At 58.9% G+C, this 54,943-nt stretch carries 59 protein-coding genes (1 of these 59 cut by a window edge); 26 read left to right on the forward strand and 33 right to left on the reverse strand.

What is annotated here, in order from left to right:
• Window positions 1-144: 144 nt before the first annotated feature.
• The 4 genes from QLG03_RS03125 to sppA form a co-directional block, all read right to left on the reverse strand.
• Window positions 145-1,398, reverse strand: coding sequence for a glycoside hydrolase family 18 protein (locus QLG03_RS03125; protein WP_255987249.1), 1,254 nt, complete (start codon window positions 1,396-1,398; stop codon window positions 145-147).
• A 170-nt stretch (window positions 1,399-1,568) separates the two neighbouring features.
• A complete protein-coding gene (gene pncA / locus QLG03_RS03130; protein WP_004203790.1) occupies window positions 1,569-2,210 on the reverse strand; it encodes a bifunctional nicotinamidase/pyrazinamidase in 642 nt (213 codons plus the stop codon).
• Window positions 2,211-2,219: 9 nt separating this feature from the next.
• Window positions 2,220-3,239: an asparaginase gene (gene ansA, locus QLG03_RS03135; protein WP_032452508.1), complete on the reverse strand. Its 1,020-nt coding sequence runs from the start codon at window positions 3,237-3,239 to the stop codon at window positions 2,220-2,222.
• A gap of 138 nt (window positions 3,240-3,377) precedes the next feature.
• Window positions 3,378-5,231 carry a signal peptide peptidase SppA gene (gene sppA, locus QLG03_RS03140; RefSeq protein ID WP_004203792.1) on the reverse strand — a complete coding sequence of 618 codons (1,854 nt, stop codon included), beginning with the start codon at window positions 5,229-5,231 and terminating at the stop codon, window positions 3,378-3,380.
• A 166-nt stretch (window positions 5,232-5,397) separates the two neighbouring features.
• Between sppA and QLG03_RS03145 the strand changes: the two genes are divergently transcribed.
• On the forward strand, window positions 5,398-5,949 hold the full coding sequence (locus QLG03_RS03145) for an NAD(P)H nitroreductase (protein WP_023289278.1): 552 nt from the start codon (window positions 5,398-5,400) through the stop codon (window positions 5,947-5,949).
• Between the two features lie 472 nt (window positions 5,950-6,421).
• On the opposite strand, the gene phoC is transcribed toward QLG03_RS03145, so the two are convergent.
• Window positions 6,422-7,168, reverse strand: coding sequence for an acid phosphatase PhoC (gene phoC, locus QLG03_RS03150; protein ID WP_008807621.1), 747 nt, complete (start codon window positions 7,166-7,168; stop codon window positions 6,422-6,424).
• A gap of 225 nt (window positions 7,169-7,393) precedes the next feature.
• Between phoC and selD the strand changes: the two genes are divergently transcribed.
• The 3 genes from selD (at window position 7,394) to QLG03_RS03165 (ending at window position 11,543) form a co-directional block, all read left to right on the forward strand.
• Complete coding sequence (selD, locus tag QLG03_RS03155; RefSeq protein ID WP_044522394.1) at window positions 7,394-8,437, forward strand: selenide, water dikinase SelD; 1,044 nt, start codon at window positions 7,394-7,396, stop codon at window positions 8,435-8,437.
• Window positions 8,438-8,441: 4 nt separating this feature from the next.
• Window positions 8,442-10,388, forward strand: a complete 1,947-nt coding sequence (locus QLG03_RS03160; RefSeq protein ID WP_023289280.1) for a DNA topoisomerase III — start codon at window positions 8,442-8,444, stop codon at window positions 10,386-10,388.
• A gap of 174 nt (window positions 10,389-10,562) precedes the next feature.
• Window positions 10,563-11,543 (forward strand): NAD(P)H-quinone oxidoreductase, encoded by a 981-nt coding sequence (locus QLG03_RS03165; RefSeq protein ID WP_032452513.1) that lies wholly within the window; start codon window positions 10,563-10,565, stop codon window positions 11,541-11,543.
• Window positions 11,544-11,586: 43 nt separating this feature from the next.
• Here QLG03_RS03165 and gdhA read toward each other — a convergent pair whose 3' ends face one another.
• Together gdhA and QLG03_RS03175 are read right to left on the reverse strand one after the other, a co-directional pair.
• Complete coding sequence (gene gdhA / locus QLG03_RS03170) at window positions 11,587-12,930, reverse strand: NADP-specific glutamate dehydrogenase (protein ID WP_255987250.1); 1,344 nt, start codon at window positions 12,928-12,930, stop codon at window positions 11,587-11,589.
• A 182-nt stretch (window positions 12,931-13,112) separates the two neighbouring features.
• A complete protein-coding gene (locus tag QLG03_RS03175) occupies window positions 13,113-13,523 on the reverse strand; it encodes a pyrimidine (deoxy)nucleoside triphosphate diphosphatase (protein ID WP_255987251.1) in 411 nt (136 codons plus the stop codon).
• Window positions 13,524-13,609: 86 nt separating this feature from the next.
• On the opposite strand from QLG03_RS03175, the gene QLG03_RS03180 reads away from it, so the two are divergent.
• Window positions 13,610-14,224 carry a CDP-alcohol phosphatidyltransferase family protein gene (locus tag QLG03_RS03180; RefSeq protein WP_032452514.1) on the forward strand — a complete coding sequence of 205 codons (615 nt, stop codon included), beginning with the start codon at window positions 13,610-13,612 and terminating at the stop codon, window positions 14,222-14,224.
• A 51-nt stretch (window positions 14,225-14,275) separates the two neighbouring features.
• Here QLG03_RS03180 and QLG03_RS03185 read toward each other — a convergent pair whose 3' ends face one another.
• The 7 genes from QLG03_RS03185 to QLG03_RS03215 form a co-directional block, all read right to left on the reverse strand.
• Complete coding sequence (locus QLG03_RS03185; RefSeq protein WP_023289285.1) at window positions 14,276-15,583, reverse strand: sulfurtransferase; 1,308 nt, start codon at window positions 15,581-15,583, stop codon at window positions 14,276-14,278.
• A gap of 93 nt (window positions 15,584-15,676) precedes the next feature.
• Window positions 15,677-16,309, reverse strand: coding sequence for an ATP-binding cassette domain-containing protein (locus QLG03_RS03190; RefSeq protein WP_048334784.1), 633 nt, complete (start codon window positions 16,307-16,309; stop codon window positions 15,677-15,679).
• Window positions 16,309-17,844, reverse strand: a complete 1,536-nt coding sequence (locus QLG03_RS03195) for an ABC transporter permease subunit (protein WP_178944400.1) — start codon at window positions 17,842-17,844, stop codon at window positions 16,309-16,311. The genes QLG03_RS03190 and QLG03_RS03195 overlap by 1 nt, the downstream gene beginning before the upstream one ends.
• A complete protein-coding gene (locus QLG03_RS03200) occupies window positions 17,817-18,995 on the reverse strand; it encodes an ABC transporter substrate-binding protein (protein WP_023289288.1) in 1,179 nt (392 codons plus the stop codon). Before QLG03_RS03200 ends, QLG03_RS03195 begins: the two co-directional genes overlap by 28 nt.
• A gap of 2 nt (window positions 18,996-18,997) precedes the next feature.
• On the reverse strand, window positions 18,998-19,558 hold the full coding sequence (locus QLG03_RS03205; RefSeq protein WP_023289289.1) for a carboxymuconolactone decarboxylase family protein: 561 nt from the start codon (window positions 19,556-19,558) through the stop codon (window positions 18,998-19,000).
• Window positions 19,555-20,265 carry a TVP38/TMEM64 family protein gene (locus QLG03_RS03210; RefSeq protein WP_048334785.1) on the reverse strand — a complete coding sequence of 237 codons (711 nt, stop codon included), beginning with the start codon at window positions 20,263-20,265 and terminating at the stop codon, window positions 19,555-19,557. The genes QLG03_RS03205 and QLG03_RS03210 overlap by 4 nt, the downstream gene beginning before the upstream one ends.
• Window positions 20,252-20,890, reverse strand: a complete 639-nt coding sequence (locus QLG03_RS03215; RefSeq protein ID WP_225319979.1) for a TVP38/TMEM64 family protein — start codon at window positions 20,888-20,890, stop codon at window positions 20,252-20,254. Before QLG03_RS03215 ends, QLG03_RS03210 begins: the two co-directional genes overlap by 14 nt.
• Here QLG03_RS03215 and QLG03_RS03220 point away from each other — a divergent pair.
• Window positions 20,822-20,965: a hypothetical protein gene (locus tag QLG03_RS03220; protein ID WP_023289292.1), complete on the forward strand. Its 144-nt coding sequence runs from the start codon at window positions 20,822-20,824 to the stop codon at window positions 20,963-20,965. The two genes, QLG03_RS03215 and QLG03_RS03220, sit on opposite strands and share 69 nt — an antisense overlap.
• 155 nt (window positions 20,966-21,120) lie before the next feature.
• On the opposite strand, the gene xthA is transcribed toward QLG03_RS03220, so the two are convergent.
• Window positions 21,121-21,927, reverse strand: a complete 807-nt coding sequence (gene xthA, locus QLG03_RS03225; protein WP_023289293.1) for an exodeoxyribonuclease III — start codon at window positions 21,925-21,927, stop codon at window positions 21,121-21,123.
• A 438-nt stretch (window positions 21,928-22,365) separates the two neighbouring features.
• On the opposite strand from xthA, the gene QLG03_RS03230 reads away from it, so the two are divergent.
• From QLG03_RS03230 to spy, 6 genes are all read left to right on the forward strand, one after another.
• Complete coding sequence (locus tag QLG03_RS03230) at window positions 22,366-23,586, forward strand: aspartate aminotransferase family protein (RefSeq protein ID WP_023289294.1); 1,221 nt, start codon at window positions 22,366-22,368, stop codon at window positions 23,584-23,586.
• Window positions 23,583-24,617 carry an arginine N-succinyltransferase gene (gene astA, locus QLG03_RS03235; protein ID WP_023289295.1) on the forward strand — a complete coding sequence of 345 codons (1,035 nt, stop codon included), beginning with the start codon at window positions 23,583-23,585 and terminating at the stop codon, window positions 24,615-24,617. The genes QLG03_RS03230 and astA overlap by 4 nt, the downstream gene beginning before the upstream one ends.
• Window positions 24,614-26,092, forward strand: a complete 1,479-nt coding sequence (astD, locus tag QLG03_RS03240) for a succinylglutamate-semialdehyde dehydrogenase (protein ID WP_087848730.1) — start codon at window positions 24,614-24,616, stop codon at window positions 26,090-26,092. The genes astA and astD overlap by 4 nt, the downstream gene beginning before the upstream one ends.
• Window positions 26,089-27,414, forward strand: a complete 1,326-nt coding sequence (astB, locus tag QLG03_RS03245; protein WP_101991855.1) for an N-succinylarginine dihydrolase — start codon at window positions 26,089-26,091, stop codon at window positions 27,412-27,414. The genes astD and astB overlap by 4 nt, the downstream gene beginning before the upstream one ends.
• A 9-nt stretch (window positions 27,415-27,423) precedes the next feature.
• Entirely contained in the window at window positions 27,424-28,389 is a 966-nt protein-coding gene (astE, locus tag QLG03_RS03250; RefSeq protein ID WP_023289298.1) for a succinylglutamate desuccinylase, read from the forward strand.
• Between the two features lie 343 nt (window positions 28,390-28,732).
• Complete coding sequence (gene spy / locus QLG03_RS03255) at window positions 28,733-29,218, forward strand: ATP-independent periplasmic protein-refolding chaperone Spy (protein WP_072096650.1); 486 nt, start codon at window positions 28,733-28,735, stop codon at window positions 29,216-29,218.
• Window positions 29,219-29,305: 87 nt separating this feature from the next.
• Here the strand turns inward: spy and cho are convergent, their stop codons facing one another.
• Both cho and nadE read right to left on the reverse strand, forming a co-directional pair.
• On the reverse strand, window positions 29,306-30,169 hold the full coding sequence (gene cho / locus QLG03_RS03260) for an excinuclease Cho (RefSeq protein WP_023289300.1): 864 nt from the start codon (window positions 30,167-30,169) through the stop codon (window positions 29,306-29,308).
• Window positions 30,170-30,268: 99 nt separating this feature from the next.
• Window positions 30,269-31,096, reverse strand: coding sequence for an ammonia-dependent NAD(+) synthetase (gene nadE / locus QLG03_RS03265; RefSeq protein ID WP_023289301.1), 828 nt, complete (start codon window positions 31,094-31,096; stop codon window positions 30,269-30,271).
• A gap of 282 nt (window positions 31,097-31,378) precedes the next feature.
• Between nadE and osmE the strand changes: the two genes are divergently transcribed.
• From osmE to chbG, 8 genes are all read left to right on the forward strand, one after another.
• Window positions 31,379-31,717 (forward strand): osmotically-inducible lipoprotein OsmE, encoded by a 339-nt coding sequence (gene osmE, locus QLG03_RS03270; protein ID WP_023289302.1) that lies wholly within the window; start codon window positions 31,379-31,381, stop codon window positions 31,715-31,717.
• A gap of 278 nt (window positions 31,718-31,995) precedes the next feature.
• Complete coding sequence (gene chbB, locus QLG03_RS03275; protein ID WP_002901547.1) at window positions 31,996-32,316, forward strand: PTS N,N'-diacetylchitobiose transporter subunit IIB; 321 nt, start codon at window positions 31,996-31,998, stop codon at window positions 32,314-32,316.
• 19 nt (window positions 32,317-32,335) lie between these two features.
• Window positions 32,336-32,452: a hypothetical protein gene (locus QLG03_RS03280; protein WP_032429133.1), complete on the forward strand. Its 117-nt coding sequence runs from the start codon at window positions 32,336-32,338 to the stop codon at window positions 32,450-32,452.
• Between the two features lie 11 nt (window positions 32,453-32,463).
• Complete coding sequence (gene chbC / locus QLG03_RS03285; protein ID WP_004203823.1) at window positions 32,464-33,822, forward strand: PTS N,N'-diacetylchitobiose transporter subunit IIC; 1,359 nt, start codon at window positions 32,464-32,466, stop codon at window positions 33,820-33,822.
• A gap of 53 nt (window positions 33,823-33,875) precedes the next feature.
• Window positions 33,876-34,223, forward strand: a complete 348-nt coding sequence (chbA, locus tag QLG03_RS03290) for a PTS N,N'-diacetylchitobiose transporter subunit IIA (protein ID WP_023289303.1) — start codon at window positions 33,876-33,878, stop codon at window positions 34,221-34,223.
• Between the two features lie 27 nt (window positions 34,224-34,250).
• On the forward strand, window positions 34,251-35,075 hold the full coding sequence (chbR, locus tag QLG03_RS03295) for a transcriptional regulator ChbR (RefSeq protein ID WP_004203825.1): 825 nt from the start codon (window positions 34,251-34,253) through the stop codon (window positions 35,073-35,075).
• Between the two features lie 110 nt (window positions 35,076-35,185).
• Window positions 35,186-36,532, forward strand: a complete 1,347-nt coding sequence (locus tag QLG03_RS03300) for a 6-phospho-beta-glucosidase (protein WP_023289304.1) — start codon at window positions 35,186-35,188, stop codon at window positions 36,530-36,532.
• Between the two features lie 12 nt (window positions 36,533-36,544).
• Window positions 36,545-37,303: a chitin disaccharide deacetylase gene (gene chbG / locus QLG03_RS03305; RefSeq protein ID WP_255987253.1), complete on the forward strand. Its 759-nt coding sequence runs from the start codon at window positions 36,545-36,547 to the stop codon at window positions 37,301-37,303.
• A 56-nt stretch (window positions 37,304-37,359) separates the two neighbouring features.
• Here the strand turns inward: chbG and katE are convergent, their stop codons facing one another.
• On the reverse strand, window positions 37,360-39,618 hold the full coding sequence (gene katE, locus QLG03_RS03310) for a catalase HPII (RefSeq protein WP_274578611.1): 2,259 nt from the start codon (window positions 39,616-39,618) through the stop codon (window positions 37,360-37,362).
• Window positions 39,619-39,808: 190 nt separating this feature from the next.
• Between katE and cedA the strand changes: the two genes are divergently transcribed.
• The gene (cedA, locus tag QLG03_RS03315; protein ID WP_008807754.1) at window positions 39,809-40,063 is read left to right on the forward strand and encodes a cell division activator CedA; all 255 of its coding nucleotides are present in this window, start codon (window positions 39,809-39,811) and stop codon (window positions 40,061-40,063) included.
• A 58-nt stretch (window positions 40,064-40,121) separates the two neighbouring features.
• Here cedA and QLG03_RS03320 read toward each other — a convergent pair whose 3' ends face one another.
• The 4 genes from QLG03_RS03320 to hxpB form a co-directional block, all read right to left on the reverse strand.
• Entirely contained in the window at window positions 40,122-41,513 is a 1,392-nt protein-coding gene (locus QLG03_RS03320) for an L-cystine transporter (RefSeq protein ID WP_023289308.1), read from the reverse strand.
• A 135-nt stretch (window positions 41,514-41,648) separates the two neighbouring features.
• Window positions 41,649-42,239, reverse strand: coding sequence for a metal-dependent hydrolase (locus QLG03_RS03325; RefSeq protein ID WP_023289309.1), 591 nt, complete (start codon window positions 42,237-42,239; stop codon window positions 41,649-41,651).
• Between the two features lie 91 nt (window positions 42,240-42,330).
• Window positions 42,331-43,092: a 2-dehydro-3-deoxy-D-gluconate 5-dehydrogenase KduD gene (gene kduD / locus QLG03_RS03330; protein ID WP_032452531.1), complete on the reverse strand. Its 762-nt coding sequence runs from the start codon at window positions 43,090-43,092 to the stop codon at window positions 42,331-42,333.
• 149 nt (window positions 43,093-43,241) lie between these two features.
• Complete coding sequence (gene hxpB, locus QLG03_RS03335; RefSeq protein ID WP_255987255.1) at window positions 43,242-43,910, reverse strand: hexitol phosphatase HxpB; 669 nt, start codon at window positions 43,908-43,910, stop codon at window positions 43,242-43,244.
• A gap of 188 nt (window positions 43,911-44,098) precedes the next feature.
• Here hxpB and QLG03_RS03340 point away from each other — a divergent pair, with 188 nt between their 5' ends.
• Window positions 44,099-44,635: a YniB family protein gene (locus QLG03_RS03340; protein WP_023283571.1), complete on the forward strand. Its 537-nt coding sequence runs from the start codon at window positions 44,099-44,101 to the stop codon at window positions 44,633-44,635.
• 29 nt (window positions 44,636-44,664) lie between these two features.
• Here QLG03_RS03340 and yciA read toward each other — a convergent pair whose 3' ends face one another.
• From yciA to QLG03_RS03360, 4 genes are all read right to left on the reverse strand, one after another.
• Window positions 44,665-45,063, reverse strand: a complete 399-nt coding sequence (yciA, locus tag QLG03_RS03345) for an acyl-CoA thioester hydrolase YciA (RefSeq protein ID WP_002901629.1) — start codon at window positions 45,061-45,063, stop codon at window positions 44,665-44,667.
• Window positions 45,064-45,170: 107 nt separating this feature from the next.
• Entirely contained in the window at window positions 45,171-45,710 is a 540-nt protein-coding gene (locus QLG03_RS03350; protein ID WP_004203842.1) for a septation protein A, read from the reverse strand.
• Between the two features lie 54 nt (window positions 45,711-45,764).
• A complete protein-coding gene (locus QLG03_RS03355; RefSeq protein WP_023289311.1) occupies window positions 45,765-46,508 on the reverse strand; it encodes a YciC family protein in 744 nt (247 codons plus the stop codon).
• Window positions 46,509-46,533: 25 nt separating this feature from the next.
• Entirely contained in the window at window positions 46,534-46,947 is a 414-nt protein-coding gene (locus QLG03_RS03360; protein ID WP_023289312.1) for a YkgJ family cysteine cluster protein, read from the reverse strand.
• Between the two features lie 269 nt (window positions 46,948-47,216).
• Here QLG03_RS03360 and ompW point away from each other — a divergent pair, with 269 nt between their 5' ends.
• The gene (gene ompW, locus QLG03_RS03365; protein WP_023289313.1) at window positions 47,217-47,855 is read left to right on the forward strand and encodes an outer membrane protein OmpW; all 639 of its coding nucleotides are present in this window, start codon (window positions 47,217-47,219) and stop codon (window positions 47,853-47,855) included.
• A 45-nt stretch (window positions 47,856-47,900) separates the two neighbouring features.
• On the opposite strand, the gene QLG03_RS03370 is transcribed toward ompW, so the two are convergent.
• The 7 genes from QLG03_RS03370 to QLG03_RS03400 form a co-directional block, all read right to left on the reverse strand.
• The gene (locus QLG03_RS03370) at window positions 47,901-49,028 is read right to left on the reverse strand and encodes a phage integrase Arm DNA-binding domain-containing protein (RefSeq protein ID WP_282473567.1); all 1,128 of its coding nucleotides are present in this window, start codon (window positions 49,026-49,028) and stop codon (window positions 47,901-47,903) included.
• Window positions 49,006-49,254, reverse strand: a complete 249-nt coding sequence (locus QLG03_RS03375) for an excisionase (protein ID WP_071599122.1) — start codon at window positions 49,252-49,254, stop codon at window positions 49,006-49,008. Before QLG03_RS03375 ends, QLG03_RS03370 begins: the two co-directional genes overlap by 23 nt.
• A 51-nt stretch (window positions 49,255-49,305) precedes the next feature.
• Window positions 49,306-51,444 carry an exonuclease gene (locus QLG03_RS03380; protein WP_282473568.1) on the reverse strand — a complete coding sequence of 713 codons (2,139 nt, stop codon included), beginning with the start codon at window positions 51,442-51,444 and terminating at the stop codon, window positions 49,306-49,308.
• Between the two features lie 141 nt (window positions 51,445-51,585).
• Window positions 51,586-51,930 (reverse strand): Rrf2 family transcriptional regulator, encoded by a 345-nt coding sequence (locus QLG03_RS03385; protein WP_349017248.1) that lies wholly within the window; start codon window positions 51,928-51,930, stop codon window positions 51,586-51,588.
• A gap of 42 nt (window positions 51,931-51,972) precedes the next feature.
• The gene (locus QLG03_RS03390) at window positions 51,973-52,167 is read right to left on the reverse strand and encodes a DUF1482 family protein (protein WP_282473570.1); all 195 of its coding nucleotides are present in this window, start codon (window positions 52,165-52,167) and stop codon (window positions 51,973-51,975) included.
• A gap of 420 nt (window positions 52,168-52,587) precedes the next feature.
• Window positions 52,588-52,710 (reverse strand): hypothetical protein, encoded by a 123-nt coding sequence (locus tag QLG03_RS03395; protein WP_016529975.1) that lies wholly within the window; start codon window positions 52,708-52,710, stop codon window positions 52,588-52,590.
• A 299-nt stretch (window positions 52,711-53,009) separates the two neighbouring features.
• Window positions 53,010-53,399, reverse strand: coding sequence for a helix-turn-helix domain-containing protein (locus tag QLG03_RS03400; RefSeq protein ID WP_012542200.1), 390 nt, complete (start codon window positions 53,397-53,399; stop codon window positions 53,010-53,012).
• 101 nt (window positions 53,400-53,500) lie between these two features.
• On the opposite strand from QLG03_RS03400, the gene QLG03_RS03405 reads away from it, so the two are divergent.
• The 3 genes in view from QLG03_RS03405 to QLG03_RS03415 are tightly spaced (at most 51 nt apart) and all read left to right on the forward strand, a layout consistent with a single transcriptional unit that may run on beyond the window.
• Window positions 53,501-53,716: a Cro/CI family transcriptional regulator gene (locus QLG03_RS03405; protein WP_012542199.1), complete on the forward strand. Its 216-nt coding sequence runs from the start codon at window positions 53,501-53,503 to the stop codon at window positions 53,714-53,716.
• A gap of 2 nt (window positions 53,717-53,718) precedes the next feature.
• Entirely contained in the window at window positions 53,719-54,273 is a 555-nt protein-coding gene (locus QLG03_RS03410) for a toxin YdaT family protein (RefSeq protein ID WP_014907826.1), read from the forward strand.
• A gap of 51 nt (window positions 54,274-54,324) precedes the next feature.
• Window positions 54,325-54,943: the 5' portion of a DnaT-like ssDNA-binding domain-containing protein gene (locus QLG03_RS03415; protein WP_282473571.1), read on the forward strand. Its footprint extends 365 nt past the window's final position; only the first 619 of its 984 coding nucleotides appear in the window; its start codon is at window positions 54,325-54,327; its stop codon lies off the right edge, out of view.

Consider the following 54,943-nt stretch of genomic DNA (forward strand, 5'->3'; position numbering starts at 1 on the left):
TCAAACGGTTAAGCTGCGCCAGCCCCTGGCGCAGCGGATAACAGGCATCATAACCTATCCCGGGCGGCGCGATATACCTGCATTGCCGGCGATGCTGCCTGCGTCACGCCGCCCGGCGGCGGCGATGCGGCGGAACAGCCGCGATTAGTGTTTGATCCCCAGCGATTCCGCCAGCTGGCGGGCCAGCTGGTTCTGGTCATCGGCGCCATACTCCCAGAACATCGCTCCGGCGAGGCCTTTCGCCTTGATGTAGTCCGCTTTAATGGCCACCGAGCGCGGGTTCTCATAGGAGAGGGCGAACAGCGGCTTGCCCTCCGCGGACTGCACAGACAGCCACGGGACTTTCGCCTCATCGTCCCAGTGCTCGGTAAAGCGTTTCTGCGGATCGTTGAGCAATTTGCCCACGATATCATTGTATTTCACGTAGGTGTCTTTGCTCAGGTCATAGCCCAGCGAGGCAAACAGCGCGATCTGCTGTGGACCAAAATAGGGCTGGGTGACCGGGTTCTTTTGCGCATCCGCTTTACTCCAGTCAATCCCCGGCTCGACCGCCCGTTTCGGTACCCGGCCATAAAAACCAATCCCGAGGTTCATCTGGCTGGGTTTAAGCCCGGCGGCCAGGTAATTGTTGACCACAAAATCGGCGCTGTATTTATCCGCCGCGGCGACCGTCGGCCAGTGGTTGGAGTCATACAGGTTCGAGTTGAAGTACTGCGTGCCGTAGGCCATGTCGTAGGTCATCAGGTTGATGTAGTCGAGCGATGACGCAATCGCTTTAACGTCCACCCAGCTTTTCGGGCTTTCGGCGTTAGCGCCCACGGCGATAGTGACCAGTTTCCTGGTACCAAACGCTGCGCGCAGCTCTTTTAACAGCGCGGTAAAATTATCGCGATCGGCCGGTTGACTGGCAACCAGCCCCCAGGCGCCGTTGACCGGAAACTCCCAGTCGAGGTCAATCCCATCCAGACCATATTTTTCAACAATTTCCTGCGCAGACTGAATAAACACCTTCCGGGTTTCTTTGCTTGCCGCCGCGCCGGAGAAACCGCGCGCGCCCCAGCCGCCGACCGACAGCAGGACTTTGAGGTCCGGGTTCTGTTTACGCAGGGCCGGGAGCTTTTGCAGATCCGCCTGCACCTTCGGCGACAGCCAGATCTCGTGCAAATGAGCAGGATCCTTCAGGGCTGCGTTGGTCTCGTCTTTTTCATCGTTATAGATAAGGCCAAACGAGTAGTTGAGATGGGTGATCTGCCGGACGTCCAGCTTGTCGATATCCCCGCCCGGCCCGGCAGTGACGTCGCCGCCGCCGTTGAAATAGCCGACGGACATCAGCGGTTGGGCAGAGAGCGCGGAAGCGCAAAGCAGGGGCAAGGCTGCCAGCAAGGGCAAACGTTTCATAGTGGTTCCTCTTTGACTTAAAAAAATAACCGCGCCACGGAAATGGCGTGGCGAAAAAACAGCCTTGCCAGACTACCAGCAATAACCTGTTGAAACTGCGAGAGAGTTCAATTTATGGACGATAACGAAGCGGCAGAAGAAGCCCCGGCGCGGGCGCGCCGGGGGCGGGATCAGGCGTGGGTTTCCCGCCAGTCGTCGAGGGTATAGAGCGTGGCGCCTGCGGCGGCCATCTCCATAAACGCCTGGCTGCTGTCCTGCGGCTGAAGATTCACCCCGCGGCAGCCGTCGGTGATGACGTTGACCGCGTAGCCCAGCGCCAGGGCATCCAGCACGGTGAACTTAACGCAGTAATCGGTGGCGAGGCCGAGCACGGTCAGCTCCACGATCCCCTGACCACGCAGCCAGCCGTCCAGTTCAGTTTTCTGCCGGTGACCGTTGTCAAAAAAAGCGCTGTAGCTGTCAATGACCCGGTTTTGCCCTTTGTGGAACACGGCGGCGATGGCCTGCTGCTTGAGCAGGGGATGCAGCGCCGCGCCTTCGCTGTGCTGAACGCAGTGATCCGGCCAGAAAGTTTGCGCCAGGCCATCCAGGTCGCCCACGGTGTAGGGCTCCACCTGGTGCTGGCTGGCGAAGCTGCCGTGATCCGCCGGGTGCCAGTCCTGGCTGGCGACGATGGGCTCGCCGCGCGCCAGGCTCCAGTCGATAAGCGCATTGGCCACCTCGACGGTACTGTCGCCTTCGGGAACCGCCAGCGCGCCGCCGGCGCAGAAGTCGTTCTGCAAATCAACCAGTAACAGCGCTCGATGCGCCATACGTCCTCCTTAAGCTTCGTCAGGGGTCAGTTCGCCACGCAGATTCTGCTGCATCGCCGCGCGAATGGCGTCAACGTCCAGCTGCTGGCTCAGCAGATAGTGTAGCTTGGTCAGCGTCGCTTCCACCGTCATATCGAAACCACTGATGACTCCCGCCTGGGCGAGGGCATTGCCGGTGGCATAGCCGCCCATGTTCACTTTCCCGGACATACACTGCGTCAAGTTGACCACCACAATGCCGCGCTGGCTGGCTTCCGCCAGCACCTGAATAAACTCGCCATTCTGCGGCGCATTGCCGACGCCGTAGGAGCGAAGGATCAGCGCTTTCACCGGCTGGCGCAGGAAATTACGCACCACGTCGGCGGAGATGCCAGGGTAAATCGTCACCACGCCAATCGGCTGCGGGGTGATGGGGTGCACGATAAGCTCTCCGCAGCCCTGCGGCGCCGGCGGGGTACCGAGACGGCGGATATGGATCCCGGCCTCCAGCAGCGGCGCGAGGTTTGGCGAGGCGAAGGCGTCAAAGCCGTCGGCATGGGCTTTAGTGGTACGGTTACCGCGGAACAGCCGATTGTTGAAAAACAGCGCCACTTCGTTAATCGGATAGTTGGCGGCGACGTACAGGGCATTGAGCAGGTTGATCTGGCCGTCGGAGCGCAGCTCGGCCAGCGGGATTTGTGACCCTGTCACAATCACCGGTTTGCCGAGGTTTTCCAGCATGAACGACAGCGCAGAGGCGGTAAACGCCATGGTGTCGGTACCGTGGAGGATCACAAAGCCATCATACTCCTCGTAATGGCTGCGGATATCGTCGGCGATGTGCTGCCAGTCCTCAGGGGTCATATCGGATGAATCCATCAGCGGATGGTATTCATGGATCGTGAAGTCCGGCATCTCCGGGCGATGGAACTCAGGCATCAGCGCCAGCTGACGCTGCAGATGGCCGGAAACGGGTACATAGCCGTGTTCAGAGCGCTGCATACCGATGGTCCCACCGGTGTAGGCAACGTAAATCGATTTTTTTTGCATAGCATCGCTTAGGTTGGTCGTAGACAGGCGCAGTATAAAGAGACGGAGGAAAAAATACAGTGTTGGCCGCTCGCTTTGTGGCGGCGCTGGCAGGTGCGGAAAAAAGGCTGCCCCGGGAGACGGGGCAGCCGCTGCGTATTAACGGATGTTGGCGCAGGTCAGGCAGAAGGCATAGCGGTTCTGCGGGTCGTTAAACGCCGCCAGCTTGTCGCTTTCGGCTTTCACCGTCTCGGCTGCCGCGGCCACCGGCGCAGGCAGCCAGGCCTGAATGGCGGCCGGCAGCGAGGCGCGTACCGAACCGGTCAGGCTGTCCAGCACCATCGAGAAGAAGGTGGGCTCTTCCTGATAGTAGTTGAGGTGCCAGGTTTTCAGCTTCGCCAGCTCGGCGGCCTTGGCCACCGCGTCGTCGAAGTCGCCGAGGCTGTCGACAAGACCGTTGGCTTTGGCATCTTCCCCGGTCCAGACGTGGCCCTGGGCAATCTGGTCGATTTTCTCCGGCGTGCTCTTACGCGCGTTAGCCACCAGGGTGATAAAGCGTTGATAGCCGTTCTCAATGCTCAACTGCATCAGCTGCTGCACTTCCGGCGGCAGCGCTTTGGTGCTGGAGATATCCGCCAGCGGCGACGTGGCGACGCCGTCGGTATGGACGCCAATCGACCCAAGGGTGTTTTCCACGGTGTTGATCACCCCAAAGATGCCGATGGAGCCGGTGAGGGTGCTTGGGTTCGCGACAATGTAGTCCGCCGGCGTGGAGATCCAGTAGCCGCCGGAGGCCGCCATGCCGCCCATTGAAACGACCACCGGTTTACCCGCGGCTTTGGCTGCCGCCAGCTCTTCGCGAATGATTTCCGAGGCGGTCACGCTGCCGCCCGGGCTGTTGACGCGCAGGACGATGGCCTTAATTTTCGGGTCGAGGCGCGCATCGCGAATTTGCGCAGCGGTGGTGTCGCCGCCGACGTTGCCCGGGGTCTCCTCGCCGTCCATGATGGCGCCGTTGGCGAAGATCACCGCGATGGCGGAACCCTGGTCAGACGGTGTCTTCACGTTGTAGTCGTAATAGCTGATCGCCCGGTAATTGTTATCCGCTTTGCTCCAGCCAAACTGTTTGGTCAGCGCCTTTTCCACTTCCGTGGAGGTCGCCAGCTCATCCACCAGCTTATTGTCCAGCGCATATTTCGCCGTATCGCCGCCCACCTTACGCAGGCCATCGATAATGCCCTGGGCGCCCGGGAAGAGCTGCTGGGCGGTGATCTGCCGGTTGGCGGCGATGGTGTTGAGGTAGTTCTGCCACAGTTCGCCAATCCAGCGGCTGTCCGCTTCGCGGGCGGCAGGAGACATGTCATCGCGAATGAAAGGCTCGACGGCGGATTTATAGGTGCCGACGCGGAAGACATGGGTGGAGACTTTCAGCTTATCCAGCAGCGACTTGTAGTACAGCCCGTTGGTGGCGAAGCCGTGCAGGTCCACCTCCCCCTGCGGAGAGAGCCAGATTTTGTTGGCAAAGCTCGCCAGGTAGTACTGGCCCTGGCTGTAGCTGCTGCCGACGGCATACACCGGTTTGCCGCTGTCGCGGAATTCGCGCAGCGCTTTACCGATGTACTGCATGGAGGGCTGATCGCCGCCGACGAAGTTTTTCAGATCCAGCACAATACCGGTGATATTACGGTCATCCTTCGCCTGACGGATGGTCTGCACGATATCGAACAGAGAATTCTCCTGCAGACGGTCCGAGCTGGCGCCAAACAGCTGGCGGCCAATTACGCCGAGCTTGCTGCTGGCGGACGGTTTATCCACCACCACGCCGGTAATATCCAGCAGCAGCGCGCCGCGCGCGGCATGTTCGCTGGTGGTGCTGCTGAACTGGCTCCAGATGCCGATACACACCAGCACCAGCACCAGGAAGATCGCATTGAGGGCCAGTTTGCGAATAAAGTTGAGTATCCGCCACGTCCATTTAAAAAAGCTGGCAATCAGTCGCCAAAGGGTTCGCATGTATTCTCCCTAACGTTATCTAAAAATGGGCAGGCCGCAGGGGCCGCCGCGTCTGGCTATCCTAAAGAGTGAGCCGTCGGTTGTCAGCAGGAATCACCGACCGCGCTGTAACAAAATCCTTGTGCATGTTAATTTTATGAAAAATGACATCACAGGAGTTATACAGATGGATGCTCTCGACCTACTGCTTAATCGCCGCAGCGCTTCCCGCCTGGCGGAACCGGCCCCGGCCGGCGAACAGCTGGAAAACATTCTGCGCGCCGGGCTGCGCGCCCCGGATCATGGCGCCCTGCAGCCGTGGCGCTTTTTCATTATCGCCGATGACGGCCGCGAACGCTTTAGTCAGCTGCTGGAAAAGGGGGCCCGGGAGGCCGGCCAGGATGAGAAGGGCATAGAGAAAGCCCGCAATGCGCCGTTTCGCGCGCCGCTGATCATTACCGTAGTGGCGCGCTGTGAAGACCACCCGAAGGTGCCGCGCTGGGAGCAGGAGATGTCCGCTGGCTGCGCGGTGATGGCGATGCAGATGGCGGCCCTGGCCCAGGGATTCAACGGCATCTGGCGCAGCGGAGCATTGACCGAGAGCCCGGTGGTGCGGGCCGGCTTCGGGTGCCGCGAGCAGGATAAAATCGTCGGCTTCCTCTATCTGGGCACGCCGCAGCTGAAAGCCTCAACCACCATTGCCCTGCCGGATACCGCGCCGTTTGTGACGCGATTCTGAGTCAGCGCGTGTTACGCCGGGTGGCGGCTGCGCCTTACCCGGCCTACATTCGTGCGACCTGTCGTTAATTTTTTCACCATTGTTACTGAAACTGCCGGTGCTGGCCGCCCCCTGTGCGCTCCCTGCGCCATGCCAGACATAACGAAGAGGATATATCGGGAGCGCCATCTGCCCGGACATAACACAGGAGTGGTAGCCCTGCTAAGCGCAGCGCGAGCAGGGAAATTTACGATTGTGCCGTTATTTCGCCGGGTGGCGGCTGCGTCTTACCCGGCCTACATAACCATCCCGATATCAGACGGTTACCCCTCAATGTAGGCCCGCGCAAGCACAGCGCCGCCGGGCGATGGCAGCAGGCTCGGAGCCGCATCTATGCCGGGTGGCGGCGTGCGCCTTACCCGGCCTGCAGCCCCAAAGGTAGCCCGGATAAGGCGCGCCAGGCGCCGTATCCGGGAGTTCAACGGCGATGACGTTACTTCTGCGTTTTGGCGAATTCGTCTTTGGCTTTCTGCAACTGCTGCTGGAAGGCCGGGTTGGTGTGCAGCGTGGCGACCACCGCGGAGCCGACGATGCGCGCCGCATCGACATCGCTCTGCCAGTGATAGCCGCAGATCACCCGGCTCTCGCCGAGCTCATAGCCGCGCTTCAAAATTTCGTTCTGCCGCTGCGGGTTGATCTCTGCCAGCACCAGGGCGGTGGCCCAGCCGATGGAGGTATGCCCGGATGGGTAAGAGCCGTTTTTCGACAGCTTGTCCTGCTCGGTGGTGTTGCAGGTGGAGACACCGTAGAAGGCAAACGGGCGAATGCGCATATACTTCTCTTTCGCGCCGCGGGTCGCCAGATCGCCGGCGTCTTCAATCATATTGGTCAGCAGCTTATGGAGCTGCGGCGCGTCCTTTTCGGTGATCGGCGAGCCAAAGGCGCTGGAGAAAGCGTTAGCCACGCCGCCCGCGCTGAGGTTGGCATCCTCTGCCGCCAGCTTCCCGCGCTCGGTGTTGCGCAGCAAGCGCCCCTGCTCATACATCGCCTGATCGTTTAAGAACGCGATACTGCCCACCGCCGGCGGCGGCGGCAACAGCGCCAGGCTGTCGATGGCCTGGGCATTGGTCAGATAGTAGAGATCGGGCTTGGTGGTGACATCGTTACCGGGGGGAACCAGCGCGAAGGCGTTAACGGAGAAGAAACTGGCCAGGCAAAGGGCAAGAACACGCTTTTTCATTAGAATTTCCTTACGTCATAATCATTCCAGAGAAGACAGTCCTGGGTTGTCACATTTCTGTCATCTTTAAGTAAAAGTGAAAATGGTCGGGAAAAAATTGCCGCGTCTCGCAAAAACGGCTTTTTGTCTGCTTAATGAGCAACCATACGCGATTTCAGACTGTCGTACTTACCACCCTGACGTTTGGGCGCTAACATAGCGGGATTGCAATGACAGGAGATGTCCATGAGCGAGCAAGCCATTCGTTTAACGCAATACAGCCACGGAGCCGGTTGTGGTTGTAAAATTTCCCCGAAAGTGCTGGAAACCATCCTGCATAGCGAGCAGGCGAAGTTTGTCGACCCGAACCTGCTTGTCGGCAACGAAACCAGCGATGATGCCGCCGTTTACGATCTTGGTAATGGCACGTCAATCGTCAGCACCACCGACTTCTTTATGCCGATTGTCGATAATCCGTTCGACTTTGGCCGCATTGCCGCCACCAACGCCATCAGCGATATTTTCGCCATGGGCGGGAAACCGATTATGGCGATTGCCATTCTCGGCTGGCCGATCAACACCCTGGCGCCGGAAATCGCCCGCGACGTGGTGGAGGGCGGGCGCTTTGCCTGCCAGCAGGCCGGGATCGCGCTGGCGGGCGGCCACTCCATTGACGCTCCGGAGCCGATCTTTGGTCTGGCGGTCACCGGCGTGGTGCCCACCGAGCGCATCAAGAAAAACAGCACCGCGCAGGCGGGCTGCAAACTGTATCTCACCAAACCGCTGGGGATCGGCGTGCTGACCACCGCGGAGAAAAAATCGCTGCTCAAGCCAGAGCATCAGGGGCTGGCGACGGAGACCATGTGCCAGATGAACCTCGCCGGCGCCGCGTTTGCCGCTATCGACGGGGTGAAGGCGATGACCGACGTCACCGGCTTTGGCCTGCTCGGCCACCTCAGCGAGGTGTGCCGCGGGGCCGGCGTGCAGGCGCAACTGCGCTATGCCGATATCCCGAAACTGCCGGGGGTGGAGGAGTATATCGCCGCCGGCGCGGTGCCGGGCGGCACCGGGCGCAACTTTGCCAGCTACGGCCATTTGATGGGCGAGATGCCGACGGCGTGGCGCGATCTGCTGTGCGACCCACAGACCTCAGGCGGTCTGCTGCTGGCGGTGACCCCGGAGGCGGAGGCGGAAGTCCAGGCCGCCGCGGCGGAGTTCGGTATTAAGCTGGCCGCCATCGGCGAGCTGGTGACCGCCCGTGGCGGGCGACCGATGATCGAGATCCGTTGATTCGATGCGGTTGTTTATTGCAGAAAAACCGAGTCTCGGTCGGGCTATCGCCGATGTGTTGCCTAAACCGCACCGCAAAGGCGATGGCTATATTGAGTGCGGCAACGGGCAGGTGGTCACCTGGTGTATCGGTCACCTGCTGGAGCAGGCGCAGCCGGACGTCTATGACAGTCGCTATGCCCGCTGGAATCTCACCGACCTGCCGATTGTGCCGGAGAAATGGCAGCTGCAGCCCAAACCTTCGGTCACCAAACAGCTGAATGTGATCAAGCGCCTGCTCGGCGACGCCGAGGAGGTTATCCACGCTGGCGACCCCGACCGTGAAGGGCAACTGCTGGTGGACGAGGTCCTCGACTACCTGCAGCTGGCGCCGGAGAAGCGCCAGCAGGTGCAGCGCTGTCTGATAAACGATCTCAACCCGCAGGCGGTGGAGCGGGCGATCAACCGCCTGCGCGCCAACAGCGAGTTTGTGCCGCTTTGCGTGTCGGCGCTGGCGCGGGCGCGCGCCGACTGGCTGTACGGCATCAATATGACCCGGGCCTATACTCTGCTGGGGCGCAACGCCGGCTATCAGGGGGTGCTCTCCGTGGGGCGGGTGCAGACCCCGGTGCTCGGCCTGGTGGTGCGCCGCGATGAAGAGATTGAAAACTTCGTCGCCAAAGATTTCTTCGACGTCAAAGCGCATATCGTCACGCCGCAGGAGGAGCGCTTTGTCGCGACCTGGGTGCCGAGCGAAGCCTGCGAACCTTACCAGGATGAAGAAGGGCGCCTGCTGCATCGTCCGCTGGCCGAGCACGTGGTTAAGCGTATCGAAGGCCAGCCGGCGCTGGTGACCGGCTATAACGATAAGCGCGATTCCGAACCCGCGCCGCTGCCGTTTTCGCTGTCGGCGCTGCAGATTGAGGCGGCCAAACGTTTCGGCTTCAGCGCGCAAAACGTGCTGGATATCTGCCAGAAGCTGTATGAAACCCACAAGCTCATCACCTATCCGCGTTCGGACAGCCGCTACCTGCCGGAAGAGCATTTCGCCGGCCGCCATGCGGTGCTGAATGCGATTGCCGTCCATGCGGCGGATCTGCTGCCGCAGCCGGTGGTGGATCCGGAGATCCGCAACCGCTGCTGGGATGATAAAAAGGTCGACGCGCACCATGCGATTATCCCGACCGCCCGCAGCAGCCAGGTCAAACTCACCGATAACGAAGCGAAGGTCTACACCCTGATCGCCCGGCAGTATCTGATGCAGTTCTGCCCTGACGCGGTGTTCCGTAAATGCCAGATTGACCTTGAGATCGCCAACGGCAAATTTGTCGCTAAAGCGCGTTTTCTGGCCGAGGCGGGCTGGCGGACGCTGCTTGGCAGCAAAGAGCGCGATGAAGAGAACGACGGCACGCCGCTGCCGGTGGTGGCCAAAGGCGATGAACTGCTGTGCGAGAGGGGCGAGGTGGTGGAGCGCCAGACGCAGCCGCCGCGCCACTTTACCGACGCCACGCTGCTGTCGGCGATGACCGGGATTGCCCGCTTCGTGCAGGATAAAGATCTGAAGAAGATCCTCCGCGCCACCGACGGCCTCGGCACCGAAGCAACCCGCGCCGGGATTATCGAACTGCTGTTTAAGCGCGGTTTCCTGAGCAAAAAGGGGCGCTATATTCACTCCTCGGAGGCCGGAAGGGCGCTGATTCATTCCCTGCCGGAGATGGCCGGGCGACCGGACATGACCGCCCACTGGGAGTCGGTATTGACGCAAATCAGCGAGAAACAGTGCCGCTATCAGGACTTTATGCAGCCGCTGGTGGGGACGCTGTATCAGCTGATCGAGCAGGCGCGCAGCACGCCGGTGCGCCAGTTCCGCGGTCTGGTGGCGCCTGGCGGGGCGAAAAAATCCTTCAGTAAGGGCAAAGGCAAAGCGAAAGGCAAAAAAGCAGCAGACGATGCCGCGCCACCGCCGCAATAACCCGCCCGGCGGCCGCGAGGATGCGATTCCCCGCGGCCGCCGTTTCTCCCCCCGCCAGGTCAATGGTCTACACTAAACAGCCGGGAAGGGGTTGACGACCCCCTCACAACAGGGATGCCCATTGCCCTTCCCGATGCCGTTGCTCATTTCTCTCCCAGGCGATAAGGAGGACCCGTGAAATATATCGCTATCAGCCAACCGGGCGGCCCGGAAGTATTGCAGATCCGCGAAGGTGAGATCCCCACCGTCGGGGAGCATGAGGTGCTCATCGAAGTGAAAGCGGCGGGCGTCAACCGGCCGGATATTCTGCAGCGCCAGGGGCTGTATCCCATGCCTGAGGGCGTCACCCCCGTGCCCGGCCTCGAGGTGGCGGGCGTGGTCGTGAAGGTCGGCGCGCAGGTCACAACCTTTGCCCCCGGGGATCGCGTCTGCGCGCTGACCAACGGCGGCGGGTATGCCGAATACTGCGCCGTCCCGGCAGGCCAGACGCTGCCGATCCCGGCGGGCCTCAGCTTTAGCGAAGCGGCCGCCATTCCGGAAACCTTCTTCACCGTGTGGGCGAACGTTTTCCAGCTCGGTAAGCTGCAGTCCGGCGAGAGCATTCTGATCCACGGCGGCGCCAGCGGGATTGGCACCACCGCGGTCCTGCTGTGTCACGCGCTGGGGATGAGCGTCTATGCCACCGTCGGCCAGGACGAAAAAATTGCCGCGCTGCGACCCTACGCCACGGCGATCAACTACAAAACCGAAGATTTCGCAGAGAAAATTCACCAACTGACCAACGATGAAGGGGTGGATGTCATTCTGGATATCGTGGGCGGCCCTTACTTTAACCGCAACCTGGGGCTACTGAAAAAGGACGGACGGCTGGTGATCATCGGCTTTATGGGCGGGCGAATCGCTCATGAGGTGGATATTCAGACCCTGATGCTCAAGCGGGCCACCGTCACCGGCTCCACCATGCGCGGCCGGACGGCGGCGGAGAAACAGGAGATTGCCGAGGCGCTGCGGCGCCACGTCTGGCCGCTGCTTGAGGCAGGGAAATGCAAGCCGATGATCTACGCCAGCTACCCGATGGCGGAGATTGCCGAGGCGCATGCCTGTCTGGACAGTGGTCAGCATCTGGGGAAAGTGGTGATCACGATGACGTCGTGAGACGCCTCCCGGCGGGCAGCCGCCGGGAGGGCGTCAGGGGAGGTTAAATCACGCCCTGGGCCAGCATGGCATCCGCCACCTTCACGAAACCGGCGATATTGGCGCCGCGCACGTAGTTGGTCTGCTTCGCTTCACCGCCGTACTGCACGCAGGCGTGGTGGATATCCAGCATAATGTGATGCAGGCGAGCATCCACTTTTTCCGCTTTCCAGCCCATGCGCGCGGCGTTCTGCGCCATCTCCAGACCGGACGTCGCCACGCCGCCGGCGTTGGCCGCTTTGCCCGGGGCAAACAGCACGCCAGCTTCAAGGAACAGATCGGTCGCGGCGATGGTGGTCGGCATGTTGGCGCCTTCCGCCACGGCCTTCACGCCGTTGGCAATCAGCTGGCGGGCGGCATCGACGTCCAGTTCGTTCTGAGTGGCGCAAGGCAAGGCGATATCCACTGGCACTGACCATGGCTGCTGGCCTTCGAGATAGGTGAGGCCAAACTCGCGGGCGTAGTCGGCCACCCGGCCGTGGGCACGCTCTTTGATGTCGATCAGGCGGGCCAGTTTTTCTTTGGTGAAGCCCGCCTCGTCAACGACGGTGCCGTTGGAGTCGGAGGCGGTGACCACCCGCGCGCCAAGCTCCATCGCTTTCTCAATGGCGTATTGCGCGACGTTGCCGGAGCCGGAGACCGCCACGCGAGCGCCTTCGAAGCCGAGGCCGTGACGTTTGAGCATTGCTTCGGTGAAGTAGATCAGGCCGTAACCGGTGGCTTCCGGACGGATCAGGCTGCCGCCGAAGGAGAGGCCTTTACCGGTGAAGACGCAGGCGCTGTTGTTAGAGAGTTTGCGCATCATGCCGGCCATAAAGCCGACCTCGCGGCCGCCGACGCCGATATCGCCTGCCGGTACGTCGGTATCCGGGCCAAGATGGCGATAGAGCTCGGTCATCAGCGCCTGGCAGAAGCGCATTACTTCGCCATCGCTCTTGCCTTTAGGATCGAAATCGCTGCCGCCTTTCCCGCCGCCCATCGGCAGGGTGGTCAGGGCGTTTTTGAAGGTCTGCTCGAAGCCAAGGAATTTGAGAATCGACAGATTCACCGACGGATGGAAGCGCATCCCGCCCTTATACGGGCCGATGGCCGAGTTGAACTGCACGCGCCACGCGCGGTTGACCTGGACCTGATTGCGGTCGTCCACCCACACCACGCGGAACTGGATCACGCGCTCCGGTTCCACCAGACGTTCCAGCAAAGCAAGCTGACGATAGCGCGGATTTTCCTCAAGGAAAGGCCACAGGGTGGTCATGACCTCCCGGACGGCTTGAGCAAATTCGGTTTGATGAGGATCGCGCTGTTGAACGCGGGCGAGAAAGCCTTCCAGAGTGCACGTCTGCTCCATAGATATAAGTTCCCCTTATGGTTGTGGTTGCGTGTATTTATTATGATTCGGTCCTTGAAAAAACCGATTTTCCGACTATAACACCGCTAATCCTTAGGCAAGCAAGGAAAAATTAAGCCGTCAGCAAAATTTATAATTGCCCGCCCGTCATAACTAAAAACGATGACGAGGCGGCGAGCGGATCAGCGGGGAGAAAGGGACGGGCGCTGGGCGATAAAGGCATGCAGGAGGGGGATATCGGCCGGGGCGAGATCGAGGGTTAGGGCGTCGGCAGGAAGGCACCAGCGCAGCTGGCTGTGATAGTGGGCCAGCGGCGCGCCCTGAAAGTTCGGTACCCACCAGGCGTGCAGATGGATCTGGCGACCGGAGACTTCCCGCTGATGGCTGGCGATATAGCATGCCGGGTGGGCGATGATGCCCATCTCCTCCCGCAGCTCCCGGGCCAGCGCCTGCGGCTGGCTTTCACCCGACTCCACTTTGCCGCCGGCGAATTCCCACATTCCCGGCTGGTCGGCGTGGGGCGGGCGCTGCGCCAGCAGAATTTTGTCATCCTGTTCAATAATGGCGGCGACAACTTCAATCATTTTTAGCATAAGCATCAACGTTAATAAGACCAAACTGGCCTATTATCACCGCCATAGACCTTTACTGACAACCGCCAACTCTGCTGGAGACCCCTGTGCTTGATAGCCACTTGCATCCTCGCCTCAAACCTCTGCTTAACGCTGCCGCCGGCGCGCTTGACCGCCCGGGTATTTCGCCAGACGGGCTGACGCTGCTCGGTTTTGCCATCGGCGCGCTGGCTCTGCCATTTCTGGCATTAGGGTGGTATGGCGCGGCGCTGGCGGCCATTCTTCTCAACCGCCTGCTGGACGGCCTGGACGGCGCCCTGGCGCGGCGGCGCGGGCTTAGCGACGCCGGCGGTTTTCTCGATATCTCACTGGATTTTCTCTTCTATGCCCTGGTGCCGTTCGGTTTTATCCTGGCGGATCCGCAAAATAACGCCCTGGCGGGCGGCTGGCTGCTGTTTGCCTTTATCGGCACCGGCAGCAGCTTTCTCGCCTTTGCCGCGCTGGCGGCAAAGCACCAGATCGCCAATCCCGGCTATGCCCATAAATCGCTGCACTATCTCGGGGGGCTGACGGAGGGGACGGAGACTATCCTGCTGTTTGTCCTCAGCTGCTTGTTTCCGGCGCATTTCGCCTGGCTGGCGTGGCTGTTTGGCGCGCTATGCTGGCTGACGACGGCGACGCGTATCGCCAGCGGCTACCGGACCTTAAAGCGGGTGGCGTGAGCGGAAAATCGCGCGTCGCCGGCAGGGGGCGACGCGCGCGGGTGGGACGCGTTACTGACTGCTTTCCGGGCCGCGTTCTCCGCGGGCGACCGGGTTGTGCGGGTTGCTGCTCCATTCGTACCAGCCGCCGTCATAGACGGCGACGTGCGGCCAGCCCATGGCCCGGGCATACATGAAGGTTTCCGAGGCCCGCCAGCCGGTCCCGCAATAGAACGCCACCTGCTGGTCAGGCAGGATGTTCCACTGGCGCCACAGGGCGGCGATATCGTCGGCGCTGCGCATGGTGCCGTCCGGGTTATGGAAGTCTTCCATGTGCGTGGAGTCGCTTCCGGCATGGCCCCAGCGGGCGCCGGCGATGTCGCCCTTCGGTTTGATATAGCTGTAGCCGCTGGTGGTGCCGATAAACTCCGGCCACGAGCGGACGCTGACCAGCGAGGCGTCCTGGCGGTGCAGCAGACCGCGGGCCTGCCCGGTATCCAGCATCAGCTGCGGCTGGCCGGGGATCGGCGCGCCAAAATCCGGCGCCGGCTGCGGCGTCGGCGGCATGCCGCGCGCCACCGGCAGACCAGCGTCGGACCAGGTCTGCCAGCCGCCGTCCAGCAGGCGCACGTCTTTGACGCCGGCGTACAGCATGATCTGCGCCACCCGCGCCGCGGCGTAGACGTCGCGACCGTAGAGGATCACCGTGGTGTCATGGCGGATGCCGTGCTTCGCCAGCATCGCCTTCAGCTGCGCATCGGAGACTTTATTCCACAGCGGTTCGCTCTCCACCTCATTGGTGTCGATATAGCCCGCGCCCGGGATATGGCTCAGCAGATAGAGCTTCGGCGCTCCCCAGGCGGCCTCAAACACCTTCCAGTCGCCGGCCGGGGCGGCAGCCACGCTTTTCCCTTGCTGCAGATCGTGCAGCCACTGCGGGTAGACCAGCTGTTCAAAGTGCGGCAGCTTTTGCAGACGGTCGCCCTGGCTCAGAGCGTCGCTCAGGACGTTGAGCCGGGTGAAGCCCGCTTGTTTCAGTCGCGCCGCGACGCTGGCGTTATCCTCAGGACTGCCGTACAGCGCGATGGGGGTATCGGGCTGGAGCTGGTGCTGTTTAGCCCAGCTGTCGAGCTGCTCGTCGCTCATGGCGCCGAGCCAGCGGGCGGAAAGGTTCAGCGCCTGCGGCTCATGACCTTCCGGGCCGTTGACGTGCTGCGGCCAGCCGTTGTAATAAGCGCTCAGGCGGGTGTCGATGGCCACGCCGTGCTGCTGTTGCAGGTGGGAGAGGGTGAGCGCTGGCATGGTTTCAGCGGCGCAGGTGGTGGTAGCAGCAAGCCCCATGAGCAGGGCGAGTGCGGTCAATTGAGAAACACGTTTCATCGAAATGCCCGACGGTAAAAAGTGGAGGGCGTATTCTCCGCTTGCCAGGCGTTGATTTCTTTGCGGTAACGCAGGTTTGCACGCTATTGCGCTTCATTGCCAGCGCTCCATCGCCAGGCAGCGCCCCGTCGGCGGACAGTCCTCGCGATCGTGGGTCACCAGGATCGCCGGAATGGCCTGGCGGGCCAGTTCCTCAAATACCCAGCGGCGGAACGCGGCGCGCAGGGTGGCATCCAGGCGGCTGAAGGGCTCATCCAGCAGCAGCGCCTCGGGGCGCGCCAGCAGGGCGCGCAGCAGACTCACCCGCGCCCGCTGTCCGCCGGAGAGCGTGGCCGGGTCGCGCGCGGCGAAGCCATGCAGCCCGGCGCGACTGAGCGCCTGCTCCACCGCGGCTTTTCGCGCCTCGCCGCGCACGCTTTCCGGTAGCGCCAGCTGTAAATTTTGCCCGACGCTGAAATGGTCGAACAGCAACGGGTCCTGAAACAGGATGCCGATGCGCCGGCGCTCCGTCGGCAGCGTATCGCAGCGCCGATCGTTGAGCCACAGCTCGCCCTCGGCGCGGAAGTCGCCGGCCAGAGCGCCAATCATCCATGCAAACAGCGTCGATTTTCCGCTGCCGGAAGGGCCCATCAGCGTCAGCACTTCACCCGGGGCCACCGAGAAGGCGACCTCCCGCAGCAGCGGCTGACGTTTCACGCTCAGAGTCAGATGGTTTACGGTTAGCACTAGCGAAGTCCTCGTCGATAGCGGCCCGCCAGCCAGGCCAGCAGGGACGTCAGGGTAAAGCATACCGCCGGCAGCAGTAATTGCCACAGCGCCTGGGCGGCGAGCGTCTGCGCCTCGCCGCCGCTGCTGAGCGCCACCGCCTGGCTGGTAAGCGTCGGGATACGGCCTGCCCCCAGCCATAGCGTTGGCAGATACTGCGCAATGCTCACCGAGAAACCCACCGCCAGGGCGGTTAGCAGCGGGCGGGTCAGCGAGGGCAGGGTCAGCAGCCAGAAAATACGCGTGGGATCCCAGCCGAGCGTGCGGGCGATCACCGCCATCCGCGGATCGCGCTGGCGCCAGGCCGGGCGCAAAATAAACAGCATCCACGGCACCACCCACAGCAGATGGCCCCACAGGACGGTCCACCATTCGCCGTCTAGCCAGGCGTACAGCGCCAGCCGGTACTGGCCGTCGGCCAGCGGCAGGGCCGGCAGCACCAGCGGCAGCCAGACCCAGCCATCTCCCCGCGCCGGGCCGCAGGCCAGCCACAGCAGGCAGACGGCCGCGCCGAGGGCGCAGGCCGCCAGCGCCAGACCAAGGCTGTTAATCAATGCCTCGATCTGCGGCGGCGCCGAGCGCGCCAGCCCCGCCAGCAATAGCGCGCACAGCAGGCCGCTCAGCGGCAGGGCACTCGCCAGCAGGCGGCCGGGCAGGGCGTGGGGATGGGGATGCCGAAAGCCGCGCAGATCGGGCAGGCGTCGACGCTGTAGCCGCCATCCGCCCCAGGCGACCAGCGCCAGCCCGCCGAGGATCGCCAGCAGCAGCAGGCTGGCCAGCGCCCCTTTCGCCTGCTGCAGGTCATCGCCCTGGCTTAACCACTGCCACGCCAGCACGGCGAGGGTGGGTGGATTGCCGGGCCCCAGCACCAGGGCGACTTCTACCGTCGACAGGCTCCAGGCCGCGGCGGCCAGCAGCACCATGCCGAGGGCGGGCAGCAGCCCAGGCAGCACCAGCCAGCGCAGGCACTGCCAGCGGCCGTAGCCGAGGCTCTTTAGCGCTGTCGCCTGGTCGGCGAGGCGCGCCTCCCCCAGCAGGCCGTAGATCACCCACAGCACAAAGGCGCTCTCTTTCAGGGCCATCGTCAGGCCAAGCCCGATGCCGTACCGGTCGACCGGCGGCGTCAAAAACGGCAGCCGCTGCCAGATCCAGCCGCCTTCGGCGAACAGCAGCAGCGCCGCCGTCGCCAGGGCAAGATGGGGCACCGCCAGCAGCAAGGGCAGGCGGGAAGCCAGTCGCCGCCAGCGGGCCGAAGGCCAGAGGGCGGCGACGATGGTCAGGGCGATCAGTAACGCGCCGCCGACGGACAGCAGCGTGGAAACAAGGGTGGCGGCCAGCGCCTGGCCCAGCTGCGGGTCGGCGAACAGCGCCCGCCAGTGGACCGGGAAGAGCGCCGGCCACACCAGCCCTGCGGCGGCGGGGAATAAGGGCAGATAGATTGCCGCCATCGTCCCCCAGGCCAGCAGAATCAGTGGGTACCGTAGCGGCGCAGCCATTCCTGCTCCAGTGCGTCAACCCACGCCGCGTGCGGCTCGGCAAGCACCGGCGGCAGATCCTGCGGCAGGGTGGCCGCCAGCGCCTGGCGCTGCTTGTCAGGTAGACGCTGCGGGTCCAGGACGCTTGGATCGCCCCAGACGGCGGCATCCGCCTTGCGCAATTGCGCCTCAGGGGAGAGCAGGAAATTGGCCACCACTTTGGCGGCGGCGACGGCGCGCGCGTTGGCCGGAATAGTCACGAAATGGACGTTGCCGAGGGTCCCTCCGGTAAAGCCGAAGCTGTAGCTGTCCGCCGGTAACTCCCCGCTGGCGGCCTTCTGCCGGGCATGGAGCGGATTAAACGTCAGCGACAGGCGGAGGGTGCCCTGGTTGAGCATGGCGTCCATCCGCGCCGGCGACGCCGGGAAATCCTTGCCCGCCCGCCACAGCGCCGGGTGCAGCGTATCGAGATAGCGCCACAGCGGGGCGGTGACCGCCGCGAAAGTCGCCGTCTGGGGCGGCTGGCGCAGGGCGGCAGGCTGGTCGGTGAGGGCGATCAGCAGTTGCTCCAGCAGGGCGGTACCGGTGAAGTCCGGTGGCCGCGGGTAGGTTACGCTGCCCGGATGGGCTCTGGCGAAGGCCAGCAGCGCCTGCGGGCTGGTGGGAGGCTGCGGGGTTTGTTCGCGGCGGGCGATAAACGTCAGCTGGGCGCTGCCCCACGGCGACTCGGCGCCCTCGGTGGCGACAGAAAAATCTTCCTGAACCGGCTTTTGCCGATCGACATAGCGCCAGTTGGGCAGCGATTCGGCCCAGCCGGTGAGCAGCAGGTTGGCCTGTTTTAGGGTGTGAAAGTTTTCGCCGTTGATCCACAGTAAATCCACCGAACCGCCGCGGCGACGGCCAGCCTGCGCCTCAGTCTGGATGCGTTTCACCGCGTCGGCGGCGTCGGCGATGGGGACAATACGCAGGTCGATCGCGTAGTGGCGTTTGACCTCCTCGCTGACCCACGCCAGATAGCGGTTGACGGCCGGGTCGCCGCCCCAGGCGTTAAACCAGACGGTCTGGCCACGGGCTTCCGTCTGGGTCTGCCGCCAGCTGTCGTCGGCATTCACCACCAGCGGCCAGAGCAGCAGCAGGTACAGACAGAGGCTGAAATCACGCAAACGGCGCATCGTTACTCCTTATTGTGCGGGGAAGAGGGGGGGATCTTGCACAGCCCCTGGGCCGGGATCGCCATCGCGGCGTTGAACCTCGCTGATAAATTTTGCAGGCCAATCAGGGCGGTCAGCTCGGTGAGCGCCCGGGCGTCAAAATGCGCCGTCATCGCGCTGCGCAGGGCATCATCCACCTCCGGCGGCGTCTGACTGGCGGCTTCGGCATAGGTCAGCGCCAGACGCTCTTGCTCGCTAAACAGCGTACTGTTGCGCCAGTCGGCGACCGCCAGCAGTTTGTCGCGACCTCCGCTCCGCGCCGCGAGGGTCATGCTGGTGATATCGATGCAGAATTCGCAGTGGCACAGCTGGGCGATGCGGGCGCTGACCAGCGAGCGCAGCACCGGATCCAGCGGCGAGCGGCGGCGTTCAATATAGCCCACGAACAGCGAGACCAGGTAAAACAGCCACGGGATCCGTCCCCACCAGCGAATGGGGCTCAGCACCTGGCCGTAATGACGACGGTGCAGCCAGGCCTGCGGACGAAGGATCAGGGGGACAGTATCCAGCGGGGGTAAGCTCATGGCGACGATCTCTTATGACGTTCACGGTACATATTTTTGGCGATGGAGATGACCACCGCCAGGGCAAAAAGCAGCGAAAGGCCAGTGGCCAGCCAGAAGGCGCCTCCGGTCAGCAGGCTCCCGGCCCAGGAATAGACGATGGTCGCCGGCAGCTGTCCCACGCCGGTGGCCAGCATAAAGGGCCAGAAGCGCAGCGAAGTCAGTCCGGCGGCATAGCTGACCGGATCAAAAGGGACAAACGGCAGCAGGCGACAGACCAGGATCGTCTGCGGGCCAAAGCGGGCAAAATAGCCGTCGACGCTGCGCAGCACCGTGCGGCCGGTGAGTTTCTCCACCACCTCGCGCCCCAGCGCTCTGGCGATGCAGAAACAGAGCCCGGCGCCGACCATGGCGCTGAACCACGACAGCGCGCCGCCCCAGAAGGCGCCGAACAGCGCGGCGTTCGCCAGGGTGATCAGGAAGGCCGGCAGCGGGGCGACGATCGCCTGGAGGATCATCAGCGCAAAAGAGACCAGCGCCGCCTGCGCCCCCCAGGCGGCGATAAAGTCTTTAACATGCTGGGGATCCAGCGACGCTAGCGCCGTCAGGCTGTGCTGCAGAAAGGCTCGCCCGCCGGGGAACCACAGCCAGGCGGCCAGAGCGGCAACGGCCACCACGGCGAGGGCCAGCCGGGCGCGGCGCAGGTGACGGCGATCAGGTCGGGTCATGGCGCACCTCCTCGCCGGGCGTTGCCACACGGCGGGCGCGGGCAAACCGTTTGCCCATCTGCACCAGGGCAAACAGCAGCCCGCCGGCGAGGCTCAGCTTGAGCGCGAAGGCGAAGGTCGCCCCCTCGCGAGCCAGTTCGCTGGCCATCACCGAATAGATCACCAGGCCCGGCAGGGTGGTCACGGCGGAGATCAGGGTAAAAGGCCAGAAGGGGATCGCCGTCAGGCCGTAGGCGTAATTCTGAATGTTGTAGGGAAAGAGCGGCACCAGGCGGGTGAGGATCAGAAAATCGCTGCCGCTGCGGGCGATACCGCGCTCAATGGCCTGGAAGACGGCGGTATGGCCCACATAGCGCTGCAGCAGATCGCGCCCAAGCCAGCGGGCGATCAAAAACGACAGCGAAGAGGCGACAGTGGCGGCGGCAAACGAGAGCAGAGAGCCGGTCAGCGGGCCGAAGAGCATCCCGCCGGCGATCACCAGCAGGCTGCCGGGGATCAGGCACAGGGTGGCAATGATAAACAGCGCTGCATAGACCAGATAGCCCCAGGCGCCCTGATGGCGCAGGGTCTCCTGCAGCAGATGCAGGTGAGTCAGCAGATCGTGGAGACCGACGCGGTGGCTGATAACGGCCAGCGTGGCCGCCAGCGCGATGAGTCCCAGCCCTTTACCAATGGCCGGATGATGGCTTCTTTTTCATGAAGGGGTCTCCTGTACAGCCTGGACGCGGTGGACATTAAAAAGTGCGCGCGACAGTATCCTGTTCAGACGACGGCCACAATGGTTTACCGTCGCTTTGTTGATTTTGCTCAGGAAATTCTGCCCCCCGCGCGGCGGGAGGCAGGTCAGGACGTGGCTTACGGCCGGAAGGTGGCCCACACCGGCGCGTGGTCGGACGGTTTTTCCATCCCGCGGATCTCATAATCGATTCCGGTCTCCACGCAGCGCTGGGCCAGAGGCTGGCTGGCCAGCAGCAGGTCGATGCGCAGCCCGCGGTTATCGTCGAAGCCTTTGGAGCGGTAATCAAACCACGAGAAGTGCTCCTGATTGTCCGGGTTAGCCTGACGCCAGGTATCCACCAGGCCCCAGCCCAGCAGGCGGTCCATCCATTCCCGCTCTTCCGGCAGGAAGGAACATTTGCCGGTGCGCAGCCAGCGTTTGCGGTTCTCTTCACCGATACCGATGTCGAGATCGGTAGGGCTGATGTTCATATCGCCCATGATCAGCACCGGATTCTCTTTATTGAGCTCGGTCTCCAGGTAGTTCTGCAGATTCTGATAGAACGCCGCTTTGGCCGGGAATTTGGTCTCATGATCGCGGCTTTCACCTTGCGGGAAATAACCATTAATCACCGTAACGTTACCGAACGGCGACGGGATCTCGGCCATGATGATGCGGCGCTGAGCCTCTTCGCCATCGTCCGGGAAACCGCGGCGGACGGCAATCGGCGTCTCTTTGGTCAGCAGAGCGACGCCATAATGGCCTTTCTGGCCGTGATAAAAGACGTTATAGCCGAGTCTGGCGACCTCTTCGAGAGGGAACATATCGTCGTGAACTTTGGTTTCCTGCAGGCCAATCACGTCCGGCTGGTGCTTTTCGACGATGGCGGCCAGTTGGTGTGGGCGGGCGCGCAGGCCGTTGATATTAAAAGAGACGAATTTCATAGTCGCTGCCACTGTGCAAGGTGAATAGTGCAGGGATGGTAGCAGAAATTCGCCAGGCTGGCTGCCATCCGATGCGTCATTCTGCCAATCGCTGCGCATGAGCGTGCCGTGGGTGCCCCTTTTGCGGGCACGCCGCGCCAAAAAAGGGCAAATAGCTACGATAAATTTCGCAGAAGATCACAATTACAGAATTATATCTTACCTTTGCATAACTTATCTTCTTTAATCACTGTTCATCCCCCTTTATCGGATACTTATTCACTAAGTATGCATTTTATGTGAATAGCGCCAAGTTGTAACTCATTGATATTGCGTTATCTCATCCGGTTTATGCATTTTTATCGCTGGCTGGCACGAACCGTGCAATCTACATTTACAGCGTAATAACTCATATTTATTAACATTATTGCTACTTTTAATTTACCGGAAGAGGTCGATATGTCTCAGTCAATTACGCGTAACCACTTTGATGAATGGATGATGCCGGTCTACGCGCCAGCGGCGTTTATTCCGGTGCGGGGCGCCGGGTCGCGGCTGTGGGATCAGCAGGGCAAAGAGTATATCGATTTTGCCGGAGGCATCGCCGTGAACGCGCTGGGGCATGCGCATCCACGTCTGGTGCAGGCCCTCACCGATCAGGCTGGCAAGTTCTGGCATACCGGCAATGGCTATACCAATGAGCCAATCCTGCGTCTGGCCAAAATGCTTATCGATGCCACCTTCGCCGACCGGGTCTTCTTCTGTAACTCCGGGGCCGAGGCCAATGAGGCGGCGCTCAAGCTGGCGCGTAAATATGCCCACGATCGCTTTGGCAGCGAGAAAAGCGGCATTGTCGCCTTCCAGAACGCCTTCCACGGGCGGACGCTGTTCACCGTTTCGGCAGGCGGTCAGCCGGCCTACTCCCGGGATTTTGCCCCGCTGCCGCCGCAGATCCAGCATGCGGTGTTTAACGATCTCGCGTCGGCAAAGGCCTTAATCAATGACCAAACCTGCGCGGTGATCGTCGAGCCGGTGCAGGGCGAAGGCGGCGTGGTGCCGGCCAGCGTCGAGTTTTTACGCGGCCTGCGCCAGCTTTGCGACCAGCACAACGCCCTGCTGATTTTCGATGAAGTGCAGACCGGGGTCGGGCGCACCGGCGAACTGTATGCCTATATGCACTACGGCGTGACCCCCGATGTGCTGACCACCGCCAAAGCGCTGGGCGGCGGCTTCCCCATCGGCGCGCTGCTGGCGACAGAGGCCTGCGCCAGCGTGATGACCGTCGGCACCCACGGCACCACCTACGGCGGTAACCCGCTGGCGGGGGCGGTGGCCGGCGAGCTGCTGTCGATCGTCAATACCCCGGAAGTGCTCTCCGGCGTCAGACAGCGCCATCAGTGGTTTTGCGAACGCCTGCAGGCGATCAACGCCCGCTATGGTCTGTTCAAGGAGATCCGCGGCCTGGGGCTGCTGATCGGCTGCGTGCTGAACGACGCCTGGGCCGGGAAGGCGAAAACCCTCAGCAACCTGGCGGCGGAAGAGGGTGTGATGATCCTGATCGCCGGCGCCAACGTGGTGCGTTTCGCGCCGGCGCTGAACGTCAGTGAAGAAGAGGTGAACAGCGGGCTGGATCGCGTCGAGCGGGCCTGCGCGCGATTCCTGGCGGGAGTTTCATCATGATGGTTATTCGACCGGTGGAGCCGGGCGATCTGCCCGGGCTGCTGAAGCTGGCGGCGGAGACTGGCGGCGGGCTGACCTCGCTGCCGGTGGATGAAGCCACCCTCGCGGCGCGGATCGCCCGCTCACAGCAAACCTGGCGCGGCGAGCTGCCGAAAAGCGAGCAGGGCTATGTCTTTGTGCTGGAAGAGAGCGAGAGCGGCGCAGTGGTGGGCATCTGCGCGATAGAGGTGGCGGTGGGGCTCAACGATCCCTGGTACAACTACCGGGTCGGCACCCAGGTCCATGCCTCGAAGGAGCTTAACGTCTATCAGGCGCTGCCGACGCTGTTTCTCAGTAACGACCACACCGGCAGCAGCGAGCTGTGTACCCTGTTCCTCGACCCACAGTGGCGCAAAGAGGGCAATGGCTATCTGCTGTCGAAATCGCGCTTCTTATTTATGGCCGCCTTTCGCGAGCGCTTTAATGAGAAGGTGGTTGCCGAGATGCGCGGGGTGATTGACGAGCACGGCTATTCCCCATTCTGGGAGAGCCTGGGCAAACGCTTTTTCGCCATGGAGTTTTCCCGCGCCGACTACCTGTGCGGCACCGGACAGAAGGCTTTCATTGCCGCCCTGATGCCCAAGCACCCGCTGTATATCGATTTCCTCACCCCCGAGGCGCAGGCGGTGATCGGCAAGGTCCACCCGCAGACCGCCCCGGCCCGGACGGTGCTGGAGAAAGAGGGGTTCCGCTACCTGAACTACATCGATATTTTCGACGGCGGCCCGACCCTGGAGTGCGATATTGACCGGGTGCGGGCGATCCGCAAAAGCCGTCTGGTGACCACCGAGGCCGGCGAAACGCCGCCCGGCGACGGGCCGCTGTGCCTGGTGGCGAACGAACAGTACCACCAGTTCCGCGCCCTGCTGGTGCATGCCGACCCGGATGGCGACACCCTGACCCTCAGCGCCCGCGAGCTGGATATGCTGAAGTGTCATGCCGGCGACCAGGTGCGCATGGTGCGCCTGATCCCTGAGGAGAAAACCGCATGAGTCTGTGGATTAACGGCGAGTGGCGGCCCGGCGATGGGCCGCGCTTCAGCAAACAGGATCCGGTCAACCTGAAGGTTGTCTGGCAGGGAGAGGCGGCGGACGCCGGGCAGGTCGCCGAGGCGGTGGCGGCAGCCCGCCAGGCGTTCCCGGCCTGGGCGCGGCTGCCGTTTGCCGACCGCCAGGTCATCGTCGAAAAGTTTGCCGCGTTGCTGGAGGCCAGCAAGGCGGAGCTGACGGCGATTATCGGCGCCGAGACCGGAAAGCCGCGCTGGGAGGCGGCCGGGGAAGTGACGGCGATGATCAACAAGGTGGCGATCTCGGTGAAGGCGTACCACACCCGCACCGGCGAACAGCACAGCGATCTGCCCGATGGCGCCGCGACGCTGCGTCACCGGCCGCATGGCGTGCTGGCGGTCTTTGGCCCCTATAACTTTCCCGGCCATCTGCCGAACGGGCATATCGTGCCAGCGCTGCTGGCGGGCAATACCGTGGTGTTTAAACCCAGCGAACTCACCCCGCACAGTGGCGAAGCGGTGGTAAAGCTGTGGGAGCAGGCCGGCCTGCCCGCTGGGGTGCTCAACCTGCTGCAGGGCGGTCGGGAAACCGGCGAGGCGCTCAGCGGCCAGGCGGATATCGACGGGCTGCTGTTTACCGGCAGCTCGACCACCGGTTTTCATCTGCATCGCCAGCTGGCCGGACAGCCGCAGAAGATCCTCGCGCTGGAGATGGGCGGCAATAACCCGCTGATCGTCGACGATCCGCGGGACGTCGATGCCGCGGTGCATCTGACCATCCAGTCCGCCTTTATTACCGCCGGCCAGCGCTGCACCTGCGCCCGGCGTCTGCTGGTCCGGCGCGGAGAGGCGGGAGATGCTTTCCTCTCCAGGCTGGTGACGGTGAGCCAACGGCTGATCCCCGCGGCATGGGACGCCGAGCCGCAGCCGTTTCTCGGCGGGCTTATCTCTGAACAGGCCGCGCAGAAAGTGCATCAGGCCTGGCTGCAGCGGATCGCCGCTGGCGCAGCCACCCTACTGGAGCCGCGCTTATTGCAGGCCGGGACGTCGCTGCTGACGCCGGGGATTGTCGACATGAGCGACGTGGCCCAGGTCGAGGATGAAGAGGTGTTCGGCCCGCTGCTTGGCGTCTGGCGCTACGACACTTTCGAGGAGGCGATTGCCCTGGCCAATGCCACCCGCTTCGGGCTCTCCTGCGGGTTAATTTCCCCGGAACGGGAGAAGTTCGATCGGCTGCTGCTCGAGGCGCGGGCCGGGATAGTCAACTGGAACAAACCGCTGACCGGGGCGGCGAGTACCGCGCCGTTCGGCGGCACCGGGGCCTCTGGCAATCATCGCCCCGGGGCCTGGTATGCCGCCGATTATTGCGCCTGGCCGATGGCCAGTCTCGAATCGCCGACCCTGACGCTGCCCGCCAGTCTCAATCCGGGGCTCGACTTTCGGGCCGGGGAGGCGTCATGACCGCCCGCGAAGTCAACTTTGACGGTCTGCCCGGACTGACCCATCACTACGCCGGGCTCTCCTTTGGCAATGAGGCCTCCACCCGGCACCGCTTTCGGGTGTCGAACCCGCAGCTGGCGGCAAAGCAGGGGCTAAAAAAAATGAAAGCCCTCGCCGACGCCGGCTATCCGCAGGCGGTGATCCCCCCTCAGGAGCGGCCCAACGTGCCGCTCCTGCGTCAGCTGGGCTTTAGCGGCAGCGATGAACAGGTGGTGGCTCGCGCGGCTCAGCAAGATCCGGATCTGCTGTCGGCGGTGAGTTCGGCCTCGGCGATGTGGGTGGCCAACGCCGCGACGGTCTGTCCCTCCGCCGATTCGCTGGATGGCCTGGTACACCTGACGGTGGCGAATCTGCAGGATAAATTCCACCGCGCCAGCGAAGCCCCCACCACCGGAGCGTTGCTGCAGGCGATCTTCCCGGACCGCACGCGATTTGCCATCCATCCGGCGCTGCCTGCCTCGGCATGGTTTGGCGACGAAGGGGCGGCGAACCATAACCGTCTCGGCGGGGAATATGGCGCCCCCGGCGTTCAGCTCTTTGTCTATGGCCGCCGCCGGGGAAGCGAAGAGGCGCCGCGTCGCTATCCGGCGCGGCAAACTCTTGAGGCCAGCCAGGCGGTGGCGCGCCTTAATCAGGTCAATCCCCGCCAGCTGATCTTCGCCCGCCAGCATCCGGCGGCGATAGACATGGGGGTTTTTCATAACGATGTCATCGCGGTGAGCAATCGTCAGGTCCTGTTCTGCCATGAGCAGGCCTTTGCCGACCAGAACGCGGTTTTGCAGCAGCTGGCGCAGCAGGTGCCGGGCTTCACCCCGCTGGTGGTTCCCGCCAGCCGGGTCACGGTGGAAGAGGCGGTTGCCACCTATCTGTTCAACAGCCAGCTGTTGAGCCGGGCGGACGGCAGCATGGCGCTGATCCTGCCCCAGGAAGCCCAGGCGCATCCGGGCGTGTGGAACTATCTCAATGAGCTGCTGGCCGGGGATAACCCCATCGCCGCGCTGCAGGTTTTTGATCTGCGCGAGAGTATGGCCAACGGCGGCGGTCCGGCGTGCCTGCGTCTGCGGGTAGTGTTGACGGCCGAGGAGTATCAGACGGTCAATCCGCACGTCCTGATGAACGATACGCTGTTTGCCACCCTCAATGATTGGGTGGATCGCTACTATCGCGATCGTCTCACCCAGGCCGACCTCGCCGACCCCCAGCTGCTGCGGGAAGGGCGCGACGCGCTGGATCGGTTGACCCAGATCCTGCAGCTCGGTTCGGTTTATCCATTTCAGCAATAAGGGGGCGCGGTGGAACACTTTCTGGCATTAACCCTGGCGGGACGTTTGCCCCATCACTTTCACGGCGAGACGGCCCATTTCCGCTGGCACTGGCTTGGGGAGGGGATCCTTGAGCTGACGCCGCATGCGCGCTGCGAGCGCGGGCTGGTGCTCTCCTGCGCCATCCATGGCAACGAAACGGCGCCGGTGGAGATTGTCGACCGGCTGGTGCAGCGGCTGGTTCGGGAGGAACTCCCCCTGCGCTGGCGGCTGCTGGTGATCGTCGGTAACCCGCCGGCGCTGCGGGCGAATAAACGCTATCTGCACAGCGATATGAACCGGATGTTTGGCGAGCGCTGGCGGCAATTCCCGGCCAGCGAGGAGACGCAGCGGGCGCAGCGGCTGGAGCAGGCGGTGGGCCGCTTCTATCGCGACCACGATGGTCCGCGCTGGCACCTCGATCTGCATACCGCGATCCGCGGGTCGCTGCATCCGCGCTTCGGGGTGCTCCCGGCCCGCGATACGCCCTGGGAGGAGGATTTTCTTCACTGGCTGGGCGGCGCCGGGCTGGAGGCGTTGGTGTTTCATCGCCAGCCAGGCGGGACCTTCACCCACTTCAGCTGCGAGCGGTTCGCGGCGCTGGCCTGCACCCTTGAGCTGGGCAAAGCGCTGCCGTTGGGGGAAAACGATCTGACGCAGTTTGCCGCCGCCGAGGGGGCTATCTCCCGACTGCTGGTGGGGGATCTGGCCATTGCCGACGCCCCGGCGCCGTTGCGCTACCGGGTGGTGCAGCAGATCACCCGCCATAGCGATGATTTCCGTCTGCATATGGCGGATCGGACGCTGAACTTCACCCCCTTCGCCCCAGGCACGCTGCTGGCGGAGGAGGGGGAGATGCGGTATGTGGTGGGGGCAGAGCCGGAGTATGTTCTGTTTCCCAATCCGGCGGTGGCCAGGGGGCTGCGCGCTGGCCTGATGCTGGAAAAATTACCCTGAGGGCAAGCCGTCCGCCGGGCGGCCTGCTTAATTTCGCGCGTCGTTTTACATCTTCTTATTTTTTCGTGCGCCAGCGTAAATTTGCAGATTATTCCTGGTAAAATGCTTTGTTTTTAATCTCCCCTCCTTTATACTCTCCATAATTTCTCTGAAAAACAGTATGTTATTTATTTTTTATTGCAATTCCTCGGTCAAATTCCTTATTTTCTCCATAATTGGTGAGAAACTGTTTTTTACACTTTCATTGTTTTACTCTTGCTCTGACTAATTGACGATTAACGTCGTAAAGTTAATCTCGTCAACACGGCAACGCGCCGTAAGAATAACGTAAAGTAAGGATTGAATGATGAAGAAACTCACTGCACTGTTTGTTGCCTCTACTCTGGCTCTGGGCGCGGCTAACCTGGCTCACGCCGCCGATACCACCACCGCGCCGAGCGACAGCAAGCCGATGATGATGCATCATAAAGGCGGCCCGGGTCAGCATGACATGATGTTTAAAGGCCTCAACCTGACCGATGCGCAGAAGCAGCAGATCCGCGACATCATGAAGAGCCAGCGCGAAAACATGAAGCGTCCGTCCCTTGACGAACGCCGCGCGATGCACGAGCTGATCGCCAGCGATACCTTCGACAAGGCGAAAGCGGAAGCGCAGATCGATAAGATGGAGGCGCAGCATAAAGCGATGGCGCTGTCCCGCCTGGAAACGCAGAACAAGATCTACAACATTCTGACCCCAGAGCAGAAAAAACAGTTCAATGCCAATTTTGAGAAGCATCTGACAGAACGCAACGCGCCGGCAGGTAAAATGCCTGCACCCGCTGAATAATGTAGCGTACTGAATCAAGACCGCCGGTCTTGCCCAATAATGCCATCAGGCGTTGGGCAGGGCCGGCGGTTTTTTCTTTCTGGCTTCTCAGCTAAGCGGGTGCAGCGGGTAGTTGCCGCTGAGCAGAGGTTTACAGAGAATTTTGTAACCATCCTGGTCGAATCCGGCGGGCAGGCGGGTGAGCTCAGCGGCCTGGTCGAGCGAGTCGACGGCCCCCAGCCACAGCCAGTTATGAATGACATGATACTGCGTCATATCAGGGCCGCGCTCCTCCAGCGCCACCGGTCCTGCCCAAGGCCAGCACACCAGCTGTAGCTTGCTCATCTGCGCCAGCAGACGCTGGCGGTGCGCCTCCACGCTCTCCTTTCCACAGCAGGCGCCGGCGCAGCGGCCCAGCGCGGATCGAAAGCAGGCGCGACCGCGGCTGAGCGGCTCCAGACCGAGCAGGCCATAACAGAGGCGCTGTTCGTCAGCGAGGCTCTGCAGCATCTGCAGCGCCGCCCGCCGGTTGGCGAACAGACCATAGAGATGCTGCTGATGAGAGAAATCAACCTCGCGGGCATAGACAATCTGCGGCCGGTCGTCCGCAAGCAGCCAGGCGCAGAGTTGCTTGTTACGCCGTAGCCGCTTGTTAAACAGCGGCTGCTGTTCTTTAATTAACCGCGCCTCCAGCAGCAGGGCCCCAAGCTCGCCAGCGGTGCGCTGCCAGGTAATACGCCGGGACTGACGCAGCATCGCGGCCTCTTCAGGCGTGCGCAGGTGGGAGAGCACCCGGCTGCGCAGGTTAACGCTCTTGCCGATATAGAGCGGCATCGTGTCGCTGTCGCCGTGAAATTGATAGACGCCCGGCAGCTTCGGCAGCGCCTCCAGCCACGGGCGAAGGTGTTCGGGATATTCATAGATCGCCGCCGCCTCAAACTCCAGACGCGGGGCAGATTGCTTTCTGGCCACAATAACTCCTGATACTGTCTATCTATCCAGTATAGCAGGCGGTTTTTGCGGCGAAAAGCGCAAAAAATAACCCCGGCGCGGGCCGGGGCGGGGGAGGGACTATTTTTTCCAGAAATCGTCAAAGACGGTGATGGGCGGCCGACGCTTGTGTTCGGTTTTCAGATACCAGCCTTCGATTGTTTTGGCGATGCTGGGGTCCAGCGTTTTGCCTTCAAGATAGTCGTCGATATTCTCATAGGTGACCCCCAGCGCCACTTCATCCGGCAGGGAGGGGCGATCGTCTTCCAGATCGGCGGTCGGCAGCTTCTTATACAGATGTTCCGGGCAGCCGAGATGGGCCAGCAGCTGTTTGCCCTGACGTTTGTTCAGGCGGAAGATCGGGTTGATGTCGGTGCCGCCGTCGCCATATTTAGTGAAGAAGCCGGTAATCGCTTCCGCCGCATGGTCGGTGCCGACCACCACCCCTTTGGTCATCCCGGCGATGCTGTACTGGGCTTTCATGCGCTCACGGGCTTTTTCGTTGCCGCGAACGAAGTCGCTCAGTTCGATCCCCGCTTCGCGCAGGGCCTGTTCGCTTGCCAGTACCGAGGCTTTGATATTCACCGTCAACACGCGGTCAGGCTGAATAAAGGCGATGGCATCCTGGCAGTCCTGCTCATCCGCCTGCACGCCGTAGGGTAAACGCACGGCGATAAACTGCAGGCTGCTGTCGCCAGTTTCGGCGCGCAGTTCATTGATCGCCATCTGGCACAGTTTCCCCGTCAGGGTCGAGTCCTGGCCGCCGCTGATACCCAGCACCAGCGATTTAATAAAAGGGTAAGTCTGCAGATAGGATTTCAGGAAATCGACGCTGCGGCGGATCTCGCCTGCGGCATCAATCTGCGGCTTCGCGCCCAGCGCCTGAATAATCTCTTGTTGTAGCGTCATCGCGCCCTCCGAAAGTGAATCTGTTTGGCAACCTGTTGGCTTAAAGCTACCTCTTTGCCGCTGAAACGACAAGGACCGGGGTTTTGACTGCCGGAAAAGAAGGCAATCAATGACATAGGATTTCATTATAGATGCCCGCGCGCAGGAGAAAGCGCCGGTCGTCGGCGGAGCGTCAATCTTGTTTACGCAATAACACAATCAGACATGATTTCGCTGTTCGGCTTGAAAAATAACACTATTTATTCCAGGCTTATCGTTACACAGTGGAAGAGAGGAACCAAAATGAACAAAAGCTTAGCAGGAATACTGGGCGTCACCGTCGCGTTAACCTTACTCGCGGGCTGTACCGCTTACGATCGTACCAAAGACCAGTTTACCCAGCCGGTGGTGAAAGATGTGAAGAAAGGAATGTCGCGTGAGCAGGTGATGCAGATCGCTGGCAAACCTTCAACGGAAGTGACGATGGTCCATGCCCGCGGCACCTGCCAGACCTATATCCTCGGTCAACGAGATGGTAAAGTGGAGACCTACTTTGTGGCCCTCGACGAAACGGGGCACGTGATGAACTCCGGCTACCAGACCTGCGCTGAGTATGATACGGATCCGCGCAACGCTAAGTAAGCGCCCTACTGTTGACTGAGTTGTACGTAAGCCCGACCACTGGTCGGGCTTTTTTGTGAGTCCTGATGCTTATTTAATTGCGCGAATTATTTGGATGAAAATGTGAGGGTAGTCAAAACCGGAGGTCAATGAGAGACAATTCTGTTCAACAGGGAATTATCACGACGGCTCAGGTTGCCGTATACTCAACCCATAAACAGAATTAACCGGATGTTACCAGTCTTACCGGCTCTCAGCGGTTACTGAAGGCCCTGGTCTCACACATTGAGGAAGCGTTCATGGAAAAGAAACACATTTATCTGTTCTGCTCGGCAGGCATGTCCACGTCACTGCTGGTCTCCAAAATGCGGGCGCAGGCGGAAAAATACGAAGTCCCGGTCATTATTGAAGCCTATCCTGAGACTCTCGCGGGTGAAAAGGGACCGGAAGCCGACGTTGTATTATTAGGGCCACAAATTGCGTATATGTTACCGGAAATTCAGCGCCTGCTGCCGAATAAACCGGTAGAAGTCATCGATTCTCTTCTGTATGGCAAGGTGGATGGTTTAGGGGTATTGAAAGCCGCCGTCGCGGCCATTAAGAAAGCTGCAGCACAATAATTTTAAATTTTAAAACTCGATATATTTTGACGCCTGGCGGCATCCCGTTGCCGGACGTCAAAGAATAAAGAGTTTATTTTCCCGTCAAAGAGTAATTTCATACATCATCGCCGTAATAGTTTATTGCGGCTTTTAAGGGTATTGACTATGAGTAAAGTGATCGACTCGCTTGAAAAGGTACTCCTTCCTTTTGCAGTGAAAATAGGAAAGCAGCCGCATATTAATGCGATTAAAAATGGATTCATTAAATTAATGCCGTTGACCCTCGCCGGGGCCATGTTTGTATTAATTAACAACGTTTTTCTGAGCTTCGGCGAAGGCTCTTTCTTTTATTCCATGGGCATTCGCCTGGATGCCTCCACCATTGAAACCTTAAACGGTTTTAAGGCTATCGGCGGTAACGTCTATAACGGCACCCTCGGCATTATGTCGCTGATGGCGCCATTCTTTATTGGCTCCGCGCTGGCGGAAGAGCGCAAAGTCGACCCGATGGCCGCAGGCCTATTGGCGGTCGCGGCCTTCATGACCGTGACCCCGTATAGCGTGGGCGAAGCCTATGCCGTCGGCGCCAACTGGCTGGGCGGGCAGAACATCATCTCCGGCATGATTATCGGTCTGGTCGTCGCGGAGCTGTTCACCTTCGTGATCCGTCGCAACTGGGTGATCAGACTCCCGGACAGCGTGCCGGGGTCGGTATCGCGCTCTTTCTCCGCGCTGATCCCTGGCTTCTTGATCCTCTCCATCTTCGGCATTATCTCGTGGGCCCTGTCGAGCTACGGCAGCAACTTCCACCAGATCATCATGGACTCCATCTCTACGCCGCTGGCGGCGATGGGCAGCGTGGTCGGCTGGGCATACGTCATCTTTAACTCCCTGCTGTGGTTCTTCGGGGTGCACGGTTCGCTGGCGCTGACCGCGCTGGATAACGGCATCATGACGCCATGGGCGCTGGAAAACATCGCGCTGTACAACCAGTACGGATCGGTTGATGCGGCGATCGAAGCGGGTAAACAGTTCCACTTCTGGGCCAAGCCGATGCTCGACTCCTACATCCTGCTGGGGGGTTCCGGGGCGACGCTGGGTCTGATCATCGCCATCTTTATCGCTTCCCGTCGCGCTGACCATCGTCAGGTTGCGAAGCTGGCGCTGCCGTCAGGCATCTTCCAGATTAACGAACCGATTCTGTTTGGCCTGCCGATCATCATGAACCCGGTCATGTTCATCCCGTTCGTGCTGGTCCAGCCGATTCTGGCGGCCATTACTCTCGCGGCCTATAGCCTGGGGATTATCCCACCGGTGACCAACCTGGCGCCGTGGACCATGCCAACTGGCCTGGGGGCGTTCTTCAACAGTAACGGCAGCGTCGCCGCTCTGCTGGTCGCCCTGTTCAACCTTGGCGTCTCCACCCTGGTCTACCTGCCGTTTGTGGTGCTGTCGAATAAAGCGCAGACCGTCATCGAGCAGGAAGAGAGCGAAGAAGACATCGCCAACGCACTGAAATTCTGATACCGCGCGGTACGGGCAGCGTCCCGTACCGCCTGAGAAATGAGGGAAATATTATGTTTGATCTGGACAACATCGACGCGGTAGAGACCCCGGAAAACGACCTCGAAGAGGTGGTGATGGGGCTGATTATCAACTCCGGACAAGCCCGTAGCCTGGCCTATGCCGCGCTAAAACAGGCCAAGCAGGGAGATTTTGCCGCGGCGAAATCGATGATGGAGCAGTCGCGTCAGGCGCTGAGCGAGGCGCATCGCGTGCAGACCCAGCTTATCGAAAGCGACGAGGGCGAAGGGAAAATGAAGGTCAGCCTGGTGCTGGTGCATGCTCAGGATCACCTGATGACCTCCATGCTGGCCCGCGAGCTGGTTGCGGAATTGATTGAGCTGCACGAGAAGGTACAATAGGCCATCACGACGATGAGGCAGCCCAGGATGATGACCACCGAGATCAGTACCGCCAGAGAACAGCAGTTGTTCAACGGGAAGAACTTTCATGTGGTCATCTATAACAAAACGGAAAGCGTGAGCGGGCTCCACCAGCATGATTACTACGAATTTACCGTCGTATTAACCGGGCGCTATTACCAGGAGATCAATGGCAAACGGGTGCTGCTGGAGCGCGGGGATTTTGTCTTTATCCCGATGGGCTCGCACCACCAGAGCTTCTACGAATTTGGTGCGACGCGCATCCTTAACGTCGGCATCAGCAGGCGCTTCTTTGAGAAACACTATCTGCCGCTGCTGCCGTTTGGCCTGGTGGCGTCGCAGGTCTATGCCGTGCAGAGCGCTTTTCTCGGCTATATTGAGTCGGTCATCGCCTCACTCAATTTTCGCGAAACGGAATTTGACGAATTTATCGAGCTGGTCTCCTTTTATGTCATTAACCGTTTACGTCACTATCGCGAAGAGCCGGTTGCAGACGTCGTCCCACAATGGTTAAAAAATACCGTTGAGGCCATGCACGATAAACTGGAGTTTGGCGAGAGCGCCCTCGAGAATATGGTTCGGCTATCGGGCAAAACGCAGGAATATTTAACCCGGGCGACCCAGCGCTATTATGGTAAAACGCCGATGCAGATAATTAACGATATCCGTATCAACTTTGCCAAAAAGCAGCTGGAAATTACCAACTATTCGGTGACGGATATTGCCTATGAATCAGGGTACAGCAGCCCGAGCCTGTTTATTAAAACCTTTAAAAAGCTGACCTCGTTTACGCCGAGCAGTTATCGCAAACATTTGACCAGTATTAATTAAACCCGCGCGGTATTAGCCGCCCGGCTTACACCGTAACTAATTTAAGTTAACTGTCCGCATTTATGCGGAGAGCGGCCTGCGCCCAGGCGCAGCGCCTAAGGGAGAAAAAAATGAGCCAGAAATTAAAAGTCGTCACCATTGGCGGCGGTAGCAGCTATACCCCGGAATTACTGGAAGGTTTTCTGAAACGTTATCATGAACTGCCGGTGACAGAGCTGTGGCTGGTGGATGTGGAAGAGGGCCAGGAGAAGCTCGATATTATCCATGCGCTGTGCGAGCGGATGGTGGAAAAAGCCGGCGTGCCGATGAAGGTTTATAAAACGCTGGACCGCCGCGAGGCGCTGCAGGGCGCGGATTTCGTTACCACCCAGCTGCGGGTGGGCCAGCTGAAGGCGCGTGAAAAAGATGAGCGCATCCCGCTGAGCCACGGCTATCTTGGCCAGGAGACCAACGGGGCGGGCGGGCTGTTTAAAGGGCTGCGTACCATCCCGGTGATTTTCGACATCGTGAAAGATGTGCAGGAGATCTGCCCGGACGCATGGATCATTAACTTCACCAACCCGGCGGGCATGGTCACCGAGGCGGTCTATCGCCACACCAGTTTCAAACGCTTTATCGGCGTGTGCAACATTCCCATCGGCATGAAGATGTTCATCACCGACGTGCTGCAGCTCAGCCCGAGCGATGAGCTAAACATCGACCTGTTCGGTCTGAACCACCTGGTGTTCGTCCGCGACGTGCTGGTTAACGGCGTCTCGCGCTTCGATGAACTGCTGGACGGCGTTGCCTCCGGCCGCCTGACCGCGAACTCGGTAAAAAATATCTTCGACCTGCCGTTTAGCGAGGGGCTGATCCGCTCCCTGCGCCTGATCCCATGCTCCTATCTGCTCTATTACTTTAAGCCAAAAGAGATGCTGGCGATTGAGATGGGCGAGTACTATAAGGGCGGCGCGCGCGCCCAGGTGGTGCAGAAGGTGGAGAAGCAGCTGTTCGAGCTGTATAAAAATCCGGATCTCAAGGTCAAGCCGAAGGAGCTGGAGCAGCGCGGCGGCGCCTATTACTCCGATGCCGCTTGCGAAGTGATCAACGCTATCTATAACGACAAGCAGACTGAGCACTATGTGAATATCCCGCATCATGGCCATATCGATAATATCCCGGCGGACTGGGCGGTCGAGATGAGCTGCACCTTAGGTCGCGATGGCGCGAAGCCGACGCCGCGCATCACCCATTTCGACGAGAAGGTGCTGGGGCTTATCTACACCATCAAAGGGTTTGAAGTGGCGGCCAGCCAGGCGGCGATCAGCGGCGAGCTGAACGACGTGCTGCTGGCGCTGAACTTAAGCCCGCTGATCCATTCCGATCGTGACGCCGAGCAGCTGGCGCGGGAGATGATTCTGGCTCATGAAAAATGGCTGCCGAACTTTGCGGCGACGATCGAAAAACTGAAAGCGTAACGGGAGCGGCAAATGGAACGGGTATTGATCGTCAACGCCGACGACTTCGGCCTCAGTAAAGGGCAGAACTACGGCATTATCGAAGCCTGCCGCAACGGCGTGGTGACATCGACTACGGCGATGGTCAACGGCGCGGCTATTGACCACGCCGCCCAGCTGAGCCGCAGTACGCCGGAGCTGGCGGTCGGGATGCACTTTGTGCTGACGCTGGGCGAACCGCTGTCGGCCATGCCGGGGTTAACCCGCGACGGCCGGCTGGGCAAATGGATCTGGCAGCAGGCGGAAGAAGATAACCTGCCGCTGGAGGAAATTGCCCACGAGCTGGCGTGTCAGTACCGTCGTTTTATCGATCTCTTCGGCCATGAGCCGACGCATCTCGACAGCCATCACCATGTGCATATGATCGCCGCGATCTATCCCATCGTCGCCGCTTTTGCCCGCGATAAAGGCATCGCGTTGCGCATCGATCGCCAGGTGGCGGCGCAGAGCGGTCTCGATCAGCAGGCGGCGCGCAGCAGCGCAGGCTTCAGCAGCGAGTTTTACGGGGAAGGCGTCTCTGAGGCGCTGTTCCTGCAGACGCTGGACGCCTCAATCGCCCGCGAGGAGCGCTCCCTGGAGGTGATGTGTCATCCGGCCTTTGTCGACCAGACCATCATGGGCAGCGCCTACTGCTACCCACGGCTGGGCGAGCTTGATGTGCTGACCTCTGCCTCGCTGAAAGCGGCGGTGGCCGACCGGGGTTATCGCCTGGGAACCTACCGCGACGTGTAAGCCCGACGGGGGAAAGGAAAGTGAGTCAAGCCCGGCACACCGTGCCGGGCTTTTTGCTACGCCGGAATAGCGGCGATTTTTGGGCTTCTCGACCACACCCGGTGGGCCGTCATCAGGGCGAGCAGTTTATCTGCCGCCGGGGGGTCGAGAGCATCGGTAACGATGATGCCCTCTTCGCCCTGGGCCGGGACCTGGAGAACCGACGTTAACTGCCGCGCATCGCCTGCCAGCAGGATCGGCTTCAGGTGCTTATAGGCCTCCAGCAGGTAGTAGCGCGCATCGCCGCTCTGGCTCAGGGCGCTGAGGTCGCCGCCGGGCACCACCACGGCATCCACCGTCAGCGATGGGGAACCGGCGAAGGTGCCGGCGATCGGCACGGGAGAACCATCGTCGGCGATGACCTCGCCCATCCGCGAATAGAGCAGTTTACTGTGCACGCCCTGGGCCTGTAGCGCCTGCAGGAGATGGACCAGGTCCTGCGCCGAGGTACGCTCATTGAGCAGCACCGCCACCACGCGACCTTTCACATCCCCTTCGGCGTCCGCATAGAGGCTGAGGGTGGGATCTTTCTCCACGCCGTTGACCGGGGAGGGTAGAGTGAGGCTGCGCTGCTCATCGCTCAGTTCAATACCTAAATTCGCCCCGACCGCTTCCGCCAGCCGGGTATCGATATGGGCCAGGTGATCGACCACCCGCTCGCGGATCCAGGTGCGGACCACTTTGCTGAGCTCGAAGCTGAAGCCATCGATAATATGCTGCTGCTCAATCGGCGTCTGGCTCAGCCAGAACAGACGCGGCTGGGCGTAATATTCGCCGAATGAAGGGCTGCGCTGGCGGATCTTCTCACCGTCGACGCGCTCGGCAAGGGACTCGAAACCGCCGCGTTTGGCGGCTGGCGGCGTCTCGCGCGGCCAGTTGTCGTTGATCGAGTTGGGTTCGTAGTTGGCCGGGTTGGTGTCAATTTCCATCCGGTGCATACCGTCGCGCTGGAAGTTGTGGTACGGGCAGGTTGGCCGGTTGATCGGGATTTCATGGAAATTCGGTCCGCCGAGGCGGCTAATCTGCGTATCGGTGTAGGAAAAGAGACGCCCCTGCAGCAGCGGATCGTTGCTGAAATCGATGCCCGGTACGATATGCCCGGGATGGAAGGCCGCCTGTTCGTTCTCGGCAAAGAAGTTGTCCGGGTTGCGGTTGAGGACCATTTTGCCGACCCGTTGCACCGGCACCAGCGCCTCAGGGATCAGCTTGGTGGGATCTAACAGGTCGAAGTCAAAATCAAATTCGTTCTCCTCGGGGATCAGCTGCAGCCCGAGCTCAAATTCCGGGTAGTCCCCGGCTTCAATGGCCTCCCACAGATCGCGGCGATGAAAATCGGGGTCACGGCCGGTCAGCTTCTGCGCTTCATCCCACACCAGCGACGCCTTGCCGGCGACCGGTTTCCAGTGGAAGCGAACAAAGGTGGCTTTGCCCTCGGCATTGATCAGGCGGAAGGTGTGGATCCCGAAGCCTTCCATGGTGCGATAGCTGCGCGGGATGCCGCGATCGGACATCGCCCACATCACGTTGTGCAGCGTTTCCGGCTGCAGGGAAACGTAGTCCCAGAAGGTGTCGTGAGCGCTTTGTCCCTGGGGGATGGCCCAGTGGGGCTCAGGCTTCACGGCGTGGACAAAGTCGGGAAACTTCAGCGCGTCCTGAATGAAGAAGACCGGGGTGTTGTTGCCGACGAGGTCAAAAATCCCCTCGTCGGTGTAAAACTTGGTGGCGAAGCCGCGAATATCGCGAACGGTGTCCGCCGACCCCGCGCCGCCCTGCACGGTGGAGAAGCGCACAAAGACCGGGGTGATTTTATCGGCTGCCGAGAGAAAATCGGCTTTGGTCAACGCTGTCAGGCTTTTGTAGGGCTGGAAGTAACCGTGGGCCGCTGATCCGCGGGCATGTACGATACGCTCCGGAATTCGCTCATGGTCGAAGTGGGTGATCTTCTCCCGCAGAATGAAATCTTCCAGCAGCGTTGGGCCGCGGGCGCCGGCGCGCAGCGAGTTCTGATCGTCGGCAATGCGCACGCCCTGGTTGGTGGTCAGCGGATAGTCTTCTCCGCCTTTGCGCTGCGGCTCCAGGGCGTCAAGTTTGCTGCTGTGGGTATCAGGCGCTTTCAGGCTGCCAGGGGCGGACGGTTCAGCGCCAGGGGCGGTGGGTTTCGGCGTGGGGCGCCACTCCCGATCATCCGGCGCCAGCGAGTCGAGACCCGGCTGCGCTTCCTCGCTGCCGTGAACCGGTGCCTGCTGGTGGTGCGGGTTTGGGTGCTTATCAGACATTGCTCGTCTCCTGCTTTCATTGCTAAAAGTGGTCGTTGATAAACCAAAACCCTTCTAACTATAGAACATTACGCTGGCTGCGCCCGGCGAGGGGGCAGGGAGTTATCCTAAAATGCGCATCGGCGGCAGGGGGGCGACGAACGGGGCCACGATCGGCTATGATAGAGGTTTCTGTTTCCCGCTTTGCTTAGTGAATCCGTTTGTTATGAAACCATTGCGCCAACAAAATCGCCCTGTCATTAGCTACGTGCCGCGCGTGGAGCCTGCGCCCCCGGAACATGCCGTGAAAATGGACCATTTTCGCGATGTCTGGATTTTGCGCGGGAAGTATGTCGCCTTTCTGCTGATGGGGGAGCATTTCCGCCGTTCACCGGCGTTCAGCGTGCCGGAGTCGGCGCAGCGCTGGGCTAACCAGGTGCGTCAGGAAGGTGAGATTGAAGCCTGAATATGCTGCAGAAATAAAAAAAACCGCTGATTATCAGCGGTTTTTTTGTGCTTACCGTTTAGCGATGCGCCAGTTCGGCCTCTTCTTCGCTATCGAAAATCGACTTGTCGGTCTGGCGCAGCCACTGGCTGGTCAGCGTCCCGGCGGTCATGGAGCCGTTAACGTTCAGCGCGGTACGCCCCATATCGATCAGGGGTTCGACGGAGATCAGCAGCGCCACGAGGGTCACCGGCAGGCCCATCGCCGGCAGGACGATCAGCGCGGCGAAGGTGGCCCCGCCGCCCACCCCGGCGACGCCCGCCGAGCTGACGGTGACGATGCCCACAAGGGTGGCAATCCACATCGGATCCAGCGGGTTGATGCCTACGGTCGGTGCGACCATCACCGCCAGCATGGCCGGGTAGATACCGGCGCAGCCGTTCTGACCAATGGTGGCGCCAAAGGAGGCGGAGAAGCTGGCAATCGACTCCGGTACGCCGAGACGACGGGTCTGCGCTTCCACGTTCAGCGGAATGGAGGCGGCGCTGGAGCGGCTGGTGAAGGCGAAGGTGATCACCGGCCAGACTTTACGGAAGTACTTCAGCGGGCTGATGCCGTTAATCGCCAGCAGCAGGCCGTGAACGACAAACATGATGCCCAGCGCGATGTACGAGGCCACCACGAAGCCGCCAAGCTTGATGATATCCTGTAGATTCGACCCGGCAACCACTTTGGTCATCAGCGCCAGCACGCCGTAAGGGGTCAGCTGCATCACCAGACGAACCAGCTTCATCACCCAGCCCTGCAGGGTATCGATGGCGGTCAGTACGCGCTGGCCTTTTTCCACATCCTCTTTCAGCAGCTTCAGGGCTGCGACGCCGAGGAAGGCCGAGAAAATGACGATGCTGATGATCGAGGTCGGGTTAGCCCCGGTGAGGTCAGCAAACGGGTTCTTCGGCACGAAGGAGAGGATCAGCTGCGGGACGCTGAGATCGGCCACTTTACCCACATAGTTGCTCTGAATGGCGTTCAGACGGGCGGTCTCCGCGCTGCCCTGGACCAGCCCCTCGGCGGTGAGGCCGAACATGTTGGTCACCAGCACGCCAACCAGGGCGGCGATCAGGGTGGTGAACAGCAGAGTACCGATGCTCAGGAAACTGATTTTCCCCAGCTGCGAGGCATTGTGCAGGCGGGCCACGGCGCTAAGGATTGACGCGAAGACCAGCGGCATAACGATCATTTGCAGCAGCTGGACATAACCGTTGCCGACGATATTGAACCACTGGATGGAGTCTTTCAGCACCTGGCTGTCAGACCCATAGATCAGCTGTAGCGCCAGACCGAAGATCACGCCAATCGCCAGGCCGACCAGGACCTTCCTGGCCAGGCTCCACTGTTTATGGCGAGTTTGCCCCAGCGCAAACAGCAATACGGCGAACACGACTACGTTCGCTATTAATGGAAAGTTCATCCCCGTTCTCCTGATATTTTTATAACCTGGGCTGGTGGATAACCAGCTCTTATGACCGCAAGGTTAGCAGAAGGCGTTATCAAGGACTTATATTCAAATGGAATGGGTTATAACCAAATGGCGTTTTCTGCCGGTTTATCGCCCACTCTGGTGACTTATGAAGCGATTGAAGGTGATCTGCAGGGAATTAATCACCCCGGAAGACCAGCGTATCGCGCTGTTGTCCGCCAGCGTCTGCGGCATCCAGACGGCATAGACGAACAGCGCCATGCATAAGGCGCGCTCCAGCTGGTTGCCTTTGCGCGGCGCAAGGATCGGCAGCCGGAAGCGCCAGCGACACGGCCATAGCAGCGGCACTCCGGCTGGGGTGAGCATATCGGCGAGAATGTGGCTGAGATAGCCCAGCACCAGGCCCTGGAGGGCGTCCGCCGGGACAATCCAGCTGTCAGGCACCTTGAGGTAGAATAGCGTCAGCGCGCCAAACACCGCCAGCAGGCTGTGGGTGAAGCCGCGGTGGCCAAAGGCCCGCGCCACGGGCCTGGAGATCCAGCTCAGCCGCTGGCCAAGAAACGACTTTGGGTGATCGATGTCCGGCAGCAGGCAGGTCAAGACCGCGGAGGGCACAATATGCCACCAGTCGCCCTGCGCCAGCACCGGCGTTAACTCTGCGTTTTTGGCAAATACTGCGCAGGCGATTGAAAAGAAGAGATGGCCTTCCGCCGTCATGATAACACACCCTAAACTGTCGATTCATACAGTATAGGGTTTTTATACAGTGCACGGAAGAGGTGACGGTGTAACTCTTTGTCACAAATTCTCAGCGCGCCAGCCATCCGCCGTCGACGGCCAGGGTATAGCCATGAATATAGTCGGCGGCGGACGAGGCGAGAAACACCGCCGGCCCCTGCAGGTCACCCGGCACCCCCCAGCGACCGGCGGGGATACGCTCAAGGATTGCCTGGTTACGCTCTTCATCTTCGCGCAGCGCCTGGGTGTTATTAGTGGCCATATACCCGGGCGCAATGGCGTTGACGTTGATACCCTGACCAGCCCATTCGTTGGCCAGCAGGCGGGTCAGGCCCAGCACGCCGCTTTTCGAGGCGGTATAAGAGGGGACGCGGATCCCGCCCTGAAACGAGAGCATCGAGGCGATGTTAATAATTTTCCCGCCTTCACCCTGGCGAATGAACTGCCTGGCGACCGCCTGGCAGAGGAAGAAAACCGCTTTCAAATTCAGATCGATGACCGCGTCCCAGTCGCTTTCCGTGAAGGTCAGGGCGTCATGGCGGCGGATAATCCCGGCGTTGTTAACCAGAATATCGACCCGGCCCATCGCCGCCACCGCCTGGTCGACCAGAACGGTCATATCATCCTGATGGCTGAGATCCGCCTGAATGGCATGAAAGCGGCGGCCCAGCGCCTCAACCTGCGCGGCCGTGTCGTGGGGAATTTTGCGGTTGATGCCGACGATATCGCATCCGGCCTGCGCCAGGCCCAGCGTCATTCCCTGTCCCAGGCCGGTATCGCAACCGGTCACGATGGCGACCTTACCCGTCAGGTCGAAGGCGTTCAGTACCATATTCACCTCTGCGTGCTGATCTTCAGGCGTACGATGACGCCACCTGTGCCCAGCATAGAGGCAGGAAAACAAAATTACAATTAAAATGAAACGCTGTTTTGATTTTATTGCCGGCGGCGTGACGGCGATCGCGTCAGCCGCCAGCGGCCTTACCCGAGCAGCGCCTCGACGGTCAGGGCCTGCAGTGACGGCAGCTTGACGTCCGCCAGCACAAAGCGCGGGTCGCGGCTGTTCTCCGCTTCCGGCACCACGATAGCGCGCATGCGCGCAGCTTTGCTGGCGATCATGCCGTTGACCGAGTCCTCCAGCGCGACGCAGCGCTGTGGGTCGACCCCGAGGGCGGCGGCGCAGTTGAGATACACCTGCGGGTGCGGTTTGCTCCAGGGCAGATGCTCCGCCGAGGCGAGGGCATCAAACTGATCGCGCAGCTCGAACATATTGAGCACTTTCTCCAGCATCACCAGCGGCGAGGCTGAGGCCAGCCCAACCTTCAACCCCTGGGCTTTACACAGGGACACCGCCTCGCGCACCCCCGGCAGCAGCGGACGTGAGGCTTCCACCAGTTCGATGGCGCGACGGATAATGCGCGCGGTGGCTTCCGCGCGGTCCACGCCGCGCCACGGCTGCTGGGCGTACCACAGATCCACCACCAGGTCGATTCGCAGACCCAGCAGGTCGGGCAGTTCATCGCGGCGGCGGGTATCCACCCCCAGGCTCTCCATGACCTCGACCTCCGCCTGATCCCAAAGCGGCTCAGAGTCAATCAGCAACCCGTCCATATCAAAAATCGCAGCCTCAATGCGGCGCTTCGCTGACATATGTCCTTCTCCTGTTGCGTAATCAGATAAACGAATCGGCATTCATGGTATATCATACCGCGCATTATTGGGCGAAATTCGCCGTGGAAGATAGACTTATACCCGACACATTCGGGTAAGCGAGGAGCGCCTGCGCCACGCAACGGGCGGCAGGCGAACCACTAACGCGTCTTTAACAAGGGGAACTCATGACGTACCAACAAGCTGGACGCATTGCGGTCATTAAACGTATTTTGGGATGGGTCATCTTTATTCCCGCCGTGCTGTCGACGCTGATTTCTGTCCTCAAATTTATGTATGAGCACAGTGAAAAGAAACCCGGCATTGACGCGGTAATGATGGATTTTGCGCACGTCATGATTGAGATGATGCGCTTTAACACGCCGTTCCTGAACTTTTTCTGGTACAACTCACCGCTGCCGGATTTCCACCACAGCCTGAACATCGGCTTCTGGATTATCTTCATTCTGGTGTTCGTCGGTATGGCGCTGCAGGCCTCCGGCGCGCGGATGGCGCGGCAGGCGAAATTTCTCCGCGAGGGGATTGAGGATCAGCTGATCCTCGAGCAGGCGAAAGGCGCGGAAGGGTTAACTCGCGAGCAGCTCGCCGAACGCATTGTGGTGCCGCGACATACGATCCTGGTGCAGTATTTCCCGCTGTACGTGCTGCCGGTGATCGTAATTGTCATCGGCTACTTCTTCTTCTCGCTGCTGGGCTTTCTCTAAGCCAGGTGCCCGGTTAGCCGGGCGCCATCTTATTCCGCCGGCAGAGGGCGTGGTTTACCCTGATTATCGACGGCAACGTAGATAAACAGCGCTTCCGTCGCCTTGTAGCGCTGGCCAATTGGTTCTGAAGAGACTTTTTTCACCCACACTTCGATGTTGATGGTTACCGAGGTATTGCCGCGCTTCACGCAGCGGGCATAGCAGCACACCACGTCGCCGACGGCCACCGGACGTAAAAAGGTCATCCCATCCACGCGCACGGTCACCACGCGACCCTGGGCGATCTCTTTGGCCATAATGGCGCCGCCGATATCCATCTGCGACATCAGCCAGCCGCCAAAAATATCCCCGTTGGCATTAGTATCCGCCGGCATTGCCAGGGTGCGTAAAACCATTTCGCCCTTCGGGGCGAGATCTGTTGTTGTCATGCTCTACTCTGTTGTGGTCAAAGACGATCAGCGGGATGCTACTATGAAAACGGCGGAGAGAGAATAGGGGATAGCGCCCGCGGAGGCGGGCGCAGGCTGCCGGGGAATTAGTGGTGGTCGTCCTGCGGCATATGGCGGTAGATGTAGATCCCGCTCAGCAAGGTAAAGACCAGCGTGAGAGCGGTTAAACCGAAGACCTTAAAGTTAACCCAGATATTCTGCGGCAACCAGAAGGCGATATAGATATTAGCCAGCCCACAGAGGATAAAAAACGCCGCCCACGCCAGGTTTAGACGCGACCAGACCTGCTGCGGCAGGGTCAGCTCTTTACCCAGCATGCGCTGGATAAGCGGCTTTTTCATTACCCACTGGCTGAACAGCAGCGCGCCGGCGAACAGCGCATAGATCACCGTCACCTTCCATTTAATAAACTCATCATTGTGGAAGAAGAGCGTTAATCCGCCGAAGACGGCCACCAGCACGAAGGTGATCAGCGCCATTTTTTCGATTTTACGGTAGCGCACCCAGCTGTAGATCAGCACGATGGCGGTCGCCACAATCAGCGCCGTGGTAGCGGCGTAGATATCGTAAAGCTTGTAGAAGGCGAAGAAGACCACCAGCGGTAAAAAATCCAGAAACTGCTTCATACATCGATCCCGTCTGTCAGGACGGACCGGGAAATTTCCCGGTCCAGGTTAAAATTAGCTACGGATAAGCATATACACGCGGAATAAATAGATCAGCAACAGGGCGGAAATCAGGTTGCTGATGGTGTTGATGACCACCGCGCCGACGTTCGGCGTCAGCACGGCAAAGCTGGAAGCGAACAGCAGCAGCAGGGTTTTCGCCACCAGCCAGCCGATAATGGCCGGCGCCACCAGCCGCAAATTGGCCCAGGCCAGACGCATGCTGCTGCGCATGGCGCTGAGGATGCCCATTTTGTCCTGCACCAGCATGATCGGCGCAAAGGCCAGCACAATGGCCAACAGGACGCCGGGCACCAGCACTAACATCATCCCCATCTGCACCAGGAAGGTGGTGAAGAGGATCAACAGCAGCAGCTTCGGCAGCACCGGCGCCGAGGCGCCGATAGCGCGCAGAGCGCTGACGCGATGACCGGCAGAGACCAGCTGGATGAGCAGCAGGACGCCGCCGGCGAGGATCGCATTGCCCACCAGACCCGAGAAGGTCGATGCCGCCGAGGCGCGCAGCAGAACCTGCTGCTGCTCCGGCGTCATATTCTGCACCAGCTCGAACAGGCCTGCGCTACCGGCGAGGTTGTCGCCTTCGCTGAGTATCGACAGCTGCTCGTCGCTGGGTGAAAAGGCATGGCCAAGTACTACCGTAATGAACGCGCACAACAGCGCAATCAGCAAAATGGTAATGAACTGATTACGAAAAAAATTCCCGGTGTCACGGTAGACGGACTTCGCCGTGATAGACATGCATTCTCCTTGAGTGTCGCAGGTGTTAACTAGCCGGCGATTGTACCGCAAATCGTTCCGTCGTAGCACTCTCTGCGCCGGTCAGGGCAGGTATATCTTTGTAAAGAGGCCGCAATGGCGGCAGGCCATAGCGCGCTCGCGCCCGGTTGCAGGCGTCGTTTTCCTCGCCATCTTCCCCGGACATGGCGAATTCGCGACATGGCGAGGGACGGTTTTCATAGATAGTGCAGTGGACGGCGTCGCCGATTTCGCCCGATAGCGCCGCGCAGCGGCCCTGGCGTTGATTGGTGCCGCTCATGCAGCGCAGGAAAGGGGTTAGCGGCTCGGTCAGCGCGGAGGGCACCAGGCCGCCCGCGTCGTCGGCTTCCGCCCAGTAGAAAGAGACACGAAAATACGCACAACAGGCACCGCACGTCATGCACGGGTTGATTTCACTCATAATTACACCTGAAAAAAACGCATCAACACAGATTGTCGGCAGTTAACTTATCCAGCCGCCTCAGCGGCGGCAAGAGGGGCATAAATAATTTTTTTCGCGAAAAGTGAAAATTGATGTGCGAAGGATTCAGCGTATTGCGTTCGGTATCAAAAATTAATCTGGATCAATAAATGTTAAATCTAAGGTTTTAGTGTGATCTAAAACAGATCAAACGTAACTCGTTATAGGTATATTTGGCCGCGCTGAAAAACCATAATGAGGAAGTGGACATGAAGAAGTTAGCAGCGGCGGCATTAATTCTAAGCACTCTTTCCACCGGCAGCGTCTGGGCGCATGAAGCGGGTGAATTTTTCATTCGCGCCGGGACCGCCACCGTCCGACCGACGGAGGGCTCTGACAATGTGTTAGGCAGCCTTGGCGGTTTCAACGTCAGTAACAACACTCAGCTGGGTTTAACCTTTACCTATATGGCGACCGATAACATCGGCGTGGAACTGCTGGCGGCAACGCCGTTCCGCCATAAGGTTGGTACCGGGCCAACCGGCACCATCGCCACCGTCCATCAGTTGCCACCCACCCTGATGGCGCAGTGGTACTTTGGCGATGCGCAAAGCAAGGTGCGCCCTTACGTGGGGGCGGGGATTAACTACACCACCTTCTTTAATGAAGACTTTAACGATAACGGTAAGGCGGCCGGGCTTTCCGATCTGAGCCTGAAGGACTCCTGGGGCGCGGCAGGGCAGGTCGGCCTCGATTACCTGATTAACCGTGACTGGCTGCTGAATATGTCGGTGTGGTACATGGATATCGATACCGATGTGAAATTCAAAGCCGGCGGCGTGGACCAGAAAGTCAGCACCCGCCTGGATCCGTGGGTGTTTATGTTCTCCGCAGGCTATCGGTTCTAAATTCTTCTGCAAAACTCCTGCAAAATCCCTCTGCAAAACTGGTCATTATACGACCAGTTTTTTCCACTCTTTCCCGCGTGAATCATTGTATCGATCAGTCATTGTTTTACTGGTGTGTCCTAGCAAAATTTGAGTATCAATGCCTTGTTCACGATAAAGCCGTTCAGATAAAGATCTTTGTTCGTGAAAGCTCGGAGGCGTACCATTTTTTGACCAATCGTAATCTGCCTCATCTCTTGCCTTACTGAATGCCACTGTGAGTGTACCGGGTTTTACTTTGCCTCCTCTTTTTGCAGTCCCTTTTGCATGATGGTGATGCAACAAATACGGACTCAAAACTCTATCCCTACACAAAGAGATAACCTCTCCAAGACTCATACCTAACTGGTAGCATTTCAAATGTAGTGGAAGTGCTATCTTTGCCCCTGTTTTGCTTTGTTCGATAAGAAGATAGTTATCCTCAACATCCGAAAATTTCATATTGCATATGTCTGCAAGGCGCTGACCGGTTATGATGGCAAGAAGCATTCCACGCTGAAGAAAATAATTTTCCTTTTCTGCCGATGCATATATGATCTTCCACTCATCAAAGGTCAGACGCTGCCTGGAAATCTTCACATGAGGTTTTTTTGCTGCTTCTGCTGGATTAAAACCAACTGGTACGTCCCCGAGTTGCTGTGCCTCTTTAAAAACGTCTATGACAACTTTTCTGAATATTTGCCCCATTCTGTTATGCCCTTTTTCTTTGTACTCATCTAATATGTTGACAATGTCTTTAACGGTTATCTGATCAAGTGAACGTAATCCAAGATGTTCATCCAATACTTTAAGTGGTGAATTTTTTTGTTTTAATGTGTTGAGTTTAATTTCTCCGCGGCTATATCTTTCTTCTTGAATCTTTTTGTACCGAGTGATAAATGTTGTTACCGACGATGATCCCCCCATCCGCTCATGTACTTCGTTTTTTATTTTGAGGATATTTCTCATTTGTTGTTCTGCGAGTCGAGTGTTTGCTTCTATTGCAATCTCGGTAGCGATCTTTTCATCTGTACCTAATCCATGAAACTTACCTGTAACAGGGTGTTTATAACGCCAATATACTTTGTTCGTCCTTGAATCAAAGTACGGAGATAGCCCGGGAATATTGACGTTATGTTTGCGTGGTCTGCCCATCTTCAAGAATTCTCCTAAGTAACGGGTGATCTTGTTTTTTCATCACTGGTTTCGTTGCCATCCCGACAAAGCGGGCTGTAATTTCTACCCGCCAACTTTTCCCGACTTTTTGAGGTGGAGGGGAAATCATTCCATTCTTAGCATATTTATTTAAGGTTGATGGGCCCGGAATAGGATCCCCAAACTCATGTTCAGCCCATACAGACAGAAGAACTAATCGCGACATATTTCCTCCTAATAATGGCCCAATACAGGGCCATTTGCTGAATTTGTAAAATCAGTTTTGAGTTAGTTTCTGCAGCACTTGATTTCCTTCGATGAGGCGCTGCCAGATTGCAGAAACATACCGGGCCTGGTGAATAGCATCGGCAAGTGCGTTGTGTCGTTCGCCCTCAAACGGGATTGCTTTTTGGGGTTCGTAGTTTATGGCATGGCCGAGTTCTACCATTGTTCGAACGTCCCGATCGTTCCAGTATTCCCACGGATAATCTTCAGCAATGCAATCGTAAGAAGAACGCAGAATAGAGTTGTCGAATGACGCACCGTTACCCCATACCTGCGCCTTTTTGCTCCCACCAGCGACATTATCAGAAACAAACTCTCTGAACTGGAGTAATGCATCCAGCAACGGGATAGCATCATCATTTACGATCGCAGAGCGTGCTTCGGAGGACTGCTTAAGCCACCAGATAACAGTAGAGGGATCGATTACGGCGCCCCAGTTCACAGAGGATTCAAGGCATACGACTTTATAGAAACTTTCTCCAATAGAGCCGGTTGCCGGGTCAAAAACAACCGCACCAATAGCGACGATAGGGGCGTTATGTTTTTTACCCATGGTTTCCAGATCAACCATAACGTGAACATAATCAATTGGCTGATCTTCCTCCTTATTATGATGACCGGATTCAATATCTACAGCATCCATTTGATGAACAACTTCATCTGTTTTTTCTTTTTGGTTAACCTTGCCCGTAACGTCAACAAGACCGTCAATGGAAAATACTCCGTCCCCAATTTTTGAAACTTCAGGTTGCCTGGTCTTGGTAAGGTCTTCGGTTACCCGCTTCGGATCCGTAGGGTCGCTAATCCCTTCAACATATTCGCCGCGCTCGGAGGCCAGAACCTGATTAGCGTCTGGATGTTGCTTTTGAGCCTCTTTTACCAGTTCGGTACCAACTGCTTTAAAATCGGAGGAGAGTGTTTCCAGTTTTGCGCTGCTATCCTCTCCGGCGATCGCTTGGTTTATTGCATCCAGAGTGACTGCAGCAGATGGAATATGTCCCGCCTTGGCAAGCGTTTCAGCGCTCGGGGTATCATGCTTATGTTCAGTCAGATTCGCGTTGATGTAGCCACGCAACCGATCTGGAAAAGGAGTTATTCCACTGGATGCTTTCCTGATTAGTGCAAAAATCGCTGCACGGGAATAATCAAGGATGCCTGGTGTGCTCCGTAATGCTGCAGACCATTCTTTAAATGGACTTTCTTTCTTCTGTACTATTTCCTTCGCGCGGCGGTGGACTGATGCCGGAAAATTATAGATATCAAAATCCATAGGCATCGTCGCAAGGGCGATCTCTATATCCAGAGTATCCAGCGAATGCTGATAATCCGGATTGCGGTCAGTTTTGTTACCGCCGCCAGCATTGGCCCCGGCATCGGTTTTGTTTATTGAGGTGATATAGTTTCCAGCAGCCCATTCCTTTGTAAGGATCCCGCGGTCAATGTGCGACGTTTCAAGCCACAATTTGGCGAACTGAATTTGCTTGCCGAGCTCATGGCGTTTCCCCACAGGAAATACGCTCTTAAATGCACTGGTAAATTTCCACAGGCCAGGCATATCATATTTTTTAAGCTCCGGAATGTTTTCTGCCGTCAGCAGCAGATTCTGCACACCGTGATTATCCGTATCCATTTCCATCGCTGAAAGGCGGTTACGATGAGGAATGCTAATGTGATACACGTGACGCTCGTCGGCCATATACTGGGCAAGCAGCTGCGTGCGGAATGACATTTCCGCCAGGTTGAAGAGTGCTTCTTCATTGTTCGAATAGTCCTCTTCATCGCTATTTGCAGGAGAGATATCGTTTTCTGGTTTACTGGAGGGCTGTGGTTCAGCAGCCGCCGGCGCAACGATTTTTTGCCATGTCAGCCCGTCTTCACCACCAAGCTCGTAGCGATCGCACCAGGTGTCATCCAGTACACCTTCTTCCGGTAAGTCATCAACGATGAGCCAGTTGGTGCGGATCGGCAGCTGATGGCTGGCGCCGCGGCCAACGTTAATTTCAGCGTCTTCCAGGATGTCCAGGATTTTGCGCTCGGCGCGAGAATCGGATTTAGCAGAGAACCAGCAGAAGAGACTTTTCGCTTCGTTTGCTTTTGCCTTAGCTTTAATGAGATACGGGTAGTTGTTCATTGCGTTTGGGCTCCTTTGGATTGTAAGATACCCGGCAGCTGATGGCAGCCGCCCTGGTGGTGGTCATTGGTCAAAACTCGATTCCGGAAAGCTTTGGTCGGCTGACCGGGTACTTAACCCGCCTTGCGCGGGTTTTGTGCTTTATGGGGCTGGCGAATCGCCCCGCAGCAGCTGTGATACGCGAACGTCGTCAAGCGCTCGCAGGATAGGCTCAAAAGTTTTATGGGCTGGCAGTTTAGATACCGCAGTGATCACTTCTGTAACGGTGATGTCATCACCGCGGGGGCTATAACCACCACCTGGGCCACGCTGTGAAATTACCAGGTTACCCGCCCGCAGCTTTTTGAAGATCTGCTCAAGGTATGAAGTAGACAGCTTTGACTCTTTACTGATGGCCGTCATTGAAACGGGCGAGCCGTCATAGAGCTTATTCAAAGTGGCGGCGGCCTGGACAGATGCCAGAACGCGTTTCATTCCAAATTCCATAATCACTTCTCCGGCCGTAACGGCCATTGGTCAAAACTCGATTCAAAAACTCACTGCAGGCTGTTGGTCGACAGCCATTTTTTGTGCATTTCGGTAGGGTAGGCACTGGCCCAGTATTTTTTGTTCATCGGCGTTGCTGTTGCAACTGGCCTCTGATGGATAAACACCGATCAGAACATCAGAGCATTCACCAGTGAGAGCACATACGCTGATGACAAGGGCAAACAGGGTATTCATGCCTCAGCCTCAGGGTTTCCTTTCTGCGCCAGTAAGTAACACAGCTGGCGTAGTCTCACCTCGAACCAGTTCAGGTGGGTCGCCTGGTTCCCGGTAGGTACTCGGGCAAAATCCTTCATAGTTATCTCCAGTTAACTCAGTATTAGGATGTGGTTTTGCAATGCGGCGCCGGGTGCCTCCCGGTGACGGCAGCCAGTTAACAACTACCGCCGACAACTTTTTCCCCACAACGTGTGAATGACCGCCATGTTTACTTTTTTAACTGTGTCGCGTGCGCATAGCCGCATTCACCGCATTGCAAACCCTGATTTTTTATTTTCACTACTTCGACGCGCTTCGTCGGTGGTGTCGTGACGCTGATCTTCACGATTGAGCTTTTTCACCCTGCAATTCACCACCACGAAGCGCGCAGTATTTCCATTACATTTCAGAAGAGGCGCAGTCTGCCGGCTTACCTGAAAGTGCCGCGGTAAACTCGCTGAAACTCAGTGCCTCTTCACCTTCAGAGAGGTTTTCAAAATAGTCTTCGTATGCTTTATCCATACTTATTTCCTTCCCTTAAGGCCGGGCAGCCGAACGTTGAACCTGCTGCGATTGATATTGCTGTCATCTCATCCGGTGTTTCGTATGCCGCCGGCAGCTACTACGTGGGCTTCCTGCCTCGATGACTTGCTGCGATGGAATGATTAAAGCATTGGTTTATGTTTGATGTCAACATTGGATTTATGTGGATGCAAACTTTTGCTTTAATCAAGACAGGGGAGCTGTTGGAGTGATTGAGGCTGCGCGGCAGGCAAAAAAAAACCGGCATTTGCCGGTTTCATGGGGTGAGATCAGAGATGTTAGTTAGTGTCGCTAGCCTTAAATCGACCACGGAGATATTTCTCAACATAATCATCGATTTCTTTTAGGCGGACTTCAAACGTATCGATCATTCTCTCTTGTTCAGCCTCAGGTAACTGCCTAAACAGACGTAACATTTTGCTCTCATTTGGCTTGAGGCCTGAATCTTCAGATACTTTCTCTCCAAGCAACCAAGTTACAGACACATTGGCAGCTTCCGCGAGGGCAATTGCGGACTTTTTACTGATTACTCCTTTCTTAAACCACCCATTCACCGCTTGAGGTGTAACTCCAGCAATGCGAGCCATATCCGCCTTGCTGATCCCTCTTTGAGTAATTTCTTCCAAACGAGCAATCAGTTGGTTGTTGAGTTCTTCAGTGTTTTTCATAAGCCCATTGTAAAGGTTTAGTTTATAGCCACAATAAATTAAAAATTTGCATTGAATATAAACCTATGCTTTATTATGCCTAACTTAACGAGGAGATAGTTATGACAGCCCTTGATAACGCAATTCGAGTAGCTGGCTCAGCCAATAAATTAGCATCAACGCTTGGAGTAAGCGGCATGGCAGTAAGTCAGTGGAAAACAAAAGGTATTGTGCCTTCATCGCGAGTTTTACAGGTTTTTAATGCAACGGGCGTTACGCCTCATGAATTACGTCCTGATCTATATCCGAATCCAACGGATGGAATACCTAAGGAGTGACCATGCAAACCACCTCTTTTGAAAATCATACTCCGGTGATGAGTATGCAACTGAAAACGGAAAATCAGTATTTGCCCCGTCGGCGTGACGGCAAGAAATGCCGAGCCATTTTGGCCGCCGTTCAGGAATGGGAGTCCTCATTACCTGGGCGTGCGCAAGACCACGTTGCGCAGCTGGTGGCCGAACAGTGGGAGAAACAAAACGGGCGCGGTATCAGCGTCAATAAACAAAATCTGTATCGCTACCTGAAAAACGAGGGCGGTTCAGAGAAGTACACCAGTTATGTCATCCAGCTTTCGGCGGCGATCGCTGATGCAATGCCGATAGAGATCGCGCGCAAACATGGCCTAAAACATGGCTTAACTGAAACTGAGCTGGTGGCCAATGCAATCAAAGAATGCAGCGAAGCGCACCAGGCCAAGTTACTTGGCGCACCTCTGCAGAAACTAGAGCGTGAAATACGGGAAGCTGCAATTGCACTTTTTAACATGCTCCCTGCAGATGCGGCGGGACCACTACTGGCGAGCATCAGCGCCGTAGCGCCGCAGTTTTTCTAATCGAGTTTTGACAATGACCACCAGCACCAGCTGGTTAATAAGAGGTTTCAGATGGCCCGCATCAGAACAGTTAAACCTGAATTCTGGACAGATGAGAAGGTGGTGGAATGCTCAATACCAGCGCGTCTCCTGTTTATCGGGTTGTTCAACTTCGCCAACGATATGGGATGCCTTGAGCGTTCGCCAAAACGGTTGAAGATGCAAATCTTCCCTGCGGACGCGCTCGATTGCGAACCACTAATACAGGAACTGATCACTCATGGATTACTCATTGAGTATTCAGTGAATGATGTCTGCTATTTACAGATTAAAGGTTTCCTTAAGCATCAAAAAATAAACAGGCCTTCAGCTTCAAAAATACCTCTTCCGCCAGAACTCACTGAGGATAAGGCAGGAGAGGAAGAAAAAAGAGCTCCTAATCAAGGAGGGCTCAGTGAGGACTCAGTGAATCCTCATGGAGGACTCACTGACGGAAAAGGAAGGGAAGGGAAGGGAAAAGGATCAAACCCCACTCTCTATGCGCACAAGGGAAATGTTTTTCAGGAACCTCAGTATCTGCCTGGAGTGGATATTCCGATCGGGAAATTCGCCATGCACGACCTTTGGCTGCCGTCACAGGACTGGCCGCGACTGGCTGCTACCTGGGGAATAGCGCTTCCCGAACCGGCAT

The organism is Klebsiella sp. V115_8 (assembly GCF_029967715.1).
Classification (GTDB): domain Bacteria; phylum Pseudomonadota; class Gammaproteobacteria; order Enterobacterales; family Enterobacteriaceae; genus Klebsiella; species Klebsiella quasipneumoniae.

What these genes read in the sequence shown, in the direction of transcription:
- phoC (WP_008807621.1), bottom strand. Translation starts at nt 7,168, where the DNA reads ATGAAAAAGCGTGTTCTTGCCCTTTGCCTGGCCAGTTTCTTCTCCGTT.
- QLG03_RS03320 (WP_023289308.1), bottom strand. Translation starts at nt 41,513, where the DNA reads ATGAACTTTCCATTAATAGCGAACGTAGTCGTGTTCGCCGTATTGCTG.
- QLG03_RS03185 (WP_023289285.1), bottom strand. Translation starts at nt 15,583, where the DNA reads ATGAAACGTGTTTCTCAATTGACCGCACTCGCCCTGCTCATGGGGCTT.
- QLG03_RS03300 (WP_023289304.1), top strand. Translation starts at nt 35,186, where the DNA reads ATGAGCCAGAAATTAAAAGTCGTCACCATTGGCGGCGGTAGCAGCTAT.
- hxpB (WP_255987255.1), bottom strand. Translation starts at nt 43,910, where the DNA reads ATGTCAGCGAAGCGCCGCATTGAGGCTGCGATTTTTGATATGGACGGG.
- QLG03_RS03175 (WP_255987251.1), bottom strand. Translation starts at nt 13,523, where the DNA reads ATGCTAAAAATGATTGAAGTTGTCGCCGCCATTATTGAACAGGATGAC.
- ompW (WP_023289313.1), top strand. Translation starts at nt 47,217, where the DNA reads ATGAAGAAGTTAGCAGCGGCGGCATTAATTCTAAGCACTCTTTCCACC.
- pncA (WP_004203790.1), bottom strand. Translation starts at nt 2,210, where the DNA reads ATGGCGCATCGAGCGCTGTTACTGGTTGATTTGCAGAACGACTTCTGC.
- QLG03_RS03385 (WP_349017248.1), bottom strand. Translation starts at nt 51,930, where the DNA reads ATGGAATTTGGAATGAAACGCGTTCTGGCATCTGTCCAGGCCGCCGCC.
- QLG03_RS03405 (WP_012542199.1), top strand. Translation starts at nt 53,501, where the DNA reads ATGACAGCCCTTGATAACGCAATTCGAGTAGCTGGCTCAGCCAATAAA.
- QLG03_RS03200 (WP_023289288.1), bottom strand. Translation starts at nt 18,995, where the DNA reads ATGCGCCGTTTGCGTGATTTCAGCCTCTGTCTGTACCTGCTGCTGCTC.
- QLG03_RS03125 (WP_255987249.1), bottom strand. Translation starts at nt 1,398, where the DNA reads ATGAAACGTTTGCCCTTGCTGGCAGCCTTGCCCCTGCTTTGCGCTTCC.
- astA (WP_023289295.1), top strand. Translation starts at nt 23,583, where the DNA reads ATGATGGTTATTCGACCGGTGGAGCCGGGCGATCTGCCCGGGCTGCTG.
- chbB (WP_002901547.1), top strand. Translation starts at nt 31,996, where the DNA reads ATGGAAAAGAAACACATTTATCTGTTCTGCTCGGCAGGCATGTCCACG.
- kduD (WP_032452531.1), bottom strand. Translation starts at nt 43,092, where the DNA reads ATGGTACTGAACGCCTTCGACCTGACGGGTAAGGTCGCCATCGTGACC.
- QLG03_RS03230 (WP_023289294.1), top strand. Translation starts at nt 22,366, where the DNA reads ATGTCTCAGTCAATTACGCGTAACCACTTTGATGAATGGATGATGCCG.
- QLG03_RS03355 (WP_023289311.1), bottom strand. Translation starts at nt 46,508, where the DNA reads ATGTCTATCACGGCGAAGTCCGTCTACCGTGACACCGGGAATTTTTTT.
- QLG03_RS03195 (WP_178944400.1), bottom strand. Translation starts at nt 17,844, where the DNA reads ATGGCTGCGCCGCTACGGTACCCACTGATTCTGCTGGCCTGGGGGACG.
- QLG03_RS03390 (WP_282473570.1), bottom strand. Translation starts at nt 52,167, where the DNA reads ATGAATACCCTGTTTGCCCTTGTCATCAGCGTATGTGCTCTCACTGGT.
- chbG (WP_255987253.1), top strand. Translation starts at nt 36,545, where the DNA reads ATGGAACGGGTATTGATCGTCAACGCCGACGACTTCGGCCTCAGTAAA.
- xthA (WP_023289293.1), bottom strand. Translation starts at nt 21,927, where the DNA reads ATGAAATTCGTCTCTTTTAATATCAACGGCCTGCGCGCCCGCCCACAC.
- QLG03_RS03410 (WP_014907826.1), top strand. Translation starts at nt 53,719, where the DNA reads ATGCAAACCACCTCTTTTGAAAATCATACTCCGGTGATGAGTATGCAA.
- chbA (WP_023289303.1), top strand. Translation starts at nt 33,876, where the DNA reads ATGTTTGATCTGGACAACATCGACGCGGTAGAGACCCCGGAAAACGAC.
- QLG03_RS03380 (WP_282473568.1), bottom strand. Translation starts at nt 51,444, where the DNA reads ATGAACAACTACCCGTATCTCATTAAAGCTAAGGCAAAAGCAAACGAA.
- QLG03_RS03145 (WP_023289278.1), top strand. Translation starts at nt 5,398, where the DNA reads ATGGATGCTCTCGACCTACTGCTTAATCGCCGCAGCGCTTCCCGCCTG.
- osmE (WP_023289302.1), top strand. Translation starts at nt 31,379, where the DNA reads ATGAACAAAAGCTTAGCAGGAATACTGGGCGTCACCGTCGCGTTAACC.
- gdhA (WP_255987250.1), bottom strand. Translation starts at nt 12,930, where the DNA reads ATGGAGCAGACGTGCACTCTGGAAGGCTTTCTCGCCCGCGTTCAACAG.
- QLG03_RS03205 (WP_023289289.1), bottom strand. Translation starts at nt 19,558, where the DNA reads ATGAGCTTACCCCCGCTGGATACTGTCCCCCTGATCCTTCGTCCGCAG.
- ansA (WP_032452508.1), bottom strand. Translation starts at nt 3,239, where the DNA reads ATGCAAAAAAAATCGATTTACGTTGCCTACACCGGTGGGACCATCGGT.
- astB (WP_101991855.1), top strand. Translation starts at nt 26,089, where the DNA reads ATGACCGCCCGCGAAGTCAACTTTGACGGTCTGCCCGGACTGACCCAT.
- QLG03_RS03160 (WP_023289280.1), top strand. Translation starts at nt 8,442, where the DNA reads ATGCGGTTGTTTATTGCAGAAAAACCGAGTCTCGGTCGGGCTATCGCC.
- QLG03_RS03220 (WP_023289292.1), top strand. Translation starts at nt 20,822, where the DNA reads ATGGCGCAGGGTCTCCTGCAGCAGATGCAGGTGAGTCAGCAGATCGTG.
- sppA (WP_004203792.1), bottom strand. Translation starts at nt 5,231, where the DNA reads ATGCGAACCCTTTGGCGACTGATTGCCAGCTTTTTTAAATGGACGTGG.
- QLG03_RS03370 (WP_282473567.1), bottom strand. Translation starts at nt 49,028, where the DNA reads ATGGGCAGACCACGCAAACATAACGTCAATATTCCCGGGCTATCTCCG.
- QLG03_RS03395 (WP_016529975.1), bottom strand. Translation starts at nt 52,710, where the DNA reads ATGGATAAAGCATACGAAGACTATTTTGAAAACCTCTCTGAAGGTGAA.
- QLG03_RS03400 (WP_012542200.1), bottom strand. Translation starts at nt 53,399, where the DNA reads ATGAAAAACACTGAAGAACTCAACAACCAACTGATTGCTCGTTTGGAA.
- QLG03_RS03350 (WP_004203842.1), bottom strand. Translation starts at nt 45,710, where the DNA reads ATGAAGCAGTTTCTGGATTTTTTACCGCTGGTGGTCTTCTTCGCCTTC.
- katE (WP_274578611.1), bottom strand. Translation starts at nt 39,618, where the DNA reads ATGTCTGATAAGCACCCAAACCCGCACCACCAGCAGGCACCGGTTCAC.
- astD (WP_087848730.1), top strand. Translation starts at nt 24,614, where the DNA reads ATGAGTCTGTGGATTAACGGCGAGTGGCGGCCCGGCGATGGGCCGCGC.
- QLG03_RS03360 (WP_023289312.1), bottom strand. Translation starts at nt 46,947, where the DNA reads ATGAGTGAAATCAACCCGTGCATGACGTGCGGTGCCTGTTGTGCGTAT.
- QLG03_RS03340 (WP_023283571.1), top strand. Translation starts at nt 44,099, where the DNA reads ATGACGTACCAACAAGCTGGACGCATTGCGGTCATTAAACGTATTTTG.
- QLG03_RS03325 (WP_023289309.1), bottom strand. Translation starts at nt 42,239, where the DNA reads ATGACGGCGGAAGGCCATCTCTTCTTTTCAATCGCCTGCGCAGTATTT.
- yciA (WP_002901629.1), bottom strand. Translation starts at nt 45,063, where the DNA reads ATGACAACAACAGATCTCGCCCCGAAGGGCGAAATGGTTTTACGCACC.
- nadE (WP_023289301.1), bottom strand. Translation starts at nt 31,096, where the DNA reads ATGACGCTACAACAAGAGATTATTCAGGCGCTGGGCGCGAAGCCGCAG.
- selD (WP_044522394.1), top strand. Translation starts at nt 7,394, where the DNA reads ATGAGCGAGCAAGCCATTCGTTTAACGCAATACAGCCACGGAGCCGGT.
- spy (WP_072096650.1), top strand. Translation starts at nt 28,733, where the DNA reads ATGATGAAGAAACTCACTGCACTGTTTGTTGCCTCTACTCTGGCTCTG.
- chbR (WP_004203825.1), top strand. Translation starts at nt 34,251, where the DNA reads ATGATGACCACCGAGATCAGTACCGCCAGAGAACAGCAGTTGTTCAAC.
- QLG03_RS03375 (WP_071599122.1), bottom strand. Translation starts at nt 49,254, where the DNA reads ATGTCGCGATTAGTTCTTCTGTCTGTATGGGCTGAACATGAGTTTGGG.
- QLG03_RS03210 (WP_048334785.1), bottom strand. Translation starts at nt 20,265, where the DNA reads ATGACCCGACCTGATCGCCGTCACCTGCGCCGCGCCCGGCTGGCCCTC.
- chbC (WP_004203823.1), top strand. Translation starts at nt 32,464, where the DNA reads ATGAGTAAAGTGATCGACTCGCTTGAAAAGGTACTCCTTCCTTTTGCA.